General features: G+C 66.0%; 39 protein-coding genes and 2 pseudogenes (2 of these 41 cut by a window edge). 25 read left to right on the top strand and 16 right to left on the bottom strand.

The genetic code is table 11. The features are described from left to right. The 3 genes from B0E46_RS08480 to B0E46_RS08470 form a co-directional block, all read left to right on the top strand. On the top strand, positions 1–3,069 hold the 3' portion of the coding sequence (locus B0E46_RS08480; protein WP_077555348.1) for a hypothetical protein. 1,074 nt of this gene lie to the left of the window's left edge; the window shows 3,069 of its 4,143 coding nt (coding positions 1,075–4,143); the start codon falls outside the window, past its left edge; it ends in the stop codon at positions 3,067–3,069. Continuing rightward, complete coding sequence (prmC, locus tag B0E46_RS08475; RefSeq protein ID WP_077555347.1) at positions 3,062–3,883, top strand: peptide chain release factor N(5)-glutamine methyltransferase; 822 nt, start codon at positions 3,062–3,064, stop codon at positions 3,881–3,883. Before B0E46_RS08480 ends, prmC begins: the two co-directional genes overlap by 8 nt. A 177-nt stretch (positions 3,884–4,060) precedes the next feature. Beyond that, complete coding sequence (locus B0E46_RS08470; protein ID WP_077555346.1) at positions 4,061–6,403, top strand: TonB-dependent receptor; 2,343 nt, start codon at positions 4,061–4,063, stop codon at positions 6,401–6,403. Here B0E46_RS08470 and B0E46_RS08465 read toward each other — a convergent pair. The 3 genes from B0E46_RS08465 to B0E46_RS08455 form a co-directional block, all read right to left on the bottom strand. Continuing rightward, complete coding sequence (locus B0E46_RS08465) at positions 6,387–8,981, bottom strand: MMPL family transporter (protein ID WP_077555345.1); 2,595 nt, start codon at positions 8,979–8,981, stop codon at positions 6,387–6,389. The genes B0E46_RS08470 and B0E46_RS08465 overlap by 17 nt on opposite strands. Positions 8,982–9,082: 101 nt before the next feature. Next, a complete protein-coding gene (dxs, locus tag B0E46_RS08460; protein WP_077555344.1) occupies positions 9,083–10,972 on the bottom strand; it encodes a 1-deoxy-D-xylulose-5-phosphate synthase in 1,890 nt (629 codons plus the stop codon). A gap of 82 nt (positions 10,973–11,054) precedes the next feature. Beyond that, entirely contained in the window at positions 11,055–11,654 is a 600-nt protein-coding gene (locus B0E46_RS08455; RefSeq protein ID WP_077555343.1) for an HNH endonuclease, read from the bottom strand. A 387-nt stretch (positions 11,655–12,041) separates the two neighbouring features. Between B0E46_RS08455 and B0E46_RS17715 the strand changes: the two are divergent. Both B0E46_RS17715 and B0E46_RS08440 read left to right on the top strand, forming a co-directional pair. Continuing rightward, positions 12,042–12,185: pseudogene (locus B0E46_RS17715) on the top strand (IS1 family transposase); the annotation flags it as partial. A 194-nt stretch (positions 12,186–12,379) separates the two neighbouring features. Then, positions 12,380–13,165 carry a SapC family protein gene (locus tag B0E46_RS08440; RefSeq protein WP_077555341.1) on the top strand — a complete coding sequence of 262 codons (786 nt, stop codon included), beginning with the start codon at positions 12,380–12,382 and terminating at the stop codon, positions 13,163–13,165. 116 nt (positions 13,166–13,281) lie between these two features. Here B0E46_RS08440 and B0E46_RS08435 read toward each other — a convergent pair whose 3' ends face one another. Then, positions 13,282–13,755 carry a GNAT family N-acetyltransferase gene (locus tag B0E46_RS08435; RefSeq protein WP_077555340.1) on the bottom strand — a complete coding sequence of 158 codons (474 nt, stop codon included), beginning with the start codon at positions 13,753–13,755 and terminating at the stop codon, positions 13,282–13,284. Positions 13,756–13,920: 165 nt separating this feature from the next. Between B0E46_RS08435 and B0E46_RS08430 the strand changes: the two genes are divergently transcribed. Next, on the top strand, positions 13,921–15,357 hold the full coding sequence (locus B0E46_RS08430; protein WP_077555339.1) for an RNB domain-containing ribonuclease: 1,437 nt from the start codon (positions 13,921–13,923) through the stop codon (positions 15,355–15,357). Between the two features lie 44 nt (positions 15,358–15,401). Beyond that, positions 15,402–15,638 carry a hypothetical protein gene (locus B0E46_RS08425; protein ID WP_077555338.1) on the top strand — a complete coding sequence of 79 codons (237 nt, stop codon included), beginning with the start codon at positions 15,402–15,404 and terminating at the stop codon, positions 15,636–15,638. Positions 15,639–15,799: 161 nt separating this feature from the next. On the opposite strand, the gene B0E46_RS08420 is transcribed toward B0E46_RS08425, so the two are convergent. Further along, positions 15,800–17,575, bottom strand: coding sequence for an acyl-CoA dehydrogenase C-terminal domain-containing protein (locus B0E46_RS08420; protein ID WP_077555337.1), 1,776 nt, complete (start codon positions 17,573–17,575; stop codon positions 15,800–15,802). 53 nt (positions 17,576–17,628) lie between these two features. Continuing rightward, positions 17,629–18,111: a hypothetical protein gene (locus B0E46_RS08415; RefSeq protein ID WP_077555336.1), complete on the bottom strand. Its 483-nt coding sequence runs from the start codon at positions 18,109–18,111 to the stop codon at positions 17,629–17,631. Positions 18,112–18,277: 166 nt separating this feature from the next. On the opposite strand from B0E46_RS08415, the gene B0E46_RS08410 reads away from it, so the two are divergent. The 7 genes from B0E46_RS08410 to B0E46_RS08380 all read left to right on the top strand — a co-directional run bounded on the left by B0E46_RS08410 (position 18,278) and on the right by B0E46_RS08380 (position 25,524). Next, complete coding sequence (locus B0E46_RS08410) at positions 18,278–18,745, top strand: SET domain-containing protein-lysine N-methyltransferase (protein ID WP_077555335.1); 468 nt, start codon at positions 18,278–18,280, stop codon at positions 18,743–18,745. Positions 18,746–18,921: 176 nt separating this feature from the next. After that, positions 18,922–19,602 (top strand): RDD family protein, encoded by a 681-nt coding sequence (locus B0E46_RS08405; RefSeq protein ID WP_077555334.1) that lies wholly within the window; start codon positions 18,922–18,924, stop codon positions 19,600–19,602. Continuing rightward, the gene (locus B0E46_RS08400; RefSeq protein WP_077555333.1) at positions 19,599–20,576 is read left to right on the top strand and encodes a stage II sporulation protein M; all 978 of its coding nucleotides are present in this window, start codon (positions 19,599–19,601) and stop codon (positions 20,574–20,576) included. The genes B0E46_RS08405 and B0E46_RS08400 overlap by 4 nt, the downstream gene beginning before the upstream one ends. Next, the gene (locus tag B0E46_RS08395; protein ID WP_077555332.1) at positions 20,566–22,092 is read left to right on the top strand and encodes a DUF4129 domain-containing protein; all 1,527 of its coding nucleotides are present in this window, start codon (positions 20,566–20,568) and stop codon (positions 22,090–22,092) included. The genes B0E46_RS08400 and B0E46_RS08395 overlap by 11 nt, the downstream gene beginning before the upstream one ends. After that, complete coding sequence (locus B0E46_RS08390) at positions 22,089–23,213, top strand: DUF4350 domain-containing protein (RefSeq protein ID WP_077555331.1); 1,125 nt, start codon at positions 22,089–22,091, stop codon at positions 23,211–23,213. The genes B0E46_RS08395 and B0E46_RS08390 overlap by 4 nt, the downstream gene beginning before the upstream one ends. After that, positions 23,210–24,217 (top strand): MoxR family ATPase, encoded by a 1,008-nt coding sequence (locus tag B0E46_RS08385; RefSeq protein WP_077555330.1) that lies wholly within the window; start codon positions 23,210–23,212, stop codon positions 24,215–24,217. Before B0E46_RS08390 ends, B0E46_RS08385 begins: the two co-directional genes overlap by 4 nt. Continuing rightward, entirely contained in the window at positions 24,217–25,524 is a 1,308-nt protein-coding gene (locus B0E46_RS08380) for a DUF58 domain-containing protein (RefSeq protein WP_077555499.1), read from the top strand. The genes B0E46_RS08385 and B0E46_RS08380 overlap by 1 nt, the downstream gene beginning before the upstream one ends. Before the next feature lie 19 nt (positions 25,525–25,543). Here the strand turns inward: B0E46_RS08380 and B0E46_RS08375 are convergent, their stop codons facing one another. From B0E46_RS08375 to fusA, 3 genes are all read right to left on the bottom strand, one after another. Next, complete coding sequence (locus B0E46_RS08375) at positions 25,544–26,053, bottom strand: GreA/GreB family elongation factor (protein ID WP_077555329.1); 510 nt, start codon at positions 26,051–26,053, stop codon at positions 25,544–25,546. Positions 26,054–26,156: 103 nt separating this feature from the next. Beyond that, positions 26,157–26,708 carry a DUF6438 domain-containing protein gene (locus tag B0E46_RS08370; RefSeq protein WP_077555328.1) on the bottom strand — a complete coding sequence of 184 codons (552 nt, stop codon included), beginning with the start codon at positions 26,706–26,708 and terminating at the stop codon, positions 26,157–26,159. Positions 26,709–26,754: 46 nt separating this feature from the next. Further along, positions 26,755–28,794 (bottom strand): elongation factor G, encoded by a 2,040-nt coding sequence (gene fusA / locus B0E46_RS08365; protein WP_077555498.1) that lies wholly within the window; start codon positions 28,792–28,794, stop codon positions 26,755–26,757. A gap of 361 nt (positions 28,795–29,155) precedes the next feature. On the opposite strand from fusA, the gene B0E46_RS08360 reads away from it, so the two are divergent. The 3 genes from B0E46_RS08360 to B0E46_RS08350 all read left to right on the top strand — a co-directional run bounded on the left by B0E46_RS08360 (position 29,156) and on the right by B0E46_RS08350 (position 33,112). After that, positions 29,156–30,061, top strand: a complete 906-nt coding sequence (locus B0E46_RS08360; protein ID WP_254425094.1) for a hypothetical protein — start codon at positions 29,156–29,158, stop codon at positions 30,059–30,061. Positions 30,062–30,187: 126 nt separating this feature from the next. Then, positions 30,188–32,179 carry a hypothetical protein gene (locus B0E46_RS08355; protein ID WP_254425093.1) on the top strand — a complete coding sequence of 664 codons (1,992 nt, stop codon included), beginning with the start codon at positions 30,188–30,190 and terminating at the stop codon, positions 32,177–32,179. A gap of 102 nt (positions 32,180–32,281) precedes the next feature. Next, a complete protein-coding gene (locus B0E46_RS08350; RefSeq protein ID WP_139350473.1) occupies positions 32,282–33,112 on the top strand; it encodes a hypothetical protein in 831 nt (276 codons plus the stop codon). Between the two features lie 27 nt (positions 33,113–33,139). Here B0E46_RS08350 and B0E46_RS08345 read toward each other — a convergent pair whose 3' ends face one another. From B0E46_RS08345 to B0E46_RS08335, 3 genes are read right to left on the bottom strand one after another with little or no spacing between them, the layout of a single operon-like run. After that, positions 33,140–35,410, bottom strand: coding sequence for a molybdopterin cofactor-binding domain-containing protein (locus B0E46_RS08345; RefSeq protein ID WP_254425092.1), 2,271 nt, complete (start codon positions 35,408–35,410; stop codon positions 33,140–33,142). Beyond that, complete coding sequence (locus B0E46_RS08340; RefSeq protein ID WP_077555325.1) at positions 35,407–35,934, bottom strand: (2Fe-2S)-binding protein; 528 nt, start codon at positions 35,932–35,934, stop codon at positions 35,407–35,409. Before B0E46_RS08340 ends, B0E46_RS08345 begins: the two co-directional genes overlap by 4 nt. A 52-nt stretch (positions 35,935–35,986) precedes the next feature. Continuing rightward, positions 35,987–37,309, bottom strand: a complete 1,323-nt coding sequence (locus B0E46_RS08335; protein WP_077555324.1) for an amino acid permease — start codon at positions 37,307–37,309, stop codon at positions 35,987–35,989. A gap of 276 nt (positions 37,310–37,585) precedes the next feature. On the opposite strand from B0E46_RS08335, the gene B0E46_RS08330 reads away from it, so the two are divergent. From B0E46_RS08330 to B0E46_RS08295, 8 genes and pseudogenes are all read left to right on the top strand, one after another. After that, positions 37,586–38,167 (top strand): outer membrane beta-barrel protein, encoded by a 582-nt coding sequence (locus B0E46_RS08330; protein ID WP_077555323.1) that lies wholly within the window; start codon positions 37,586–37,588, stop codon positions 38,165–38,167. Positions 38,168–38,307: 140 nt separating this feature from the next. Then, positions 38,308–39,822 carry a fumarate hydratase gene (locus tag B0E46_RS08325; protein ID WP_077555322.1) on the top strand — a complete coding sequence of 505 codons (1,515 nt, stop codon included), beginning with the start codon at positions 38,308–38,310 and terminating at the stop codon, positions 39,820–39,822. Between the two features lie 294 nt (positions 39,823–40,116). Next, positions 40,117–42,729: a bifunctional aspartate kinase/diaminopimelate decarboxylase gene (locus B0E46_RS08320; RefSeq protein WP_256364041.1), complete on the top strand. Its 2,613-nt coding sequence runs from the start codon at positions 40,117–40,119 to the stop codon at positions 42,727–42,729. Between the two features lie 111 nt (positions 42,730–42,840). Then, a pseudogene (locus tag B0E46_RS08315) lies at positions 42,841–43,263 on the top strand (DUF559 domain-containing protein). Between the two features lie 3 nt (positions 43,264–43,266). Next, positions 43,267–44,607, top strand: a complete 1,341-nt coding sequence (gene murL, locus B0E46_RS08310) for a UDP-N-acetyl-alpha-D-muramoyl-L-alanyl-L-glutamate epimerase (RefSeq protein WP_077555321.1) — start codon at positions 43,267–43,269, stop codon at positions 44,605–44,607. Next, on the top strand, positions 44,607–45,965 hold the full coding sequence (gene murD / locus B0E46_RS08305) for a UDP-N-acetylmuramoyl-L-alanine--D-glutamate ligase (protein WP_077555320.1): 1,359 nt from the start codon (positions 44,607–44,609) through the stop codon (positions 45,963–45,965). The genes murL and murD overlap by 1 nt, the downstream gene beginning before the upstream one ends. 148 nt (positions 45,966–46,113) lie before the next feature. Next, complete coding sequence (locus tag B0E46_RS08300) at positions 46,114–46,665, top strand: carboxypeptidase-like regulatory domain-containing protein (RefSeq protein WP_254425091.1); 552 nt, start codon at positions 46,114–46,116, stop codon at positions 46,663–46,665. Between the two features lie 25 nt (positions 46,666–46,690). Continuing rightward, entirely contained in the window at positions 46,691–47,845 is a 1,155-nt protein-coding gene (locus B0E46_RS08295; RefSeq protein ID WP_077555319.1) for a lipase family protein, read from the top strand. A gap of 125 nt (positions 47,846–47,970) precedes the next feature. On the opposite strand, the gene B0E46_RS08290 is transcribed toward B0E46_RS08295, so the two are convergent. From B0E46_RS08290 to B0E46_RS08275, 4 genes are all read right to left on the bottom strand, one after another. After that, a complete protein-coding gene (locus B0E46_RS08290; protein WP_077555318.1) occupies positions 47,971–50,043 on the bottom strand; it encodes a M13 family metallopeptidase in 2,073 nt (690 codons plus the stop codon). A 208-nt stretch (positions 50,044–50,251) separates the two neighbouring features. Then, positions 50,252–51,904: a DUF3300 domain-containing protein gene (locus B0E46_RS08285; RefSeq protein ID WP_077555317.1), complete on the bottom strand. Its 1,653-nt coding sequence runs from the start codon at positions 51,902–51,904 to the stop codon at positions 50,252–50,254. Positions 51,905–52,496: 592 nt separating this feature from the next. Further along, entirely contained in the window at positions 52,497–56,294 is a 3,798-nt protein-coding gene (locus B0E46_RS08280) for a translocation/assembly module TamB domain-containing protein (protein WP_254425090.1), read from the bottom strand. Between the two features lies 1 nt (position 56,295). Then, positions 56,296–57,671 carry the 3' portion of an autotransporter assembly complex family protein gene (locus B0E46_RS08275; RefSeq protein WP_077555316.1) on the bottom strand. Its footprint extends 397 nt past the window's final position, so 1,376 of the gene's 1,773 nt are visible here — the last part of the coding sequence; its start codon lies beyond the right edge, outside the window; its stop codon occupies positions 56,296–56,298.

The following is a 57,671-nucleotide window of genomic DNA, read 5'->3' as shown; positions in this document are numbered from 1 at the left end:
GATGGGCGTGATTTCAGCATTGCCGACCACCTCACCGGCGAGCTGCGTCACCATCAACGGCTCGAGGTGGCAGCACCATGGGAATTGCAGCGTGCCTCGGAGAGCGACGAACCGTTGCTGGTCACCAGGGATGCCTCGGGGCATTCGGGTGTGGAGGTTCGCGATCGCACGATCGACGTTTCAGCCGGGCTCAAGCTGCCGGCGCATGCCGGTGCGGTGCCCAGTTCGGGCTGGCAGGTGCCGCTGGAAAACATCGACGCCACCCTGCACCTGCCGCATGGTTACCGGCTGCTCGGCGCGATCGGCGCGGATCGTTCGGCCGATTCGTGGGCGGCGCAATGGAACCTGCTCGACCTGTTCGTGGTGGCGCTGATTGCACTGCTGGCCGGGCGCCTGCTCGGCTGGCCGTGGGCGCTGTTGGCCGCTGGCTATCTCGTGCTGGCCCAGCACGAGCACATGGCGCCGCTGTGGACGGTCGCCGTCGCGCTCGCGTTGGCACTGCTGTTGCGCGCCTTGCCCGAGGGGCGGCTGCACCTGTTTGCGCGTTGCGGTGCCATCGGCATGTTCGTGCTGGCGGCGTTGTGGGCGCTGCCGTTCGCCGCGTCGCAGTTGCAGTACGCGCTGCATCCGCAACTGGAGGAAAGCATGGCGCCGCGGATGGTCTCGGCAGGCTACGCACCGCAGGTGCAGGATGTGATGGAGGATGGCAAGAGCGCCAACCGGGCTCCGTCCAAGATTGTCCAGAAGGTCTTGCCGCCACCCCCGCCGGGATTGGTGACATTGAACGAGGCCGCCGCCCCGGCACTGGCTGGCGCAGCCAAATCAGGCACGCTGCAGACGGTTGTGGTGACCGGCTCGCAGATTTCGATCACGATGCTCGTGGCCGATGACCGGGATACGCACACCGTGATCCAGGCCGGTGCCGGCACCCCGGGCTGGAACGAGGGCAACAACTACCGCCTCGGCTGGTCCGGCCCGGTGACACCACAGCAGACCACCCGGCTGGTGATTGCGCCGGCCTGGCTGGTGCGCATCATGCGCGTGCTGATGATCGGCCTGCTCGGTGCACTGCTCGGTCGGTTGATGATGAACCTGCTGCTGCCGCTGCGTGGTCGCGGGATGCCTTCGCGTGGCGCGGGTGTGGCTGCTGCGGCGCTGCTGGCGATGGCCTTGTTGCCCACGGGTTCACGTGCCCAGGCGATGCCTGATCAGCAGCTACTGAACCAGTTGCGCAGCCGGCTCACCGAGGCGCCGAAGTGCTCGCCGCAATGCGCGGAGCTGGCGCAGGCGCAGCTGCAGGTGAACGGTGCGATGCTTGACCTGGAGCTGGAAGCGCACGCCGGCACTTCCGTTGCGCTGCCGTTGCCGACGTCTGACGACGCGATGCCGCTGGCCGACGTCAGCCTTGATGGTCATGCCGATCCGGCACTGCTCCGCGACGGCGAGCAGCTGCTGCTGCGACTCGATCGTGGGGTGCATCGCATCAGCCTGCATTACCGCCTTGACGGCGTCGAAAGCGCCGCTGTGCATTTCGCGTTGGCGCCGCAACACATCGCCTTCATTGGCCCGGGCTGGTCGCTGGAGGGTGTCGACGACGGACGCGTGCTGGGCGACAGCATCACCCTGCGCCGCGCGCAGACCGCAGCCAACGGCAAGAGCCTGCCGACCACGCAGAGCTTTCCGCCCTATGTGCGACTCACCCGGAAGATCGGCCTGGGCCTGGACTGGTTCGTATCCAACCAGGTGGAGCGCATCGCGCCACAGGACGGTGGTTTCAGCATCAGCTTGCCGCTGCTGCCGGGCGAGCATCCCAAGGGTGAAGGCGTACTGGTCAGGAACGGCCGCATCGACATCACTTTCAAGGCAGGCGAGTCCGTAGTGAGCTGGGAGAGCCAGCTCGATCGTTCGGCTGGAATCACCTTGCACGCACCACCGCTGGACGAACGCGCCGAGGTGTGGAAACTGGGGGCGGCGCCGATGTGGCATGTCGATGCCAAGGGCGTGCCGACCAGCGACAGTGACGATGATCTGCGTTTCGACCCGTTGCCTGGCGAAAGTCTGCGACTGGCGATCACACGACCGGTCGCGATCGCCGGCGACAGCCTCGCCATCGATAGCATGCAGCTGACCAGCAGCACCGGCGAGCGTGCCAGCGAGCTCGTGCTCAACGTGCGTGCGCGCAGCACCCGTGGTGGCGAGCATTCGATCGATCTGCCGCTTGGCAGTGAACTGCTCGATGCGAAGCGCGACAACGAGTCGATCAACCTTGCCATCCGCGATGGCAAGCTCAGCCTGCCGCTGCTGCCGGGAACGCATGACTATGTGCTGCGCCTGCGCGGATTGCAGGGCATGGCTGCACGCGTGCGCGCGCCGTCGCTTGACTTGCACGCGCCGGTAGCCAATATCGAGATCACTCTGCAACTGCCGCAGGATCGCTGGTTGCTGTGGACTTGGGGGCCGACCGATGGCCCGGCCGTACTCTACTGGTCGCAGCTACTGGTACTGTTGCTCGCCTCCTGGCTGCTGGCTCGCCATGCGCCGACGCCGCTGCGCTTCAGTCACTGGCTACTGCTGGGGCTGGGCTTCTCGGCCTTTGCCTGGAGTGCCTACGCGCTGGTGGTGCTGTGGCTGATCTTGCTGGGACTGCGCGCGCGCATGCACGCACCGGAACTGATGGGCGGCACTCGGTTCAACCTGCTGCAATTCGGTCTGGCTGCCTTGACTATGCTCTCGTTGGTGGTGCTGATCGGCGCCGTGCCACAGGGCTTGCTCGGCCTGCCCGACATGCATGTGGCCGGCAACGGATCAACGACCTCATCGCTGCACTGGTTTGCTGACCAAAGCAGTGGCGCGCTGCCTGAGGCGGGTGTGTTCAGCGTACCGCTGTGGGCGTACAAGTTCGCCATGCTGGCCTGGGCGCTGTGGCTGGCCAATGCGCTGATCGGCTGGCTGCGCTGGGCGTTCGATGCGTGGACGCGTGGCGGCTACTGGCGCAAACCCGAACCTAAGCCTGCGGCCATCCCGCCCCAGTTGCCGCCGTCATCGACGGAGCCTTCGCCCGATGCCTGATGTTCGCAGCGTATTGGCTGCAGCGACGCAACGCCTCGGCGAGCGCCTGGATGCGGAGCTGTTGCTGTTGCATGCGTTGAAGAAACCACGCAGCTGGCTGTTTGCGCATGTCGACGACATGCTGGATATGGACGTCCGGACGGCTTACGCGGCCCTGCTCGATCGGCGTGTGCAAGGTGAGCCGGTGGCCTACATCACCGGCCATCGGGGCTTCTGGTCGCTGGAGCTGGAAGTCACGCCGGCGACCTTGATCCCGCGCCCGGAAACCGAGTTGCTGGTCGAGCAGGCGTTGCAACGGCTGCCGCGCGATGCCGCCTGCCGCGTGGCGGATCTCGGCACCGGCAGTGGTGCCATCGCGCTGGCGATCGCCAGCGAGCTTCCGCATGCGCAAGTGAGCGCTACCGATGCCAGCGCCGCGGCACTCGCCGTGGCCCGGCGCAATGCGCAGCGTCTGGCCATCGGCCATGTCGTTTTTCTGCACGGCGACTGGCTGGTGCCGCTGGCCGATCAACGCTTTGACATGATCGTGTCCAATCCACCGTACATCGAGACCGCCGATCCGCATCTGGGGCAGGGCGACCTGCGTTTTGAACCCGCCAGCGCACTGGCTTCCGGCCATGATGGTCTCGACGACATCCGCCGCATCGTGCGCGATGCGCGCGCGCATCTGCATCCCGGCGGCTGGCTGCTGTTCGAGCATGGCTGGAACCAGGGTGCCGCCGTACGCGCGCTGCTCGCCGACGCCGGTTATGGCGAGATCTTCACGGTGCAGGATCTGGAGCATCGCGATCGCGTCAGCGGCGGTTGTCGCTGATTGTCGAAGCTTGTTGCGCGCTGTTTCGACTTTCTTCGCGTGATTGCGCATGGGTAGTGCCCTGCCGGTGGTCGCGCTAAGCTGGTGCCTGCATATCGCGGTCGGCCGGATCCGGGCAGGCTTTGGTCTCCCGTCATCCGTACCGGATTTACCCGTGCCAGGTGAGGGTGCAGCATCATGCCGTTCCATTCGGATAGCGCGTTCAGCGGCTGCGATGGAAAGCGCCGTGTCGGTGGTGCGTGCTGGTCTCGCCTGATCGGAGTGTCGCTGCTTTGCCTTCCGGCCCTGGCGGTCGCGCAATCCAGCGCGGACCCAGCCACGGCAGCCAGTTCGGCATCGCCCGGCAAAGTTGGCTCATCGGGGCCGAAGCAGGCGACGGCACTCGGCGAAATCATCGTCACGGCGAACCGCCGGCGCGAGCCATCGCGCGAGGTGCCGATGCATGTGGACACGGTGCAGGCTTCAGACTTGCAGAAGGTCGGCGCGCGCACGCTCAGCGACTATGTTTCGTACCAGCCCGGCGTGTTCTTCGCCAGTTCGGGCGGTGCCGGTGAAGGCGAGCTGATCATGCGCGGCGTGTCCACCGGCAACCAGACCAGCCCCACCGTGTCGGTGTACATGGACGACGTGCCGGTCGGCGGCAGTACCGTGTATGCCTCGGCCGCCACCTTCGTGTTCGACGCGGCGCTGATGGATCTGGACCACATCGAGTTCCTGTACGGCCCGCAGGGCACGCTGTATGGCGCCGGTTCGATGGGCGGCCTGGTCAAGTACGTCACCAACAAGCCCGATGCAAGCGGGTTTTCCGGGTCGGCGGGTTTCGACATTTCGCATACTCAGCAGGCCGGCATGAATTACACCGAGCGGGCCACGCTGAATATTCCGCTGGTGCAGGACAAGGCGGCATTGCGCGTATCGGTCATGGATCAGCACAGTGCCGGGCTGTACCGCGCGGTGGGCGAAACGCCGGCCAGTGGGGACGACCGCACGCATACCCAGGGGGTGCGTGCGCAGCTCGAGGTCGACCCGACCGACAAGCTCAGCTTCAACCTCAGCGCGATGGTCCAGCGTATCGCCGCCAATAGCCTGTCGATGGCGGACTATTCGCTGGCGACCGGCCAGCCGTTGTCGGGTGGCCCCTATGATCGCGAGCTCAACCATCGTGAGCCGTTCACGCAGACCCTGCAGCTGTATTCGTTCCATGCCGGCTACGACTTTGGCTGGGCCAACCTGGACTGGATCAGTTCGTACCAGAATTTCGTCAACCACAGCGTGCAGGATTATCCGGACGGATTCCTGGTCCTGTACAACCAGCTCTATCCTGCGCTCGGTGGCGACAGCGCACTGAGCTCGCTCTATGTCGATTCCCAATACAACGTGCACAAGGCCTCGCAGGAGATCCGCCTGACCTCGCGCAAGGGCGATCACTTCGACTGGCTGGCCGGCCTGTGGTTCAACCGCGAGGACGAGTGGGAGCAGTACGCGCTGGAAGGTGCGAACCTGCCGCCGCCGGGCCGCAGCATCCTGCTGGCGCAGCGGGTGAATTCCCGCTACCAGGAATATGCCGGCTACGGTGACCTGACCTGGCACATCACCCCGACGATCGACGTGGCCGCCGGCGTGCGCGCCAGCGGCAATTCGCAGCACCTGTCCAACTTCGAGGATGGCTCGGTGGCCGGCAGCCCGGGCGGTTTCCGCGAGAGCATGATCAGCGACGACATCACCAAGATGCTGACCGTCAGCTACCGGCCCGACAAGAGCCACAGCTACTACATGCGCGCATCGACCGGCTACCGTCCCGGTGGCCTGCAGGCGCCGGTGCAGAGCACGGTCTTCGGCGCCAATCCGAATGCGAATGACACCTTCGGCTCGGATACCCTGCAAAGCTATGAACTCGGCTACAAGGGCAGCCACCTGGATGGCCATCTGAACATAGGCATCGATGCCTATGACATCGAATGGCACAACATGCAGCTGATCACCTACACGGTCGGCAACGCGATCATCGAGAATGCCGGGGATTCGAGGATCGATGGACTCGAGCTGCAGGTCACCTATGCCACCGGAGCATGGCTGCTCAGCGGCGCGGGTGCCTATACCGATGCGCGTACCCTGCAGGGCAACCCGCAGCAGGGCATCGAGGACGGCGCGCGCCTGCCGTATTCGGCCAGGCAAACGGCCACGCTCGCCGCGAAGTACAACTTCCGGCTGGCCGGCGATGCCGCCTATGCCGGTGCCAACCTGCGCCTGTCGAGCCAGCGCAACGCCGGCTTCGTGGGTGATTCGAGCGATCCCAACTTCAACCTGCCGGGTTTCGCCATGCTCGATCTCGACACCGGCCTGACCCTGCGCAGCGGCATCAGCGTGGATCTTTACCTGCGCAACGCGCTGGATCGCCGGGTGGCGATCGGCACGCTCAACTCCGAGTCGGTCAGCTTTCTCGCCAGCGTCGGTGGCCCGATGCTGGTGCAGCTGTCCACACCGCGCACGCTTGGCGTGTCGGTCAACGTGCCGTTCTAGGCGACGCCGGCGCCAGCGTGTAGAGCAGGGCGGGCAGGAAGGCGAAGGTCGCCAGCAGCACGGCGACCAGGCTGAGCAGGAGCAGGCTGCCCATGCTGGCCATGCCGCGGTCGTGCGACAGCGCCAGCGAGCCGAACGCGGTGCCGGTGGTGAGCGCGGAGAAGAGCACCGCGCGTGCCGAGGCGGAGCCGACGAAACGGCGCATGCCGGCGCGCCAGTTCATCACGAAGTACACGTTGAACGAGACGCCCACGCCGAGCAGCAGCGGCAGCGCGATGATGTTGGCGTAGTTGATCGCCATGCCGGCCAGTTGCGCCAGCAGCGCAGTGAGCAGGCCCGACATCGCCAGGGTGAGCAGCACGATGCCGGTATCGCGCAGGTGGCGCAGTGCGAACAGCAGCACCAGCGCGATCGCAACCGTGGCCAGCATGGCGGCCTGGAGGAACGCACGCATGATGGTGTCCGCCGAGGCAATCGTGGTGACCGCCGGGCCGCCCGCGTCCGGCGCTATCGTCTGCACCGCATCGACGAAGCGACGCAATCCGGCGGTGTCGTGTGCGGCCGCGGTCGGCGATACCTGCAGGTGCACCCGTCCATCCGCGGCAAACCAGTCGTGGCGGATCGAATCGGGCAGGCTCTGCAAGGTGATCGGGGTCGCGTTCAGCGCATCACGCAGACTGGCCAGTTCGTCGGGCAGGAAGCGGGTGACCGCTTCGTTCATCGCCAGCAGGCGCGCATCGGGTGCCTGGGCCAGGTGCTGCAGGGCGACATCGATGCCACGCAGTGGTGAATCGGCAGGCAGGTCGGTGCCGGCCCGTGCGATCGCATCGCGGGTATCGGCGATCGCCGTGCGCAGCGTTGCCGGAGTCAGCGCGGGCGCCGCACCTGACGGCTCCAGCGAGGGCAGCAGCAGGTCCTGCGCCTGCTCCAGCTGGTCGAGCTTGGCCGGCTGCTGTGCCGGGACGAAGGTTGCGCCGGAAATCACGCTGGACACTTCCGGCAGATGCGCGAGGCGATCGCCGAGTGTGCGCGCGTGGACGAGGTCGGGCGCCATGATGTCGATGTTGAACGGGTTCGTGGCCGGATTCTCCGCCAGGCTGCGCAGCGTGCGCATGGGTTCGGAATTGGGGTCTTGCGTATGCAGCGGGTTGGCATCGAACGGCATCCACACCGCAGCCACCATGCCGGCTGCCGCGAGTACGGTGAACAGGCCGAGTACCCCTCTGCGATGCCGTTGCAGCAAGTGGTCCCACGCGACACCGAACGGCAACGCCAGCTCGTGATCCTGGTCGCGTGGCTGGAACAGCCACAGCAGCGCCGGCAGCAGGGTCAGCGTGCAGAGCAGGGCCAGGCCCATGCCGGCGCCGGCGATCAGGCCCAGCTCGGCCACCCCGACGAAGGCGGTCGGCGCGAACGCGAGGAAGCCGCAGGCAATCGCCATCGCAGCCACCGCGATCTGTGCACCGGCTGCGCGGGCGGTGCCGCTCAATGCGGCTGCGAGTGTGGGTTGCTGCGGCCGTTCATCGCGCAGGCGCACGGCGAACTGGATCGCGAAGTCCACGGCGAGGCCCACGAACAGCACGGCAAAAGCCACCGAGATCAGGTTCAGCGTGCCGATGGCCATTGCCGCGAAGCCGATCGTGAGCGCGAAGCCGGCCAGCAGGGTCAGCAGGATCGGCACGATGAGCCGCCATGAACGCAGCGCGAGATACAGCCACAGCGCCAGCAACACGAGGCTGACCAGGGTGCTGCCGACGATGCCTTCGGTCAGCGCACCGAACTGCACGTCCGAGAGCGCCACCGAGCCGGTGTAGTTCATCCGCACGCGGCCGCTGCGCACGCCCGGCAGCGCGGCACTCGCGCGCTCCAGTGCCTGGGTGGCGGCGAGACCCGGTTGCAACGAGTTCGCTTGCAGCACGGGATGCAGCAGCAGCAGGCGCATGTTGTCGGTTTGCCGGGTGACATCCGAGCCCAGCAGCGATTGCCACGACAGCGGTTGCGGCCGTCCGGCAGCGGCATGCTCGAGTACCTGCTGGAGCTGCCGCAACGCCGTGTTGTAGGCACTCAGGTCCGCATGTTCGATGCGCACCCCTTCGGCCATCAACGACACGCCCTGCAGCAGCCCGCGTGCCGACGGATCGCTGGCCAGCGGGCCGAGCAGCGGTTGTGCCGCCATCAGCGAATCGAGCAGTTTGGCCAGGTCGTCCGGGCCGAGCAGGAGCAGCCCTTCTTTGCGAAAGAACGGATCGGCGTCCGGCCGCGTCACGTCGTGGAAATGCTGGCGGTCCGCACGCAGCGTGGCAGCCAGGGTGGCGGCGGCCTGGTCGGTTTCCTCCGGCGTCGCACCACGCACGACCGCGACCAGCAGGTCATTGAACTGCGGAAACTCGCGGTCGAAGGCCAGCTGATGCTGTCGCCACGGCAGGCTGGTGGCGAACATGTGGTCGGTATCCGAATCGATGCCGAGATGGCCAGCCGCGTAGCAGGTGCATACGGCAGTCAGTACGGCGAAGCCCAGCACCAAGGCCATGGCATGTCGCCGGCTTGCATCGACAATACGGATCAGCCATCCAGTCATGGATTGCGCAGCTCCCCACGGTCACGACTGCGCCAGCCCACAGGCTGGCGCAATCTACATCCCGCGAGTCGCCTCGCCGGCCGGCTGCGATGGCAACCGGCTCAGGCGTTGGCCTGGTTGAGCATGCCCGCCTGCGGGAAACGGGCACGTATCGCGTTGCGGATGCCGGGCAGGTCGAGCCCGGCCATGCTCAGCACTTCCTCGCGGCTGCCGTGTTCCAGATAGACGTCCGGCAGGCCGAGGTGCAGGATCGGCAAAGTGACGCCATGCGCGGCAAGACACTCGGCCACTGCCGAGCCTGCGCCACCGGCGATGGCGTTGTCTTCGAGCGTGACGAAGGCGTCGTGGCTCTTGGCCAGATCCAGGATCATCGCCTCGTCCAACGGCTTCACGAAACGCATGTTGACCAGGGTCGCATCCAGTTCGGCGGCGATCGTGGCGGCAGGGGCGAGCATCGTGCCGAAACTGAGCAGGGCGATACCACGGCCGCGGCGACGCAATTCGGCCTTGCCGATCGGCATGGTATCGAGCGATGGATGGATCGCTGCCCCGGGGCCGGTGCCGCGTGGGTAACGCACCGCAGCGGGGCCGTGGTACTGGAAGCCGGTGCTCAGCATCATGCGGCACTCGTTCTCGTCGGCCGGCGCCATGATCAGCATGTTCGGCAGGCAACGCAGGAAGCTGAGGTCGAAGCTGCCGGAATGCGTGGCGCCGTCCGGGCCGACCACGCCGGCGCGATCGATCGCGAAGGTGACGTCGAGGTTCTGCAGCGCCACGTCATGGATCGCCTGGTCGTAGGCACGCTGCAGGAAGGTGGAGTAGATCGCCACGACGGGTTTCGCGCCTTCGCAGGCCATGCCGGCGGCCAGCGTCACCGCGTGCTGCTCGGCAATCGCCACGTCGAAATAGCGTTGTGGATATTCCTTGGAGAAGCGCACCAGGCCTGAGCCTTCGCGCATCGCCGGAGTGATCCCGAGCAGGCGCTCGTCGGCGGCAGCCTGATCGCACAGCCAGTCGCTGAAGATGTCGGTGTAGCTGGGTTTGGCTGGCGTGTTCTTCTTCGCCAGCCCGGCCTGCGGGTCGAACGGGCCGACCGCGTGGTATTCGATCTGCGCCTGCTCGGCCGGCGCGTAGCCCTTGCCCTTGGTGGTGATCACGTGCAGTAGCTGCGGGCCGGGCAGGTTCTTCACCGTGCGCAGCGCCTGCAGCAGCTGCGGGAGGTTGTGGCCGTCGATCGGGCCGGTGTAGTGGAAGCCGAGCTCCTCGAACAGCGTGCTCGGCACGAACATGCCCTTGGCGTGTTCTTCCCAGCGCTTGAAGAAGCGACCGAAAAACGACTGCTTCGGGATCGCCCGCTTGGCCCGCTCGCGCCATTCGTTGAGCCGGCGGCTGGCCATCGCGCGCGCCATCACCTTGGTCAGCGCGCCGACGTTCTCGCTGATCGACATGCCGTTGTCGTTGAACACCACCAGCATGTCCGGCTCGACGTCGCCACCGTGGTTCAGTGCCTCGAACGCCATGCCGGCGGTCATCGCGCCGTCGCCGATCACCGCGACGACCTTGCGGTGATCGCCCTTGCGCTGTGCGGCGATCGCCATGCCCAGGGCGGCCGAGATCGAGGTGGAGGAGTGGCCGACACCGAAGGTGTCGTATTCGCTCTCCTCGCGGCGCGGGAACGGTGCCAGCCCGTCCTTCTTCTTGATCGTGGTGATCCGCTCGCGACGACCGGTGAGGATCTTGTGCGGATAGCACTGGTGGCCGACGTCCCACACCAGGCGGTCGTGCGGCGTATCGAATTCGTGGTGCAGGGCCACGGTCAATTCGACCACGCCCAGGCCGGCACCGAAGTGGCCGCCGGAGCTGGCCACGGCCTCGATCAGGTACTGGCGCAGTTCGTCGGCGACCGCCGGCAGCTCGTCGTCGGGCACGCGACGCAGGTCGGCCGGCGTCTCGATCGGCGCCAGATGGGGATAGTGGGAAAGGTCGTTCATCTGCGTATTGTTGGCCCAGCGGCGGGGCGGGGCAAGGGCAGCGCGGGGCGGAATGAGGGGCGCACGCGCGCCGCCACCCATTTCAGGCGGCGTGCGGGCGCCGGTCGCGCGGCAGATGGCTGACCAGAAAATCCATCTGGTCGGCCAGGATGTTGCGGTTGGACAGGATCAGGTGCTCGACCCAGCTGGGCCGGTACGGCACTGCCAGCAGGGGCATGTTGGCCTGCTGCGGGGTGCGATTGCTCTTCTTCAGGTTGCAGGCGAGGCAGGCGCTGACCACGTTTTCCCAGTTGTCCTTGCCGTGTTTGGAGATCGGCAGCACGTGGTCGCGGGTCAGTTCGCCGCGGGTGAAATGGTCGCCGCAATACAGGCACAGGTGGCGGTCGCGGGCGAACAGGGCGGTATTGGTCAGGGCCGGGGCCGGATCCACGGCGTGGTCGCGGCAGCGGCCGGTACTGGCGATGATCGGGTGCAGCTCCATCGTGCTCTGCACGCCATGCAGGCGATTCATGCCGCCATGCACGGTCAGGCAGGGGTCGCCCAGGGTCCAGGCCACGGCGTCGCGGACGTACAGGCAAACCGCCTCCTGCCAGCTGATCCAGTCGAGGATGCGGCCGGCGGAGTCCAGCGACAGCACGCGGGTCGCGTTGAGATCGACCCGGGTTGGCACTTCCATCAGCATGTAGATCGTCCTTCAGCCAGGGCTTTGAGAGCGTTTCAGCGATGCGGAATGCTTGTCCGTAGCCAGCATAGAACAATTCCATTGCAAAACGCATGCAAATGGGACTGGCCGGTCTACCCGGTAGTGTCTCAGTTTGAAATCTAGGCTGCTCGCCGGTTCCTTGAGCGGTCAGGCATGCGGCTTCATTACTGTAGCCATGCCTATGAAGCCCAAGCGCCCGCGCGACCCGAACCAGCTAGCCCACCTCATCGCTGCGATAGCGACGGGTGAGGTTGATGACGCCAAGACGGACGACGGCAAGAACCCGGCAGCGGTCGCACTGGGCAGGAAAGGCGGCCTCAAGGGTGGAGCAGCGCGCGCAAAAAAGCTGACCGCCGAGGAGCGGTCAACCACATGCATGCGGTTGCGCTTCACTTCATGCACTACAACTTCGGGCGCATCCACAAGAGCCTGCGTGTCACGCCTGCAATGGAAGCTGGTGTGAGCGATCATGTCTGGTCTTTGGAAGAGATTGCGGCTCTGGTGCCTGAGCCGGTTGCTAAGGCTCGCGGCCCGTACAAGCCGCGTCAACCTGCAATTTCAAACTGAAACACTACCGTCTACCCGGCACAGTCGCCGGCACGCTGCCGCGCTGATATGATCAGAAGTCAACACAGACCCGCCGCCGGGTTTGGTAGGGGCGCTTCGGTGGTGACCCGGCACGGCGGGGGATAGAGGTAATCAACGTGGCTGAAGTTCTTTTCTACGAGCGCCCGGTGCCGCTCAATCGCGGTGCCCACAAGGATCTGCGCCTGAAGGGCGTGCCGAACATGAAGTTCGCGATGAACGTGCATTCGGTGCCGATCATCGGTACCGAGTTCGGTGTCGCAGCACGCGATGTGGCGATCGTGTTTGCCGGTACGGATGCGGCAACCGCCGGTCCGGTGGCATTGCTCGGGCTACGTCCGAACGAAAACCTGTATGTCGATGCGGACGGCCAGTGGGCGCCGAACATCTATATCCCGGCGTTCGTGCGCCGCTATCCGTTCGTGCTTGCCGAGAAGCCGGCTGATCAGGTGGGCGGTGACGATTTCACCGTGTTCCTCGACGAACGCTATGAAGGCTTCAACACGACCGAAGGCGAGCGTCTGTTCAATGTTGACGGTACCGACACCGAGATGTTGACCCGTGCGGTGGGCTTCCTGTCCGAATTTCAGCAGAACGTGGCGCGTACCAAGTGGTTCGTGGAACAACTGAACAAGCATGACCTGCTGGAGCCACGCAATATCCGTCTGCAGAAAGACGGAGAGGATGGTGCGGAAGGGAAGTCGATCAATCTCAACGGCCTGTTTGTGGTCAACGAGAACAAGCTGCGCACGCTGGACGAGAAGACCACCCACGAATTCGCGCGCGAAGGTATCTTCGGCTGGATCTACGCACACATCCTGTCGCTGTCGAATATCGATCGCCTGACTCAGCGTCTGGATATGCGCGAGCAGGCCGAGGCGGCTGGCAGCACGATCAGGAACTGAGGTTTGCTCGGCTTGTCGCAATGGCCGTGTGCCTTTGCGGCTGATGCAGGGGCAAACTGCTCCAGAGAAAAAGATGGTGCGAGCACCATCTTTTTTTTGCGCCCGCTCTCGGATGATCAACGCACCGGCTTGGCCAGCCGCAGCAGGTCCGGCGCGTAGCCTGTCGCCTCGTACAGTGCCCGCGCCCGCTCGTTGCCGGGAAACACCGCCAGCGTCACGAGCTGGCAATGATGTTCGCGCGCCCAGTCCTCGGCATGCGCCAGCAGGGCCTGGCCGACCCCATTGCCCTCGTGCTGCGGCGTCACCGCCAGGTCGGAGATGTGGCAATTGCTGCGCCCGGTGAAGAAGTCCGCGGTGCGCTGCAGGTGGATGAAGCCGACTCGCGTGCCGTCCACATCCTCCGCCACGAACAGATAGCTGTTCGCCGGCTGGTCTTCCAGGTGTCGCAGCAGGTCGTTGCGGATGCCCTCGACGCATTCGTGCCGTCGCCGCCATGGCGGCAGCGTGAAATCCACAAAACGCGGTACCAGCGAGAGGATGAACTCGTCGTCGTCTTCGGCCAGACGGATCAGCAGGGAAGTGGCGGTCATGATGCAGTCGACACGATGCGGGGAATGACCCTGCCGTTTCTACACCTAGCGCGGTGGCTGTGGTAGTCCCAAACGACGCGTGTATATTCCCGGCGGTATGACCATGCGCCGGGGCGATGTGCTGCCCCGGGACCGCCGACAGGCGCCATGTCAGGAAGATTGCCCGTGTCGAGCACCCGCCGCATCCACATCCAGGCCGACGACGATGGACTCGCGCAGGGCATGCGCGACATCCAGGTCGAACTGAAGCTCCCGCTGGCGTTTCCGCCGGACGTCGAGGCTGCCGCCGAACAGGCCGCCGCGAATCCGCGCCTGCCGGCCCTGGACCGGACCGATGTTCCACTGATCACGATCGACCCGGCCGGGTCGATGGACCTGGACCAGGCGATGTACGTCGAGCACATCGACGCCGGCTATCGCGTGTACTACGCGATAGCCGATGTCGCCGCGTTCGTCACGGCCGGCGATCCGATCGATCTGGAGGCGAACCGGCGCGGCGAGACGCTGTATGGCGCGGACGCGAAGATTCCGCTGCATCCCAAGGTGCTGTCCGAAGGCGCCACGTCGCTGTTGCCCGGCCAGCTGCGACCGGCCTTGCTGTGGACGATCGAACTGGACGGGACTGGCGAGATCGCCAGCATCGACGTGCGGCGTGCCCGCGTCAGCAGCCGCGCCAAGCTCGACTATGCCGGCGTGCAGCAGCGGATCGACGCCGGCACCGCCGATCCGATGTGGGCGGTGCTGCGCGAGATCGGCGAACTGCGCCAGCAGCGCGAATTTTCCCGCGGCGGCATCAGCCTGCCGTTGCCGGAGCAGGAAATCGATGTGGTCGACGGCCAGTGGACGCTGGCATTCCGCGCACGCCTGGCGGTCGAGGACTGGAACGAACAGATTTCGCTGTTGACCGGCATGGCCGCCGCGCAGTTGATGGTGCAGGCCAGGGTTGGCCTGCTGCGCACCTTGCCCGAACCCGAGGCACAGTCGCTGCAGCGCCTGCGCATCACGGCGCAGGCGCTCGGCATCGACTGGCCGCCCGCGCAGAATTATCCGGATTTCATCCGCTCGCTGGATCCGACCAAAGATACCCATGTCGCGATGCTGACCACGTGCACCACGGTGCTGCGCGGTGCCGGCTACGCGGCGTTCAACGGCGAACTGCCCGCACAGCCGATGCAGTGGGCGCTGGCTGCGGAATACACCCACGCCACTGCGCCGCTGCGCCGCCTGGTCGACCGCTACACCGGCGAGGTTTGTGTGGCGCTGTGCGCGAAGCAGCCGGTGCCTGAATGGGTGCTCGCCGCCTTGCCGGGCCTGCCGGCCACGATGCAGGCCTCCGGTCACCGGGCGCGTCAGTACGAGAAGGCTGTACTCGACCTGGCCGAAGCCGAAGTGTTGGCGTCGCGCGTTGGCGAGAGCTTCGACGGTGCCGTTGTGGAGGTGATGGCGCACGATCCGCGCAAGGGTGTCGTCATCGTGCGCGATCCCGCGGTCGAGGCCGGTGTGTCGAGTGAGGCGGCGTTGCCGCTTGGTGCGGATGTCCGGGTGACCCTGGTCGAAGCCGATCCCGGCAAGCGCCTGACACGGTTCGAACTGTCCAAATAATCGTCTCGGGCGGCCGTTGGCAAGCCTGTTGCATTGGAAAAGGCATGAGCGACCATGCCTACGACATTTCCTACCTGCTTGAATCCGAACCGGCCAAGGTCGAGACGCGGGACCTGCGGATTACGAAAACCGCGCCCGTGGCGCCACCCCGGCCGAGTCTCGCCCAGGTGCAGGAGGCCATGGCGCGAGAGCTGATGCAGGCTGCCGAGTTCCATGAGGCGCTGATCCAGCAATACCTGCAGATCAGCGGCAAGGCCTATCTGGAAGCTTCTGCCCAATGAGGCGCGGTCCTGCCGCAGGTGTGATGTCGCTTCTGAGCCATACCTGACCAAGTTCGGCACCTCGGGCTGACCCCGGCGGTCGTGCCGTTTTTCCTGGAGGTGGGGGGGACGAAAAAGCCCGGGCTGGCCCGGGCTTTTCGCTACTGGCTGCGCAGCATGACTCAGGCAATGGCGGGCAAGGTCTCGACGCCGGCATCGATCGCCGCCTTGTGCACCAGGGTGCGCGGCAGGATGCGGGCGAAATAGAACGTCGCGGTGTCGCGCTTGGCCTGCTTGAACGCGGTGGGCTGGCTGCTGGCTTCGGCAGCGGCCACGCTGCGTGCCCACAGGTAGGCGAGGGTGACGTAACCGGAGTAGTACAGGTAGTCGGTGGCGGCAGCGCCGAGTTCCTCCGGATTGGCCTGCACGCGCTGGGCCAGTTTCATGGTGAGGTCGCTCCACTGCTTGGTGGCGATGGCGAGCGGCCCGATCAGTGCGCGCAACGCCTCGTCGGCACTGTGCTTCTGACAGAACGCGCTGATCTCCTCGAGGAAATGCCTGGCGCCGACACCTTGCAGCTGGAGAATCTTGCGGCCCAGCAGGTCGGCCGCCTGGATGCCGGTGGTGCCCTCGTACAAGGTGATGATGCGGGCGTCGCGGACGAACTGCTCCATGCCGTTCTCGGCGATGTAGCCATGGCCGCCGTAGATCTGCAGCGCCTCCTTGGTGCACTCCTGCGCCAGTTCGGTGACCACGCCCTTGGCGATGGGGATCAGGAACGCGACCAGCTCGCCGGCCGCCTTGCGTGCCGCCTCGTCGCCGCTGCGTGATTCGATGTCGGTCTGCAGCGCCGTGTACAGCAGCAGCGCGCGCGAACCTTCGACGAAGGCGCGCTGGGTCAGCAGCATGCGGCGCACGTCGGGCTGCACCAGCAGGTTGTCGGCCGGCTTGTCGGGGAATTTCGGACCCGACAGCGAGCGCGACTGCAGCCGCTCGCGCGCGTAGTTGAGGCTGTTCTGCAACGCGCGTTCGGCCAGCGCCAGGCCTTGCACGCCGACCGACAGTCGCGCGGCATTCATCATGGTGAACATCGCCATCAGCCCCTTGTGCGGCTTGCCGATCAGGTAACCCTCGGCGCCGTCCAGGTTGATCACGCAGGTGGAGCAGGCGTGGATGCCCATCTTGTGTTCGATCGCGCCGGCGGCGACCGTGTTGCGCGCGCCGAGCGAGCCGTCTTCGTTGACCTTGAACTTCGGCACGATGAACATCGAGATGCCGCGGCTGCCTTCCGGCGCGTCGGGCAGTCGGGCCAGCACCAGGTGCACGATGTTCTCGGTGAGGTCGTGCTCGCCGGCGCTGATGAAGATCTTGGTGCCGGTGATCTTGTACGTATTGCCTTCGCCGGGCTCGGCGCGGGTCTTCAGCAGGCCGAGGTCGGAGCCGGCCTGCGGCTCAGTCAGGCACATCGTGCCGGTCCAGCGGCCTTCGACGATCGGCTTCATGAAACGCTCGCGCTGCCATTCTTCGCCATGCATTTCCAGCGCATGGGTGGCGCCTTCGGAAAGCAGCGGATACAGGCTCCACGCCAGGTTGCCGGACTGGAAGATCTCGGTGGTGGCGATGCCGAGCACGCCGGGCAGCGCCTGGCCGCCGTATTTCTCGGGGTTGGTCAGGCCGGTCCAGCCGCCCTCGGCGAACTGCTTGAACGCTTCCTTGAAGCCCTTCGGCGTGGTCACCGTCTGGGTGGCCTTGTCGAAGTGGCAGCCCTCCTCGTCGGCGGGGCCGTTGGTCGGCGCCAGCAACTGCTCGCTGAGGCGGCCGGCTTCCTCCAGCACCGCATCGAGCAGGTCGCGGCTATGCGCCTCGCCGCCCTGCAGCGAGGTCAGGGTCGATTCGGCGCCAAGCACGTCGAACAGGGCGAAGCGCAGGTCGTCGAGCGGGGCCTTGTAGATGGTCATGGTGATTCCTTGGTGTCGTGGCGTGGTGGCGAGCGGGGGCGGGGCGCTGCAGGTCAGCGATAGGTGTTGGGGATGCCCGGTACGGGCGAAAGCCAGTCGTTGCCGTTGAAGTCGAAATCGCGCGGCTGCTTTTCCTGTTCGGGCTTGGCGCTGGCGCTGCCGCTGACGCGATAGGCCAGCGAGCCGGCGCTGCCCTTGCCGGCGATGGCCTGCAGTGCCTGGCTCATCGGTGCCGTGGGCAGCACTTCAAGCTGGACCACGTCGCCGGCAAGGGCCGGGATGTCCAGCCTGAAATTCTCGTGCAGGCGGATCGGCACCAGCTCGGCGATCTGCAACTGGCCGTCGAGCGACTTGAAGTCCATCTCGCCGTAGCTGTTGTTCTGGATACGCAAGGTGAGTTGCCATTGGCCACTCGGCAACACGACCAGCTGCTGGATGCTCACCGTGGGCGGGTAGACGCTCTTCTTCGCCGGCCCGCAGGCGCTCAGGCCCAGGGCAAGCAGCAGGACAGGGACAATCCAGCGCAACAGACGCATTGCGGATACTCCAAACGATCGTTTGAATGTCGATTCTAACCGCGTTTGGGGGTGAGTACGCCAGCACACGGTGCCAGGTCGTCCGATGGGCATGCCGCAGCCGGCCAGTTTCATGGTCATCCGCAAACGGGCATGATCATCTCCTTTACCCGCAGGGTTCGACCGCATGTCACGACGTTTTGTTGCCCGCCGCTCACCCATCCACGGCAACGGTGTATTCGCCACCGCTCCGATCGCCAAGGGCGAGGAGATCATCGAGTACAAGGGCAAGCTGCGGACCCATGCCGAGGCCGACGAGTTGTACGGCGATGGCGGCGAGACGGGTCACACCTTCCTGTTCACGCTCAACGACGACTACATCATCGACGCCAATGAGCGTGGCAACAGCGCGCGCTGGATCAACCACAGCTGCGCGCCGAACTGCCGCGCACTGGTGGAGGAAAGTGCCAGCGGCGATCCGCGCAGGGACAAGGTGGTGATCGAGACGATCCGTGCGATCAAGCCGGGCGAGGAACTCACCTACGACTACGGCATCGTGCTCGACGTGCCGTACACCGCGCGTCTGAAGAAGCTGTGGAAGTGCCTGTGCGGTTCGCCGAAATGCACCGGCACCCTGCTCAAGCCTAAGCGGTAGTCAGACGGCGAAAATCGCTTCTATACTCGGGCCGGTTGCCCGACGTGGGGTAGGGCAAACGGACAGTACAGGGGAAGCTTTGCCATGGAAGCGATTCCGTATGCCGCGCCGACCTTCGGTGGCGAGCGACGATGTCTGCACGACCCGATCGCCGACACCCTCGTCATCGACGTTTGATGCTGGACACGGTACGCGAGATCGAGACTCCCGAAGGGATCAGCCTGCGCCTGCGGGCGGCCGGCGCGGTGCCGCGTGCGCAGGCGTGGATGCTCGACCTGCTGGTGCGCCTGGGCGTGTTCGTGCTGGCGATGATTCCTTTCTCGTTGCTCGGCGTGGGTGGCAACGGGCTGGCCATGTTGCTGCTGTTTGCCCTGATGTGGGCTTACTCGGTGGTGTGCGAGGTCTGGCTGGGCGGGCAGACGCTGGGCAAGCGTGCGCTCGGCCTGCGCGTGGTCAATGCCGACGGCACGCCGGTGACGTGGATGCCCTCGGTGGTGCGCAATCTGCTGCGCGTGGTGGATGCCTTGCCGGGCGTGTACGGCGTCGGTCTGGCCTGTACCCTGATTGATCCGCATGCGCGCCGGCTCGGCGACATCGTGGCCGGCACGATGGTGGTCCATGCCGCCGAGCTGCCTGCGGGCACGCAGGTGCCGAAAGTCGCGGCGATAGCGCCGCCGGTGGTGCTGGCCGCGGACGAGCAGGCGGCCCTGGTGGAATTTGCAGAGCGCTCCGGCCAGCTCACGCTGCAGCGGCAGGAGGAACTGGCCAACCTGCTGATGCCGTTGACCGGGCGCCGCGACAGCGGAGCGGTGGCGCAATTGATCGCGCATGCCAACTGGCTGCTGGGACGCGCATGAAGCAGGAGCGTTTCGTCGCCATGTACGGTAGCGAGTGGGACAGCCTGCAGTTCTGGCTGAACGCGCTCGAACGGCAGCCGAAGCGCACGCTGCGGCAGGAGCAGGCGCTGGATTTTCCGCAGTCCTATCGGCGCCTGTGCCATCAGCTGGCGCTGGCGCGTGGTCGCGGTTACAGCCGCGAGGTCACCGATCGCCTGCAGCGGCTGGTGCAGCAGGGGCATCGCGTGCTGTACCGGCCGCCGGCACCGCGCTGGCATCGGGTGGCGGTGTTCCTGCTGGCCGGCTTTCCGCGCCTTGTGCGCTCGCAGTGGCGCTGCATGGCGGCAGCGGCCGGGCTGTTCTATCTGCCGGCGCTGGTGACCCTGCTGCTGCTGCAGCTGCACCCCGAGCTGGCGCACACGGTGTTCAGCAGCATGCAGCTGGCGCAGTTCGAGAAGATGTACGACCCGAGCAATGCGCACATCGGCCGCAGCAGCGGCACCGACCTGCAGATGTTCGGTTTCTATGTGATGAACAACGTCAGCATCGCCTTTCGCACTTTCGCCTCGGGGTTGTTCTTCGGCGTCGGCGCGGTCTACGTGCTGGCTGCGAACGGCGTGTTGATCGGCGGCGTGGCCGGCCATCTCACGGCGATCGGTTATGGCGGTCCGTTCTGGCGCTTCGTGGTGGGGCATTCGGCATTCGAGCTGAGCGCCCTGGTGATCGCCGGCGGTGCCGGCCTGCAGCTGGGGTTGACCTTGCTGATGCCGGGCCGGCAGCGACGCGGGCCGGCCCTGGTCGCGGCCGGCTGGGTTGGCGCACAGCTGGCCCTGGGCGCCTTCGCGATGTTGCTGATGGCGGCCTTCATCGAGGCGTACTGGTCGTCGATCGCAGCGTTGCCCGACGTGCTGAAGTTCGGCAGTGGGGCGCTGCTGTGGCTGCTGGTGCTGGGCTGGTTGTGGCGCGGCGGCAGGGGGCGTGGCGATGGAGCTTGAGCGGATCAGTGTGGTGCTGCGTCCGCGTGCGCCGCGCGAGGCGCTGGATCTGGGCGCGGCGATGCTGCGCGCGAATGCGCGTGCGGTGTGGTCGGCCTGGTTCGCGTTCACCCTGCCGGCATTCGTGCTGTGCAATACGCTCGGCGTGGTCGTCGGGTTGCCTTGGCTGGGCCTGTTGCTGATGTGGTGGCTCAAGCCGTTGTTCGACCGGTTGCCGCTGTACGTGCTGGCGCGCGCGGTGTTCGATCGCGCACCGGGCTGGCGCGCTACGCTGCGCGGGCAGCGCCAGTGGCCGTGGGGCAGCACGTGGGCGGCGCTCAGCTGGCTGCGGATCGACAGCAACCGTTCGCTGCGGCTGCCGCTGGAGCTGCTCGAAGGCCTGCCGCGCCGGCAGCGCTCGGCACGCTGGAGCGTGCTGCGCCGGCGCATCGTGACGGATGCCAGCCTGCTCACCTACGCTTGCCTGCAGTTCGAGCTGGTGCTGTTTCTCAGCGTGTGGCTGCTGACCTGGATGCTGGTGCCGCATGAGTGGCTGCCGGATTCGCTGCGCGATTTTTTCCGTGTCGACGTGCATGCGGCCTCGACGGCGTGGATGCTGCTCAGTTCGTTGGTGGCCTATCTGGCGATGAGCGTGATCGAGCCTTTGTATGTGGCCTGCGGATTCGCGCTGTATCTCAACCGGCGCACGCAACTGGAGGCATGGGACATCGACCTGGCGTTCCGTCGGCTGCGCCAGCGCTTGCTGGCGAATGGCAAGGCGCTGGCTGTGTTGCTGGTTTGCGCCGGTTGCTGGTCGTTGCCGGTCCACGCGGCAATCAGTCCGCAGGCCCTGCAAGCGGCGTCGCCGACTTCGCTGGAACAGGTATTCCGGCAACCGGTGGGCGCTGCCGACCGGCGCTTCGCGGATGCGGCAGCGGAGGCATACCGCGATCCGCGTTTCGGCGGTGAGCGCAAGACGCGCGAATGGGTGTTCAAGTACACGCCTGCGCCGCAAGCAGCGGCAACGCCGATGCAACCCTTGTTCCCGGGGTTTGCCGGTGGCGTGGCGATGATCCTGAAACTGGCGCTGTGGCTGTTGCTGGCGGTGGCGGTCGCTGCCTTGCTGCGATTCGTCTGGCGCTGGCGGGGTACGCGTGCCGGCGTCGATGCGGCTGCGGTGTCGCGGTTGCGGGGCTTGCGCACGCAGGTGGTGGCGGATGCGCCGCTGCCGGCGGATCTGGCTGCCGCCGTTCGTGTCATGTGGCATGCACATCAGCAGCGCGAAGCACTTGCCTTGCTTTATCGCGGCTGCGTGGAACAGGCCACGCGACTGCTGCAGCTGCCATCGTCGCTGGACATGACCGAGGCGGACTGGCTGCGCCAGGCCGCGGCGATGGCCGACCGGGCGCGCGCCCAGCGCGTCGTCACCATCGTGCGCACCTGGCAGTTCGCCGCCTATGCCGGGCGCTATCCCGACGATGCCGCCGTCGAGAGCCTGCTGGCCGGCTGGCCGGCACAGGCGGGAGCGCCGGCATGAGCCGCGGCACACTCTATACAGGCCTGCTGGCGGCAGGTGTGATGCTGGTGCTGGTGGGCGCCTTCTTCGCCACGTTCGAGCGCAAGGAGGTCACCCAGCCGGTCGCCGCGCATGGCGAGGCGAGCTACAACCGGTTCTTCGCGCTCGAACAGACCTTGCGCCGGCTGGATGCCCCGGTCACCGCGCTGACCACGCTCGATCCGCAGCGGTTGCCGTTGCGGTCGGGCGACACCCTGGTGCTGGGCGATGACAGCAGCCGCGTCGATGTCGACGATGCCGCGCGCATCGCCGAGTGGGTGCGTGGAGGCGGTCACTTGCTGCTGTCGCCAGGATCGACCGTGGCCACGCACACACCGCTGTTCGAAGCACTGAACCTGCTCGATCCGCGTGCGGCGGAATTTGCCTGCAGCACGATCCACCCGATGGGTTCCGCTGCCGGCACGTCGGCCGACGACGTGCAGTTGTGCGGGCGCCGTTTCCGCCTGAATCGGTTGGGCACCGCTGTCGTCGAAGCATCGATCGGCGATGCGCAGGATGGCTATCTGTTTGCCCGGGCACGACTCGGGGCGGGAGTGGTCAGCCTGCTGAGCAATCTGGACCTGCTCTCCGGCAACCAGTTGCGCAACGCCGGGGCGCAGCAATTCGACTGGCGCCTGCTGGCGCCGAACTTCGGTCTTGGGCGGATCTATCTGGTGTATGCGCTGGATGGCATGTCGTTCCTGAAACTGTTGCTGCTCAAGGGCTGGCCGGCACTGCTGGCATTGAGCCTGCTGCTGGTCGCCTGGATGGCCATGCGCAGCGAGCGGTTCGGGCCGCTGATGCCGGCCCCGGCGATGCATCGGCGCGCCCTGCTCGAACATGTGCAGGCGGCCGGCGAGTTCGTCTACCGTCGCGACAGCGGCCGCAGCCTGCACAACCTGGCCTGCCAGGCCGTGCTCTCACGTTGGCGGCGGCGCGACCCGGCCAGCGCCATGCTGCACGGCGATGCGCTGTATGCGCGCCTCGCGCAACGCAGCCAGCTGGCGCCCGAGCAGGTTGCGCACGCCTTCCAGTCATCCGCGAACGCCCAGGCGTTTCGCGCATCCATCATCACCCTGGCGCGACTCAGGAGCCGCCCATGATTACCGAAACCCTTGCTGCCGAGGCGGTCATGCCGCCGGCATCGTTGTCGCTTGCCGAACTCGGCGCCCGTGCGCGTGCCCTGCGCGAGCAGGTCGCGCAGGCCTTCATCGGCCAGACCGAGGTGTTCGACCAGGTCTTGCTGGCCTTGCTGGCGGCCGGACACGTGCTGATCGAAGGCGTGCCCGGGTTGGGCAAGACGTTGCTGGTGCGCGCGCTGGCCGCCTCGGTCGGCTGCACCTTCGGCCGCGTGCAATTCACCCCGGACCTGATGCCGGCTGACGTCACCGGCCATGCGATCTACGACCCCAAGAGCGAGCGCTTCCAGATCCGTCGCGGCCCGGTGTTCGCCAACCTGCTGCTGGCCGACGAGATCAATCGCGCGCCGGCCAAGACACAGGCGGCGCTGCTCGAGTCGATGCAGGAAGGCCAGGTGACCATCGAGGGTCGCCGCTTTCCGTTGCCGGCACCGTTCATGGTGGTCGCCACGCAGAATCCGATCGAGCAGGAGGGTACCTATCCATTGCCCGAGGCCCAACTCGATCGCTTCCTGATCAAGGTGGTGATCGGTTACCCCACGCTGGAGGACGAGTGCCGCATGGTCGCCGGCGTGGTCAACGGCAAGGTAGCCGCCGATCTCGATGTCTCGCGGGTGCAACCGGTGATGGGGCAGGCGGAGCTGCTGGCGTTGCAGCAAGGTGTCGCCGCGATCCGCATGGACGCGGCGGTGACCGACTATGCCGTGCGCATCGTGCGTGCCACCCGCGAATGGCCGGGCGTGATCGGTGGCGCCGGCCCGCGCGGTGGGCTGGCCCTGGCGCGGCTGGCGCGTGCGCAGGCAGTGCTCGACGACCGCGACTTCGTGATACCCGACGACGTGCGCGCGGTCGCGTTGCCGGCGCTGCGGCACCGTCTGCTGCTGGCACCGGAGGCGCTGATCGAACGGCAGCGCGCGGACGACGTGCTTGGCGCGTTGCTGCACAAGGTGCCTGCACCTCGCCAATGATGCGACCGGCACCGCTCTTGTTATGGCTGCTGGCTGGCTGGGCCGCGCTCGGCATGTTTGCGAGCGTGGCCTGGTTGCCGTTGTCGGCGTGGCTGGCATATGGCCTGCTGGTCGCACTGCTGGCGCTGGCCGATGGCTTGCGCCTGTGGCGCATGCCTTCGCCCGGGTTGCAGCGCGAAGTGGCCTCGGTGATGCCGCTGGGTCAGGAAGCACGCATCGGCCTGCGCCTGCGTGCGGTCATCGCGCGAACGCAGGAGCTGCGCCTGCACGACCTGCATCCGGGCGGCTGGGCGGTGCGCGGGATGCCGCGCGCACTGTCGCTGCAACCGGGCAACGAAGTGCTGCTCGACTACATGGTGACGCCGGATGCCCGCGGCCAGTTCAACTTCGACGGCTGCCACCTGCAATTGCGTTCGCCGTGGCGTTGCTGGGCGGCACGCCGCGTGATTGGCATCACTTCGACCGTGAAGGTGTATCCGAACTTCGCCTCACTGGCCGAGCTGGCCGGACTCAGCGTGGAGCTGGCCTCGCGCAGTGTCGGCGCGCGGTTGCAGCGCCGGCGCGGCGACGGCACCGAGTTCCAGGAACTGCGTGACTATCGCGTCGGCGACAGCCTGCGCAAGATCGATTGGAAGGCCACCGCGCGCAGCAGCCGGCTGATCTCGCGCGAGTATCGCGACGAGCGCAACCAGCAGGTGGTGCTGATGCTCGACTGCGGCCGGCGCATGCTGGCGCAGGACGATCATCTGGCGCATTTCGATCACGTGCTCAATGCCTCGCTGGCCCTGGCCAGCATCGCGCTGCGCCAGGGCGACGCGGTCGGCCTGCTGGCCTGCACCGGCCAGCAACAGCGCTGGCTGCCGCCACAACAGGGCAGTGGCGGCATGGACATGCTGCTGGCTGCCGGCTACGACCTGCAGGCGATGCCGCTGGCGACCGATTACCTCGCGGCAGCCAGCGCGCTGCGGGCGCATCAGCAGCGTCGCGCGCTGATCGTGCTGGTCACCAATGTGCGCGACGAGGACGATGCGGAACTGCGTACGGCGGTGGCAATGCTGGCGCAGCGGCATCTGGTGATGCTGGTCAGCCTGCGCGAGCTGGCGCTGGACCGGGTCGCGGTCGAAGCGGGCGACAGCCTGGAAACCGGCATCCGCAGCGCCGCAGCGATGCACTATCTGGCCGAGCGTGAACGTGTGCATGAGGGTTTGCGCCGCGAGGGCGTGAACACGCTCGATGTCAGCTGCAACGAGCTGTCCGGTGTGTTGATCGAACGCTATCTGAGCCTGAAGCGGGGCGGTCGGCTGTAGCGCGTCGCCAGCACGACGGTCACGGTAGTGTCTCGCCGTCATAGTCGATCGCGACCACCTCGATCAGCAGGTCGCCGGCGGGGCGCTTCCAGTTCACTTCGTCGCCGATCTGCGCGCCGAGCAGGGCCTGGGCCAGCGGCGACAGGTAGCTGACCCGGTGCTGTTCGGCATCGGCCTCGTCCTCGCCGACGATGCAGTAATGCTGTTCGCCTTCGACGCTGTCCAGGGTGACGATCGCACCGAAGGCGACGCGGTTCTGCGGTTGCGACAGCAGGTCCACCTCGATCGCGCTGTTCACGCGCGCGTTGAGCCAGCGCAGTTCGCGCTCCAGCGGCGCCAGCTCGTTCTGCTGTACCAGTGTGTCGTTGGAGGCCTTCAGCGCATCATGGCGTGCGGTCGCTGCCTGCAGCCGCGCACGCAATTGAGCCAGCCCGCGCGGCGTGACGTAGTTCGGGTGCTCGCTCAGCGGAATATCCGGCAACGCCTTCGCATCGCCGTCATCGGATTCCCTGGTGAAGGCTCGACTCATCGTGTTCTCCCGGCGCGATGCGCAAAGCATGCACTGGTAGGTGGCAAGTGGCGATCATCGCGCCATGGACATGGCGCGTGACCAACATGACGGCGCAGCCGTCTCAGTGATCGGCTGCTTTCCTGTCGCCGGGTGCAGCCAAGGTGCCGATCCAGCGGGCGGTGCCCAGCTGCTGGTCGATGGTGCGGGCCAGCCGCTCGATTCTTGGCCGCACCGCATCGGCAACGGCGCCCGTGCACCCGTTGTAGAAATCCACGGTCTTGCTGCCGCTGGCGTCGACGATCGTGATTTTCACGCCGGGCTGGTCGCTCATCACCGTCTCGCACCCATCTTCTTGCGAGACGTAGCTGTCATGCATGGAGCGAAAGCCGGCCTGTTCGAGCGCGGCGTGAATCTGCGCGATCTGCGCTGATGTGGCATGCCCGCGGGCGTTGCGGGTCCGCGTTTGGACATGGCCTTCGAAGCCGACCTCACCCTGCGGTGTCATGGTCACGCGGTAAGCAGGGCAGTTGCCGAAACAACTGCTGCGTTGCAGGGTGATGCTGGCGGTGTCGGCATGCTGATCCGGGGCGGCGTCGGCATGCATGCCGCATGCGCCAAGCAGCACGACGCAGGCGATCATGCTGCACAGGCGGCTGCGGCCGGAAGCGAACATGAAGCTGGCCGCAGGGTATCCAGCTGAAAGCTTCGATCGTGGCATCTCAGTCCTCCTCCGCATGCGGCTTCCACGCCTCGCTGAGCTGCTTCTGCACGGTGGCCGGCACGGTCTCGTAATGGCTGAGGTCTAGGCTGTAGCGGCCGCGGCCACCGGTCATCGACTTCAGCTCGGTGGGATAGTCGATCAGCTCGGCCAGCGGTGCCTGTGCCTTGATCACCAGTTCGCCGCCACGCTGGGTATCGGTGCCCATGATGCGCGCGCGCTTGCCGGCGAGACCGCCGGTGACGTCACCGACGTTGTGCTCGGGAATCGCCACCTCGACATTCACGATCGGTTCCAGCACGACCGGACGCGCCTTGCCGATGGCGTCGAGGAAGGCCTTCTTGCCGGCGCTGACGAAGGCGACCTCCTTCGAATCGACCGGATGGTACTTGCCGTCGTACACCGTCACGCGCAGATCCTGCAGCGGATAGCCGGCGATCGCGCCGTGCTCCATCGCCTGGCGCACGCCTTTCTCGATCGCGGGCAGGAACTGGCCGGGAATCACGCCGCCTTTCACGGCATCGACGAATTCGAAACCGGCGCCACGCTCGAGCGGTTCGACGCGCAGGAACACCTCGCCGAACTGACCGGCGCCACCGGTCTGCTTCTTGTGCCGGTGGTGGCCTTCGGCGTGGGCGGCGATGGTTTCGCGATAGGCGATGCGCGGCGGGTGAGTCACCACCTCGACGCCGTAGCGCTCGCGCATGCGTTCAAGCATCACCTTCAGGTGCAGGTCGGAGAGGCCGCGCACCACCGTCTCGTTGAGCTCCTTGTGGTGCTCGACGCGAAAGCACGGGTCCTCTTCGGCCAGCCGCGCCAGTGCGTTGGAGAGTTTCTGTTCCTGGCCCTTGTGCTTCGGTTCCAGTGCGAGGCCGAACATCGGCGCCGGAAAGGCCAGCGGCGCCAGCGTGATCAGGTCCTCATCGTGTGAGTCGTGCAGCACGGCGTCGAAGTGGATGTCCTCGATCTTCGCCACCGCCGCGATGTCGCCGGGGATCGCCGTCTCGATCTCCACGTGGGTCTTGCCCTGCACGCGGAACAGGTGGCCGACCTTGAACGGCTTGCGGCCGTCGTCGATCAGCAGCTGGCTGTCGCGGCGGATCGTGCCCTGCCAGACGCGGAACACCCCCAGCTTGCCGACGAACGGATCGTTGACGATCTTGAACACGTCGGCGATCACATGCCGCGCCGCTTCGGCGCGGATTTCCAGCGGCTTGCCGTCGCCGCGCACGAACGGTGGCGGGTTGCCCTCGGCCGGATTCGGCAGCAACCGCTCGGCGACCTCCAGCCATTCATGGACGCCCACGCCGGTGCGCGCGCTGACGAAGCAGATCGGTACCAGGTGGCCTTCGCGCAGGCACTGCTCGAAGGCATCGTGCAGCTGTTGCGGCGTCAGCGCGTCTTCACCGGCGTCGAGGTAGGCACCCATCATGCTTTCGTTGATCTCCACGACCTGGTCGAGGATGCGCTGGTGCGCCTCGGCCAGCGAAGAGAAATCGGTGTCGCCCTCGCTGTGGAAGAAGCAATCGAGCACGCGCCGGCCGTGACCGGCGGGCAGGTTCACCGGCAGGCACTCGCTGCCGAATTCATCGCGCAGCGCATCGACCAGCGCGGCCAGGTTGGCGCCGTCGAAATCGATCTTGTTGACCACCAGCATGCGCGCCAGTCCGCGCGCCTTGGCATGCGCCATCATGCGGCGGGTGCCGTGCTCGATGCCGTTGATCGCGTTCACCATCACCGCCACGGTTTCCACTGCGGCCAATGCGGCCAGCGTACCGCCACGGAAGTCGGCGTAGCCGGCGGTATCGATCAGGTTGAGGTGACAGCCGCCGTGGTCGATGGTCGCCACGCAGCTGTCGATGGAATGGGTGCGCGCCTTTTCCTGGCTGTCGGTATCCGAGACGGTGGTGCCGCGTTCCACCGAACCCGTTGTCTGGATCGCGCCGCCGGCCTGCAGCAAGGCTTCGAACAGCGTGGTTTTGCCCACGCCCGCGTGACCGGCGAGCGCGATGTTGCGGATGCTTTCCGTGGTGTACGACACGATGCGACCCTCCCATGACTGGGCGCAGTTCGTGCCGGCATGGACAACGGCGCCGCACGAAGCCGCGCGTTGGCGACTGAACTGGCGGGCCGTCATGGTCGTCCGTGAGGGCGGTCATGGCGGAGCGGCGCGTGGCGCCGCCCGCGTAGATTTGAGCGAATGCCTGGCATGGTCAAGCTGCAGTGCGGGGAACCGGTGTCGTCCGTGGTGGTCTGTGGTGGACGCGTGAATTCCCGCACACGCTTGTGCCCGCCAGTCCTGCCGGGTTCAAGCACCACTGCGCATCCTGTGCGCAGCCATCCGTGCCACCTGAGGTGTCGTCATCGCCCATCCGCTGCAGGTCGAACCGCAGAGCCAACCCTTGCCGGACGAGGGTCAGCCGGGTCGTGGGCTGATGCCGCTGGATGGGCTGACCAGGGCACGGCTGCGGCAATTGCGCTGGCGCGAGCCCTCTCCGGAGCGGCGCTGGCAACGGCTGGCGCTGGCCGTGGCGCTGCTGCTGCACGTGTTGTTCATGCTGGTGGTCTGGGGCGAAATGCGCCCATCGCCGGTATCGGCGTCGCGCGTGCAGCCGGAGCAGGTGCTGGAAGTGCGCTTCATCACGCGCGCGCCGGCGGCGGCGGTACAGCCGCCGCCCCCACTTCCGCCGCCACCGGCTCCGCGCGCGCCGCCGAAGCCGCGCGAGCCGGTGGCGAAGGATGCGATGACCATGCAATTGCCCGCAACGAAGCCGGCGGATACGCCGCGGCTTTACGACAAGAACGGCGAGCCGTTGCTGCCGGCGCCTGCCACCAGTGCCCCGGTGCCCGGCTATGTGCAGAATCTGCCGCAGGGCGATACGCGGATCATGCAGCACAGCAGTCCGGTCACATACCAGGCGACGCGTCTCGAACGCGACTGGCGCGGCCATGGCAACGCGGTCGACGATGCCCTGCAGAAGCTGGTGGACAAGACCACGGTCAAGAAGACCATCGAGCTGCCCGGCGGCGTGCGCATCCATTGCGCGGTATTCCTGCTGTCCGGCGGCTGCGGTGGTGATCCGCCACCACCGCCTTCAGCCAAGGATGGCGACGAGCGTCTGAGCATGGCTCCGGCGCAGTCGCTGGCGGTTGATCCGCATGCACCGAAGCCGCCCAGCGTCGAGGCTTGCATCGCGATGTACCGTGCCGGCAAGCCGCTGGCGTCGGGTTGTCCGGTCGATACGCCGAATCGCGCGGTCGACGCCGAGCTGCGCGATCGCGCTGCAGGTACGGCCGGTCGTCCTTGAAGCTTCCGCGTAGCGTCGCTGCGTCAGTGGCTTCGGTGGGCAACGATTTCCGGGCTGCAGGCGTCGGTCACGCATTCACGCACCAGCGTCATGTGGAATCGTGGCAGTGCCCGCTACACTGATCGCATGCCTTTGCCGCCCCCGGATCCATCTGCCGCCGGCCGTCCCGCCAGCCACCCCTCACGGGCCATCCTGAGCTCGCCGCGGGCCGCCGCCGCCCGTGCCGGGGTGTATCGCCGGCGTACCCGTGAGCGCCCGCGCGAGCGCGGCCTGCGCGTGCTCGCCATGGTCGGCGCGCTGCTGGTGCACCTGCTGTTCCTGTTCGCCTTCGTGCTCGGCCCGGCCTATGAGGTCAAGCTGCCGCCGGAGGGGAAAGAGCCGTTCGTGCAGGTGCGCCTGATCGAGACGCCCGAAACACCGCCACCACCGCCCGTGCTCGGCACCCCGCCGAAAGAATTGGGGCCGCGGCATCAGGGACGCGCCAGCCACGCTGCGTCGATCCGCGAGCGCAGCGCAAACCTGGAAGCAGTGGTCACCGCCCAGCCAGCCCCGGCCCCTGCGCCGCCAGTAGTCGCCCAAGCGACAAAATCCATGGCCCAGACAGCCAAGCCGGTGGCGGCACCTCCCGCACCGGTGAGCCTGCCCAAGCCGGCGCCGACACCGCAGCCGCAACCGGTTCCCTTGGCCATCGAGCCATCGCCGGTGCCTTTGCCGTCGCTGCAGCCGCCGTCGCCTCCAAAATTCCAGCCCGAGCCGGTGCGCCCGCCGCAACTCGAAGGCACCCGTCCGTTGCCGCCGCCACCCTCACTGGCGACGCCGGAGTCGCCGGTACCGGCATCGCCGCCGATCGCCGTGGCAAACATCGCGCTGGACATCGCGGTACCGAAAGCGAGCGTGCCGACCAGTGTGGTGCCAGCCAGGATGGAGGCGATTGCAGCGCCGCCGGTACCCGAGTTGCAACCGACCCCATTGCCGGCGCAGCCGTTGCCCACGGTGCACTTGCAGGCCCAGCTGATCCCGCCCAGTCCGAGCGCGCCGGGCGAGCAGTTGCACGTGCAGGCACCGCACGTCGATGTGGCCGAGGTCGAGCTTGAGGCGGTGCCGTTGACTTCCGCAGTAGTCACACCAGTACCGGTGCGGGCACCGGCGGCCAAGGTTGATGTTGCCGACAAGGTGCTCACGCCAGCCATCGTGCCTTCCATCGAGCCGGTGCAACCGACCGCGCCGCCGGAGGTCGCTGCGGCCATTGCGCCTGCGCTGCCGCCGTCGGCCGCAAACCAGGCGGCCGAATCGCCCGCGCCTGCCGCGAGCGAACAGCCAGCCGCTGCAGCGAATCCGAGCCAGGCCCATGCAGAGCGTGACCTCAGCACCGCGCCCAATGCCATTCCGCTGGGCAGCGATACCGCCACGCCGGGCGAGCCCAACGGGGTCGCTGCTGCGACGGAAAGCGAGACGAGCCGAACCAATGGTTCTCCAGCGAAGCCCGGGCAGAGCGGAACCGAGGGCGCCGGCGGCAAGGCGCAGGGCCCGGGCCAGCTCGGTGGCAACCAGCCCGGTGCTGCCGAGGGAGCCGTGCATGGCACGCCCGACGGCTACGTGCAATTGAAGCCGCATGGCGACACGCAGGTCATGGGCCACGGCACCCCGAACATCGGCTACAAGCCGACCCGCTTCGATGGCGACTGGACTCCGGAAGGCGAGAGTTCGGTCGATACCGCATTGCGCCATGCGGTGGAAAAGACCACGGTGGCGCATACCTTCCATCTGCCGCGCGGCGTGCGTGTCGAATGCAAGGTGATGCCGCTGCTGCCGATGAGCCTGTTCGGTTGCGACAACCCGGACCCGCCGCCTGCACCCGTCGCCGCAAAGGTCTACGACCGCATGCATCTGGCGCCGGCCAATCCGGTGGCGGCGCCCGCGCCGGCAACGACAGCCCGCGCCGCTGCAACGGCGACGCCGATCAAGCTCGACAACAGCGCGCAATGTGCGGCGGCCCGGGTCAGCGGTGGCCCGCTGCCGCCTGGCTGCGAAGACAGTGTGGTACCTGTCGCGAAGAGCTTCAGGCCAGCATCGTCGTCATCCAGCTCATGGGTGCCGGCCAGCGACCAGTTTCATTGAGGAATAGCGACTGGGCCGCTGCGGCGTTGCACGCGGCCCATGAAAGAGCGATGCTCCGAAATCGCCAAGGCGTGGGCCGGAGCAGGCCCGGGGAGCGCAGCGATGTCCGAGCATCTGGATACGTGGACGGCAGCAGATCTTCTCTCTTACGAGAAGTACATCGAGTCCACCAGCGGGCTCGAGCGGTTGAGCAGGGTGGCGACCGCGAACGAGGAATGGGTCGTCAGCGACTGGGATGGCGAGCGCTATACCATCCGCTTCGACAAGAACTTCTCGAAGAAGCATCTCGCGACCTTCTCCAAGGACCGCGAACGCACCGAGAAGGAGGCCTACTTCGAGTGGCTGAACTCGGGCAAGACCCGCGATGCCGGCGAGAACTGGCAGCGTGCCGAGCACAAGTTCATGGACGAGAAGATGAAGACGACGGCGGACAACCGCAATGTCGCCAACGCCTGCACCTGCGGGCATCTCTTCAACAGGCATCCGGGCGGCGGCGCGTGCAACCAGGCCGGTTGTGTCTGCGCGAAATTCACCACGGTGTTCGCCGCCAGCCGGATTGCCGCCGGCAAGCCCGTCGAGGATCCGCTGGCTGGCATGAAGACGCCGAAGACCACCTTCATCGTGCTGAACTGGGTGCCGAAGGCCGATTTCGAAAGCGTGGTGGTGCAATCGATCCAGGCGCACGAGAAACCGTCCGGCTGGAAGCGCGGCGATCCGCTGGCCAAGGCGGTGAACGACGAGGCGGTGCTGAAGTGGGACTTCGGTGCCGCCCGCATCGGTGCGGTGGTGCAGGCGCAGGCAGGCACCGATCCCTCCAGCTGGGTCAGAAAGCAGGGTTGCTACATCAAGGCGAAGAAGATCGCCACCGACTGGGGCAGGCAGACCTGGCAGATATTCCACATGGAGAGCAGCCCGCCGCATGCGGCGTTCTGATCCCTACGTGACCCAGGTATTTACGAGTCACAGCAGGCGCAACAATTCCTTCATCAGCGGCAGTCGCCGCACGCGCACGGCGGTGGCGCGGAATACCGCGTTGGCCAGGGCGGGCGCGGCGGTAGGCATGGCGAGGAAGCTGGCGCCGGCGGGTGGCAGGTCGTCGTTGGGAACGACGATCACTTCCACCGCATCGGGCAGCTGGGCCATGGTCGCCAGCGGGTAGTCCTTCGGATGGTGTTGCTGGATCTGGCCGTCCTTGAAGGTGATCGCCAGGTTGAGTGCGTTGGAAAGCGCATCGAGCGTGGCACCGGCGACCTGGCCTTCCAGGCCCTGCGGGTTGATCACCCGTCCGACATCGACGGCACACACGACACGCTGGATGATCAGTCGCTCACCCTGCATCGCGACCTCGATCGCATGCGCCACATAGGCGCCATTGAGATGCCAGCAGGCGATGCCGAGACCGTTCACGCTGTGCAGCCAGTTCTTCCACTCGATGCGGTCGGCGACCAGTTTCAGCACCTTGATCAGGCGGCCGGTATCGAGCACGCCACCGGCGCTCAGCGGCAGCTGGCGCGACGGGCCGAGCAGGCGCAGCTGGGTGTCGAGCGGGTCCTCCTTCATGCTTTGCGCGATTTCGTCGATGAAGCTTTGCACGGCGAATGCGTTGCCGAGATGCGGCATGCCGCGCATCGGGCCGCGCGGGATCGCCGTGTTGAGGGCGTACCAGTCGCTGCGGTAGTTCGGCACCAGGGCGGCAGGCAGTTGGTCGGCGTCGAGTTCTGATGTCCACAGGCGGTTGTCCGGCACGCCGCGGCGTGCCAGTGCCGAGGCGCTGGCCATGCGCTGGTTCCAGCCGGTCAGCTGGCGTTTGCGGTCCATCACGGCACTGAGCTGGTGCACGCTGCCGCAGCCGTAGTAGTCGTGCTCGAGATCCTGCCCATGCGTCCACAGCAGGCGCACGGGCTTGTCGACGGCCTTGGCCAGCATCACCGCTTCGGCGACATAGTCGTGATCGAGCCGGCGGCCGTAACCGCCGCCGACGCGCGGCACCTTGATCTCGATCTGCGCGGGGCCCAGGCCGGTCAGGCGCTGCACCACGGCCCAGGCCTTCTGCGGCGCCTGGGTCGGCACGACCACGCTGGCGTGATCCTTGTCCAGCCGCACCAGGCAGTTCATCGGCTCGGCGGTGGCATGGGCCAGCCACGGCTGGTAGTAGGTTGCCTGCACGCGGCGCGCGGCTTTCCTGCCGGCGGCATCGAAGTCGCCGTCGTTGCGCACACGCGAGGTGGGCTCGGTCTTGCCGTTGAGCAGGGCGTCGGCCTGCTGTTCCAGGGCGGCGCTGCTCTCGCTGCCGCTGGCACCCGGCTTCCACTCGAGCTTGAGTTTCTGCCGGCCCTGCAGCGCCGACCAGGTGTCTTCGGCCAGCACGGCCACGGCGGGCGCGATCACGGTATGGCCCAGCGGCTGGCCGGGCTCGGGCTTCAGTTGCAGCACCTTCAGCACGCCCTTGACGGCCATCGCGTCGGTGGCGTCGAGGTTCGCCAGCGTGCCGTCCGGCCACGGGCAGTGCACCAGAACGGCCACCAGCGCATCGCCATAAAAGTGATCGATCGCGAACGGTGTCTGTCCGGTGACGATGCCGCGTGCGTCCACATCGCCGGCTGGCTGGCCGATCAGGCGGTAGCGATCGGGTGCCTTGAGCGGCGGCGGATTGTTCGGCAAGGCGATCTTGCCTGCGCTTTCGGCCAGGCTGCCGTAGCCGAGGCGGCGGCCGTCCGGCGCGATCACGGTGCCGGAGTCGCAACGCAGGCGGTCGGCCTGCACGCCCAACTGGCGGGCCGCGGCCTGCAGCAGCAGCCAGCGTGCCAGCGCGCCCATCTGGCGCAGGTCGTTCCAGGCGGCAGGGATCGAGCCGCCGGTGCCGCCGATCTGGCGTCCGTAGTCCCAGCGTGGCTGGCCATTGTTGTCGCTCACGCCGAGGCCGAGCGGCACCACGCTGACGCGGGTCCAGTCGGCATCGAGTTCGTCGGCGATGATCCGCGGCAGCGAGGTGGCCACGCCGGTACCGGTATCCGGATCGCGTGCGCCGATCAGCACATTGCCGTCGCCATCGATGCGCACATACGCACCGAGATCGTAGAAATTGTCGCCGAGCAGGGCCGGTGGCAGCGGCGCATCGACCGCACGGGCAGTGCGGATGCCGACCATCAGCACACCCGCACCGCCAGCCAGCACCTGCAGGAAACGGCGCCGCGACAGCCGGATTCCATCGTGTGTAATGCGCTCGTTCATGCCGGGCCCACCTTGCCGGCGGCGACGCGCTTGATCGCGCGGCGCACGCGGGTCTGGCAACCGCAACGGCACAGGTTGGGCAACTGGTCCAGATCGTCGTCGGTGGGACGCGGCTTGCGCTTGAGCAGGTCGACCGCGGCGATCAGCCAGCCCGGCGTGCAGTAGCCGCAGCCGATCGCATCCTCATCGATGAAAGCCTGCTGCACCGGGTGCAGCCCGCCGTCGTTGGCGGCCAGGCCTTCCACCGTGATTACCGACTTGCCGGCCAGCTTGACCATCGGTTGGGCGATCGCGGAGACCGCCTTGCCGTTCAGCAGCACCAGGTCGGCGCCGGTCTCGCGGGCGTACTTGGTGCCGGTCAGCCGCAGCACGTCACGCAGGTACCACAGCAGCGGCATCTGCGGATCGCCGGTGTGACGGTAGTGCTCGCCGTTGATCTCGAGATCAATGCCGTCGCGCACCTTCTCGGGCACGATACCGTTTCCCGGTGCGGCCGGTGTGACCAGGTCTTGCGCGAGCGCCATCCATCATCTCCTTCGAAATCTGTCTGCCCATTGTGGCATTGCCGCCACCCGGTTAGGAGCTTGCGCGGCTGAACAGGCGGCGCCAGACAACATGCACCGGCACACCGGCCAGCATGATCAGTGTAACGATGCCGGCGTTGCGCGGGTTGTCGCGTGCCGTCATCACCACCACCCAGGCCACGCTGCCGATGAACAGCAGCGGCAGCCACGGATAGCCGGGTACCCGGAAGCTCGTGCCGGCGCCATCGCGGCGGCGATACCAGAACAGCGTGGCGACGCCGACCGCACAGGCCAGCCAGTCGCCGAAGGTGGCGTAATCCAGCAGTTGGCCATAGTCGACCAGCAGCGCCAGCACGATGGCCCAGCCGGCCAGCAACAGCAGCGCGGTGTTCGGCGTCCGGTAGCGCGGGTGCAGCCGTGCCACCGAGCGGAAGAACAGGCCGTCCTCGCCCATCACCTGCAATACCCGCGCTCCCGCGACCAGGGTGATATTGCAGAAGCCCAGCGTGGAAATCGCCACGCCCAAGGCAATGAGCCTGGCGCCCAGCCGGCCGAATACCTGCCGCATCACGTCCGCTGCCGGCGCGTGACTGGCGGCCAGGCCGGCATGGCCGAGTACGGCCAGATACGCCACGTTGACCAGCACGTAGGCAACGATGACCAGCAGCATGCCGAGCAACAGGGCCCGCGGCAGCGTGCGTTGCGGATCGCGCACTTCGCCGGCCAGGTTGTTGAGATAGGTGAAGCCGGAATACGCAAACAGCACCGGCAACGCCGCGCCGATGAAGCCGACGCCGCTGCGCGCCGGATCGACGGCCAGCACCTGGCCGTGGCCGGCACCGGCAAGAAACAGGCCGCACATCACCAACATCGCCACCGCCAGCAGCTTGAGCAGGGCGAACAGGTTCTGGACCTGCGCGCCGAGGCGGATGCCGAACAGGTTGATGCCGCTCACGAACACCAGTGCGCCGATGCTCAGCGGCAGCGCCATGGCTGGTGGCAGGCCGAACACCGCCGACGCATAGCTGGCGAAGATCGTCGCCACCGCGGCGGTGGAACCGGAATAGATCACCAGCAGCATGGTCCAGCCGAACAGGAAGCCGGCCAGTGGGCCGAAGGCTTCGCGCAGGTAGACATAGCTGCCGCCGGCATGCGGCCGCCGTGCGCCGAGCTCGGCATAGCACAACGCGCCGATCAGGGTGAGTACGCCGGCACCGGCCCACATCAGCAGCAGGGCCAGCCCCGAATCCGTACGCTGCGCGGCAATGCCGGGGTTGAGGAAAATGCCGCCGCCGATGACGCCGCCGACCACGACCAAGGCGGCATCCCATGGTCGCAGGCTGCGCTGGTAGCCGGATCGGGGGGAGTCATTCATGCATGGCATCGCCGCAGCAGGTAGTGGTAGCCAGCATGCGGGCTTGCCGGAGTGGCAGCAAGCCCATGGGGAGCAGGCTTGAGGCGCGACCCTCCTGGCGGTTGCGCCGATCGATTCAGGCATGCCGCCATGCGAGCCGCATCCGGCGTCTCGCCGGAAATCAATTTTTCGTAGAATTTAACAATTCTTGCAAGACGCCCCGATGTTCACCAGAATGCGCACCCCGCGCGCATCGTGCCGCGGGCAGTAAGCAAGAATCTCAAAACAGGGAAGCTAATGAATAAGCGTATTTCGATGGTTGCCGTCGCCGTTGCACTGGCCGCCGCCTCGACCAGCTCGTTTGCCGCTGATCAGGGTGCATTTTTCATCAACGGTAACCTCGGCCAGTCGAACTATCACGACAACACGTTCTCCAACCATACCGATACCAGCACGGCCGTGCGTGCCGGTTACAGCTGGCAGAACAACGCGATCGATTTCGGCGTCGAAGCCGGCTATGTCGATCTTGGCAAGGCGAGCGGTCCGTTGACTGCCAACAACATGACCGTCAACTTCAGCGCCAAGGTCAAGGGACCGCTGGCGGGCGCCAACTTCAAGTACAAGTTCAGCAACAAGATGTACGTGTCGGCGCGTGGCGGCTGGTTCCGCTCGAACATGGACGCAAGCATCAGTGGTTTTGGCTCCGATAGCTTCCACGGTGACGGCAGCTATATCGGCGCCGGCGTGGGTTACGACATTTCCAGGCACTTCAGCCTCGGCGTGAACTACGACGCCTACCATGCCCGCGCGAAGGTGTACGGAGTCAAGGCCGGCGAGAGCATTGGCATGATCTCCGGTTTTGCCGAATACCGCTTCTGAGATTTGTCCGTTGCAACAGCCAAAGGCCGCCTTGTGCGGCCTTTGCTTTGTCGGTGCTCCCGGCTGCGGCACAATAGGCGGTCTGCGCGCTTGAGGTTTGTCCTGGCGCGTCCCCCTTACGAAGCCGAAGCTGCCGCCCCATGACCATCATCAAGCAAGACGATCTGATCCAGTCCGTCGCCGACGCTCTGCAGTACATCAGCTACTACCACCCGGTCGACTACATCAAGGGTCTCGCCGCCGCCTACGAGCGCGAAGAGAGTGCTGCGGCCAGGGACGCGATGGCGCAGATCCTGATCAACTCGCGCATGGCGGCCGAGGGCCATCGTCCGCTTTGCCAGGACACCGGCATCGTCACCGTGTTCCTCAAGGTCGGCATGAACGTGCAGTGGGACGCCACGTTGTCGCTGGACGAGATGATCAACGAGGGCGTGCGCCGCGCCTACAACGATCCGGACAACAAGCTGCGCGCCAGCATCCTGGCCGACCCGGCCGGCAGGCGCATCAACACTAGGGACAACACGCCGGCGATCATCAACGTGGCTATCGTGCCAGGCGACAAGCTCGACGTGATCGTGGCAGCGAAGGGCGGCGGCTCCGAGGCGAAATCGAAGTTCGTGATGCTCAACCCGTCCGACTCCATCGTCGACTGGGTACTCAAGACGGTGCCCACGATGGGCGCCGGCTGGTGCCCGCCGGGCATGCTCGGCCTGGGTATCGGTGGCACCGCCGAGAAGGCGATGCTGCTGGCGAAGGAGGCGCTGATGGAGCCGATCGACATCCAGGAGCTGATCGCGCGTGGCCCGAGCAATCGCGCCGAGGAGCTGCGCATCGAGCTGTACGAGAAGGTCAATGCGCTCGGCATCGGGGCGCAGGGCCTGGGTGGCCTCACCACCGTGCTCGACATCAAGATCAAGGATTACCCGACCCACGCGGCGAACCTGCCGGTGGCGCTGATCCCGAATTGCGCGGCCACGCGCCATGCGCACTTCACGCTGGACGGCTCCGGCCCGGTGATGCTCGATCCGCCGTCGCTGGAAGACTGGCCGAAGCTGACCTACGACAGCTCCAAGGGCCGACGGGTGAACCTCGATACGGTGACGCGCGAGGAAGTGGCGAGCTGGAAGCCGGGCGAAGTGCTGCTGCTCAATGGCAAGCTGCTCACCGGCCGTGACGCTGCGCACAAGCGCATGGTCGAGATGCTCAACAAGGGTGAGCCTTTGCCGGTGGATTTCAAGGGCCGCTTCATTTACTACGTGGGCCCGGTCGACGCGGTGCGCGACGAAGTGGTCGGCCCGGCCGGCCCGACCACCGCCACGCGCATGGACAAGTTCACCGAGCAGGTACTGGCGCAGACCGGCCTGCTCGGCATGGTCGGCAAGGCCGAGCGTGGCCCGGCGGCGATCGAGGCGATCAAGAAGCATCAGTCGGTGTACCTGATGGCGGTCGGCGGCGCGGCGTATCTGGTGTCCAAGGCGATCAAGGCCTCGCGTGTGGTCGGCTTTGCCGATCTCGGCATGGAGGCGATCTACGAGTTCACCGTGCAGGACATGCCGGTGACCGTGGCGGTGGATTCCGCTGGTACCTCGGTGCACCAGACGGGCCCGAAAGAATGGCAGGCGCGGATCGGCAAGATCCCCGTGGTCGTGGCGTAACACCGACTTTCTTCCGCTCCCCTTGGAGGAGCGGGCCGAGGTGAGGGGGGAGGGGCGGGTGCTGGCGAGAGCCTTCACCTGCACCGTCATCCCAGCGAACGCTGGGATCCAGCGCCTGCACGTCTGGCCGCGAGAGTCACTGGATCCCGGCTTCCGCCGGGATGACGGCTCTTCGGGCCATACGCCAGCGCATTTAGCCATCCAAACAAATACAGCCTCCGAGCGGTTGCATTCCGCCTGCTGCGGCGCAACACTGGCTAGATTGTCTTCCCCCCACCACCGCTGAAGGTACCTGTGAACCCGCAAAGCCCCGCGTCGCTTACCGTCGACGCCCCCTGGATCGTGATGAAGTTCGGCGGCACCAGTGTCGCCACGCTTCCCCGCTGGCAGAACATCCGTGAACTGGTTGACAGTCGCCGCACCGAAGGCGCCCGCGTGCTGGTGGTTGTCTCCGCCTTGACCGGTATCACCGACGCACTCAAACAACTGTGTGCTCAGGGCGACAAGGGCAAACGCAACGAAGCAGCGAAGGCGATCGCGCAGCGGCATTACGAGCTGCTCGATCACATGCAGCTGGCGATGCCGGATACGCTGGGCACACGGCTGGACGAGCTGGCGAAGCTGGCCGATGACGGCCCGGCGGCGTTGGGCGAGCTGGCCTGGCAGGCACAGGTGCAGGCGCATGGCGAGCTGATGTCCAGCGCGCTCGGCGCGGCTTTCCTCAGCCATAGCGGGCTGCCCACGCAGTGGCTGGATGCACGTGACTGCCTCGCCGCGATCGCGTTGCCGAACCAGAACGAGCGCACCCGGCTGCTGTCCTCGATGGTCGATTCGCGACCCGATCCGGTACTGGCTGCGCGGCTGGCGACGCTAGGCGAGGTGTTCATCACCCAGGGCTTCATCGCCCGTGAGTCACAGGGGCGCACCGTGTTGCTCGGTCGCGGCGGTTCCGATACGTCCGCCTCCTACTTCGGCGCGCTGCTGAAGGCGCAGCGGGTGGAAATCTGGACCGACGTGGCCGGCATGTTCACCGCCAATCCGCGCCAGGTGCCGGGTGCCCGCCTGCTGCAGCGGCTGGATTACGAGGAAGCCCAGGAAATCGCATCCACCGGTGCCAAGGTGCTGCACCCGCGCTGCCTGTCGCCGTTGCGCGAGTCGCGCGTGCCGTTGCTGATCAAGGACACCAATCGTCCCGAACTCGACGGCACGGTGATCGGCCCCGAAGTGCGCGCGCACGCGCCCAGTGTCAAGGCGATCAGCGCGCGCAAGGGCATCACCCTGGTGTCGATGGAATCGGTCGGCATGTGGCAGCAGGTCGGTTTCCTCGCCGACGTGTTCACGCACTTCAAGCAGCATGGGCTGTCGGTGGACCTGATCGGCTCGGCCGAGACGAATGTCACGGTGTCGCTCGATCCCACCGAGAACCTGCTCGACTCCGACGCGATCGCCGCGCTGGCCAGCGACCTGGCCAAGGTGTGCCGGGTCAAGGTGATCGCGCCGTGCGCGGCGATCACCCTGGTCGGCCGTGGCATGCGCTCCCTGCTGCATACGCTGTCCGGCGTGCTGGCCGAGTTCGGCCAGCTGCGCGTGCACATGATTTCGCAGTCGTCGAACAACCTCAATCTCACCTTCGTGGTGGATGAAGAAGTGGTCGACACGCTGTTGCCGCATCTGCACGACCTGCTAATCGGCGCCGGTGCGCTGCGTACCGACGACAGTGAACTGTTCGGTCCCAGCTGGCAGGCGCTGTACGGCAGTGGCGAAGTGCCCGGCGTTGCGACGGCATGGTGGCGTGGGTCGCAGCGGACACGCTTGCTGGAACTGGCTGCCGAGGCCACCCCACGCTACGTCTATCACCTGCCGACGGTGCGCCAGCAGGCGCGCGAGCTGAACACGCTGGGCGCGGTCGACCGTCTGCACTATGCGGTGAAGGCGAACACCCATCCGGCGATCCTGCATGCGCTGGTCGCGGAAGGCTTTGCGTTCGAGTGCGTCTCGCCTGGCGAATTGAAGGCGATCAGCGCAATCGTGCCGGAAGCCACGCCGCTGCTGTTCACGCCGAACTTCGCGTCCCGCGAGGACTATGTTTTTGCGCTCGGCACCCGTGCCACCGTGACGCTGGATGCGCTGTACCCGATCGAGCATTGGGGCGAGTTTTTCCGTGGCCGGGAGATCGTGCTGCGGGTGGATCTTGGCCGCGGCCTCGGCCATCACGAAAAGGTGCGCACCGGCGGCAGCGGCAGCAAGTTCGGCCTGCCGCTGGATCAACTGGCCAACTTCCTGCAGCTGGCCGAGGCGCATGGCGTGACCGTGCGCGGCCTGCATGCGCATCTGGGTTCGGGCGTGCTCGATGCCGGCCACTGGGGCGAGGTCTATGTGCAGCTGGCCAGCCTGGCCGAGCGCATCGGCAGCGTGACCTTCCTGAACATCGGCGGCGGCCTCGGCGTGCCGTCGCATCCGGGCGAGGCACGGCTCGACATCGCTGAACTCGATCGCGTGCTGCGCGAGGTCAAGGCGGCTTATCCGCAATACCAACTGTGGATGGAACCGGGCCGTTACCTGGTCGCCGACGCCGGCGTGCTGCTGGCACGGGCGACCCAGCAGAAGGGCAAGGGTGCGTTCCGTTATCTCGGCATCGATACCGGCATGAACAGCCTGATCCGTCCCGCGCTGTACGACGCCTGGCACGAGATCGTCAATCTCAGCCGGCTCGATGAGCCGGCCACCGCGCTGTACCAGGTGGTCGGCCCGATCTGCGAGAGTGGCGACGTGCTCGGCACCGATCGCCGCTTGCCCGAGGCGCAGGAGGGCGACGTGATGCTGATCGCGCAGGCGGGTGCCTACGGCAAGGTGATGTCCTCGCACTACAACCTGCGTGACGAAGCCGAGGAAATCATTATCGAGTGACGCTTCTGCCTCCTCTCCCCTTCGGGCGACCCGAAGGTAGTCCCCGTGGGAGAGGGGACTGAGGCGAGGGGCCGATCTTGCCAAGGTGCAACATCAGGAGAGCTTTCAAGGATGAAACGTCTCAACATGGATCGGGCGCGTGGATTGCGCCGAGCAATGACCGGTGCGGAGCAGATGCTATGGCGGTATCTGCGCAATCGGCATCTGTCAGGCTTCAAGTTCCGACGCCAGCATGAAATCGGTCGTCACATCGTCGATTTCGCTTGTGCAGAAGCGTTGCTGATCGTGGAGCTGGACGGTGGTCAGCACGCTGATCAAGTGGTGCATGACGAGCGGCGCACATAGCAATTGCAAGCCATGGGTTATCGCGGACTGCGGTTCTGGAACAATGACGTATTACTGGATATTGAGAGCGTGCTTACGGTGATTCTGGATGCCTTGGCAAGTCCGGCCCCTCACCCCAACCCTCTCTCCCACGGGGACTACCTTCGGGTCGCCCGCAGGGGAGAGGGGGGCAAGCGCGCCGGAGAATGAAGAGTGACGATGACAATTCAACCGCGGCTGACCCAGCTGTTCCGTTTTGTGCGCTGCAGCTACGCCGATGGCGTGGCCGAGCTGGCGTACGCGTTCGACGACGGCGAGGAGCTGGTCGAGCGGATTCGTTTCCCGCATGCGCCGGCGGTTCCGGCCACGCATGCCGCGGCGTTCGAGGCGGCGCTGAAGCTGCTGCATCTGATCGCCGGTGTCAGCTATTACAAGGCTGGCGTGCCGCCGAAGATCGAGGTGGCCAGCGGCCCGCTCGACGATGCTACCGCCGAGCTGCTGGATCAGCTGTATCTGCACGGCTTGGCCGAGTTCGCCTATCGCAACGGACTGGATTTGCGCGGGCGTATCGCCTTCCCGCGTGGCGGCGTGGCGCCGACGGTGGGCGCCTTGAACCTGCCGCAGCGCACGCTGGTACCGATCGGCGGGGGCAAGGATTCGCTGGTCGCGGTGGAGGCAATCAAGTCGATCGGCGGCGAGGCGACGGCGGTGTGGGTCGGCAATTCCGCGCTGATCGCCGCCTGCGCCGAACGCACCGGGCTGCCCACGCTGAACATCCAGCGCGAGCTGGCACCGGGCCTGTTCGAGTTGAACCGGCTCGGCGCGTGGAACGGGCATATTCCGGTGACCGCGGTGAATTCGGCGATCCTCGCCGTCGCCGCGATCGTGTACGGCTACGACTCGATCGCGTTCGCCAACGAGCGTTCCGCCTCGGCAGCCACGCTGGAGTACGAAGGCCAGCAGGTGAATCATCAGTGGAGCAAGGGTTACGCGTTCGAGCAGCTGCTCGGCAACTGGTTGCATACGCACGTTGCCAGTGACCTCGACTACTGCTCGCTGCTGCGGCCGTATTCGGAACTGGCGATCACCCGCGCGTTCGCGAAGCTCACGCCGTATTTCGACGCGTTCTCCAGCTGCAACCGCAATTTCAAGCTGCTCGGTCCCAAGCCAGCCGACCGCTGGTGCGGACAGTGTCCGAAGTGCCACTTCGTGTTTCTGGCGCTGGCACCCTTCCTGCCCAAGCCGCGGCTGCTGTCGATCTTCGGACGCAACCTGCTGGACGACGAGAACCAGGCCGCCGGTTTCGACGCGTTGCTGGAATACCAGGACCACAAGCCGTTCGAATGCGTGGGCGAGGGTGCCGAGGCGCGCGCTGCGATGTTTGCACTGAGTCAGCGGCCGGAGTGGCAGGAAGACGCGCTGATTGAGCGTTTCCGCAGCGAGATCCTGCCGCGGCTGGATCCATCGCAGCTGGCGCTGGAGCCGTGGCTGAAGCCATCCGGCGAGCATCGTGTGCCCGCCCGTCTGCAGGCGGCGCTGGCGGCGATCGGTTGATGCGCATCGCCGATCTGGCTGGCCGGCGCATCGCGGTCTGGGGTTTCGGCCGCGAAGGGCGGGCGGTGATCCGGGCGCTGCGTGCGCGCTTGCCGCGGCAAGCCTTGACGTTGTTGTGCGGCGACGCCGAAATCGAATCGGCAGATGCATTCGATACAACGATCGAAGTCATCGGCGGCGAGCCCGACGCGGTTGCCCTGGGTCGTTTCGATGTCGTGGTGAAGTCGCCCGGCATCTCGGCCTACAAGCCAGCCTTGCTGGCCGCTGCGCAGCAAGGCACGCATTTCACGTCGGGCACCGCCCTGTGGTTCGCGGAGAACCCGGGTGCGCGAGTGATCGGGATAACCGGCACCAAGGGCAAGAGCACCACCAGCGCGCTGATCGCACACCTGTCGCGCTCGCTCGGTGTGCGCACGGCGCTGGCCGGCAATATCGGCCTGCCGCTGCTGGAACTGCTCGACCAGCAGGCCGATCTGTGGGTAGTCGAGCTTTCCAGCTTCCAGACCGGCGAAGCCGGTCCGCTGGAGCTCGGCGTGATCACCAGCCTGTACGAGGAACACCTGGACTGGCACGGCTCGCGCGAGCGCTATGTCGCCGACAAGCTGCGTCTCGCCGATGCCTCGCGGCAGCTGCTGGTCAATGCGCTGCAACCCGTCTTGCTGGAACGCACGCAGCAGCACCCGCATCGCCTGTTGTTTGGCCAGCCGGAAGGCTGGCATGTCGCCGATGGTTTCATTCGCCGCGGAACCCAGGCAGTCTTTCCGGTCGATGGGCTCGCTGCACCGGGCCTGCATAACGCACTCAATGCCTGCTCAGCGCTGGCTGCCCTCTCAGCTGTCGGCATGGATGCGCTGGCGGCAGCGCCAGCGCTGGCGCATTTCCGGCCGTTGCCGCATCGCCTGCAGCGGCTGGGCGAACATGACGGCTTCCACTGGGTCAACGACTCGATCAGCACCACGCCGCTGGCTACCCTGGCGGCATTGGAAAGCCTGCATGGTCGAACGGTGACCGTGCTGGTCGGCGGCCACGACCGCGGCCTGGACTGGACGCCGTTCGTCGACGCGATGCGCAGCACGCCCGCCCATGCGATCGTCTGCATGGGCGGCAACGGTGCGCGCATCGAGATGGCGCTGCGCAATGCCGGCGTGGACTGTACGATCGTCCGAGTCGCTGATCTCGCTGCTGCCGTGATCGAAGCTAAAGCGTGTACACCAAAAGGCGGTGTCATCCTGCTGTCACCAGGGGCACCTAGTTTCGATCAGTTCAAGGACTACGCGGAACGTGGGCGCTGTTTCGCTGAACGGGCTGGTTTTGACGCCATGACGATCCTGGGCATCGAAGGTATGGGCATCGTCTGATTCAGGTGTCCGGTTCGACGTGAAATGCGGTGATACGCAGCGCAGGATGTGACACGCGAGGCGAAGGACGACTTGCGGGGAGCAGGTTGTTTTGCTATTCAGGCCGTTGCGGGATGTTTCTATTGGAAGCTGGCCGCGGGGGATGGTGATGGCAAGGCTATGGAATGGGCGGGACACGATGCGGACGCGCAAACTTGCGCTGTCCCAGGCTACAAAGCCTCATAGGCGGCTTTCACATGCCGGACATATTCTGCTGTCCGTGCTGCTTTGCTGCGCGCTGTTTTTGACGACTGCTGACGAGGCGAACGCCATGGGAAAGATGTGCCTGTTTTCTGCGGTGCGCGGTGTGGTGCTGGATCATGGCCAGCCGATCAAGGGAGCGACCATCGAGCGCAGTTACAAATGGATGTGGAACGACCAGACTGGCAACGACGAGGCCACTACCGACGCACTAGGTGTGTTCTCGCTGCCCGCAATCTGGGGGCATTCGTTGTTCGGATCGCTGATGCCGCATGAACCCAATGTGCGGCAGACGATCCTGATCAAGTACGCCGGGAAAAGTTACGAAGCATGGTTGTTCAACAAGGGCGAATATGCAGAGAACGGTGAACTCAAGGGTCGGCCGATTTTCCTGACTTGCCGACTCGAAGCCGAGCCGGGACGTCACGGTGAGGTCTACGGGATCTGCGAGCCGCAGTGATGCGTTCAGCCATCAAGGAGGGTTTATGAGCACACTTTCACCTCATCAGGCCGCGGCGATTGCTCGTGGCGTCTATTACCTGCTTGATCAGAGCTTCAGTGAATCCGCGGCACGTCATGACATTCTCGGTAGCGAGGGTATGTTCACGGTCAACGACAGCTCGCGCTTCGTCGGCCGCACTGGTGGGTTGATTGCCTGCAAGAAGCTGAGCGGCTTCGGTTACATTGCTGCGGGCGAGGGTGCTTACCGGAACGAAGTGCTGATCGCGACCCGTGGAACCAAGACAGGGTTCGATTGGTTGACCAACTTCAATATTGGTGTACAGCTCGGTCCAGGTGGCCTGCCGGTTCATGCCGGCTTCAACGAGACGTGGAAGTCGTTTTCCGCCGATGTCACAGACTTTCTGCGTGGGCGCAATCCCTCGGTGATTCACTGCGTAGGGCACAGCCTTGGCGGTGCATTGGCCACGCTTAATGCCGATTACCTTTCAAGCGTGCGTGCGGCCGAGGTCAAGCTGTACACCTTCGGTTCGCCACGCACTGGTGACATGTTCTTCGCGCGCAGCCTGAGCCAGCGAGTTACCGAGCAGAACATGTATCGCGTGCACCATCGTTCCGATCCGGTGCCGAAGATCCCGTTGTTCCCGTTTCATCATGTTCCGATGGAGGCACCGGGTTACGAACTGACTGCGGGCCCTTCGGGATTGATCAACATCAACGCGCATTTCATGGTGGACAGCTACATCCCCGGAGTCGGCGACCAGAGCTGGCAGACCCTTGGCAACCGGGTTTCGGCTGACGATCTTGAGGTGCAGGCATGGCTTGCCCAAGTTGGGCCTGGCGGTGGCGGCATCTTGATGGGCAGTGCAGCCGTATTGCAGATGATTGGCAAGGCGTTGGCATGGATTCTGGGCAAGGTGGCTTTCGTTGCCGTAGGCGCCGTTTTCACGGCTGGGATGACCGTGCTGGATCATCTTGCATGGATGCTTGGCAAAGGAGCGCAGCTGTCGATCGAGCTTTCCACCTATGTCAGCACGATCATCGCAGCGATCTTCCGTTTTCTCGGCCGCACGATGGTTGCTGGCGTATCGCTTACCACCAGCTTTATCCGCTGGGTGCTAGAGCTGCTTTACAACAGCTTGGCGTCAGTCGCGCGCCGGGCGCTCACGTTGGTCAAGTGATTCCTATTCCTGTCCTGCAGGGTGACGAATAGCCGAGAGATCAGGCGTTCGCGCTCCAATCTTGTCAAAAGACGGGGCCGTGGTTTCGCAACCACGGCCCCGCATATTTTCGCCTGGGCATCTTCCTACCAGATCTTCACCCGGTCCTTCGGATCGAGGTACAGCTTCTCGCCGGGCTTGACCTCGAATGCGGGATACCAGGCGTCGAGATTGCGCACGGTCTGGGCGCGGAAATCGGCGGGGGCATGCACGTCGGTGGCGAGGCGCTGGCGCAGGGCGTCGTCGCGGATCTTCGAGCGCCAGGCCTGGCCGAAGGCGAGGAAGAAGCGCTGGTCGCCGCTGAGGCCGTCGATCACCGGTGCCGGCTTGCCGTCCAGCGACTTGTGATAGGCGAGGTAGGCAATCGTCAGGCCGGATACGTCGGCGATGTCCTCGCCCAGCGTCTGCTGGCCGTTGACGTGCAGGCCCGGTAGCGCCTCGTACTGGTCGAACTGCTTGGCGAGTTGTGCGGTGGCGGATTCGAAGTGGGCGAGGTCGGCCGGCGTCCACCAGTTCTCCAGCTTGCCCTGCGCGTCGAACTCGGCGCCGGTGTTGTCGAAGCTGTGGCTGATCTCGTGCCCGATGATGGCGCCGATGGCCCCGTAGTTGGCGGCCGCATCGACCTTCGGATCGAAGAACGGCGGCTGCAGGATCGCGGCGGGGAAGTTCAGCGCATTCTGCAGCGGCAGGTTCACCGCGTTGACGGTCTGCGGTGTCATCCACCATTCGTCGCGATCGACCGGCTGGCTGAGCTTGGCCAGCTGGTGCGCATACTCGAACTGCTCGGCGCGCAGGTGGTTGCCGAGCGGATCGTCAGCGCTGATCTGCAGCGTGGCGTAGTCACGCCAGGTTTCCGGATAGCCGACGCCGACGCGCAGCGTGACCAGCTTGGACTTCGCTTTCTGGCGTGTGGCTGGCGTCATCCAGCTCAAGGTGTCGATGCGATCGTTGAAGGCGGCGATCAGGTTCTTAACCAGCTGTTGCACTGCAGCCTTGGATGAAGCCGGGAAGTAGTGCTTCACATAGAGCTGGCCCACCGCGTCGCCGAGATCGACATTGGTGGCGCCCACGGCACGCTTCCAGCGCGGCTGCTGCGCCGGCGTGCCCTGCAGGGTACGGCCGTAGAAATCGAAGCTGAGGTCGGCATAGGCCTGCGGCAGCAGGGCGGCACCGTGGTCGAGCGTGTGGAAGACGAGCAGATCCTTCCAGGCCTGCAGCGGCTCGCTGGCGGTCAGCGCGGACAGGCCGGTGATGGCGGCGGGCTGCCAGGCGTCGATCTGCGGCTGGCCGTCCAGGCCGGCGGCCTTGAAGTAGGCTGCCCAGTCCAGCCCCGGTGCCTTCTGCGCGAAGTCGGCCACGCGCCACAGGTTGTTCGCCTTGTGCACGTCCTGGCTGTCGATCAGGCTTTCCTGCGCCTTGGCGATCTTTGTTTCCAGTTCGATCACCGTCTTCGCTTTCGCGTCGGCGTCGGCGATGCCGGCCTGCTTCAGCAGCGCGGTGACATAGATCAGGTATTTCGCACGGAACGCCACCATGTGCGGGTCGTCCGACAGGTAGTAGTCGCGGCTGGGCATGCCCAGGCCGCCCTGCAGCAGGTAGGCGATGTTGCGCGAGGGATCTTCCAGGCCCTGCGCCACGAACAGGCCGAACAGGTTTTCGGTGTGGAAGTTGGTGGCGTTGATCGGGTCGACGTCGGCACGCAGGCGCGAGCCCAGCACGCGGGCCAGATCCTGGCGCGAGGCGATCGCGTCGATCTGCATCAGTTCCGGTTTGAGCGGGACCAGGCCGTGTTGCTGGATGGCAGTCGTATCCATCCAGGCGGCGTAGTAGTCGGCGATCTTGCGCGCACTGCTGCCAGCGGCGGGGTGGCTGTTGCCGGCGTTGCGGATCAGCTCGGCGGTGTCCTTCTCGGCCTGCTCGAACACCTTGAGGAAGGTGCCGGTGCTGGAGCGGTCGGCGGGAATCTGCGCGGTTTTCAGCCAGTCACCGTTGGCGTAGCGGAAGAAGTCGTCGCCTGGCCTCACGCTGCGGTCGATGCCGGCCGGATCGATCCCGGAGGGCGGGTTACCGCTCGATGGCGACATGGGCATGGGCGCGGCGGCCCATGCGCTCGCACTGCACAGCACGGCAGTAGTCAGAATCCAACGTAGTTGTCGCATGGCGACTATCCCGGCAGGAACGGAATGCCCACGATAGTCCGCCTGTTCGTGCTTGTGGGCATGACTGATGGGCTATCGGATATCGGTGCTGGCTGCGCAGCCTGCGGCGCCGGGGCATTGGCTGCGCCCGGAATGCCCGGAGATTCCGTCGGCGCGGGATGCGACCAGCCGTGTGCCATCCCTGGCGTTGCGGCTGGTCGGTGTGCCGTCAGGAATGCTCGTTTTTGTCGTCCTTGCTGTGCTTTTCGTCTTTGGCAGGCTCGGCGTGTGGATGCGCAGCCTGCGCTGGCGCGGCTGCGGGTCGTGGGTGTTGCGCCGGAGCAGGGCGAGGTGCTGCTGCAACGTGAGGTGGCATGGCCGGATGAGGCTCGGCGCGGGGAGTTACGGCGGGCCGTGTTGCCGGAGTGGCATGTGGCGGCCTCGGCTGTGCTGCAGACATCTCCCGGGTGGCGTGGTTCGGTTCACGATTCGACTCGGTCGCCGGTGCATGCGCAGGCAGTGGTTGCGGCATGGTTGTGCGGTGCGCCACAGCCTCCGGGCGCGCCAGGGTATTGGGCACATGTTCCGCAGGACGTGTTCCCGGCGGCACATTCGCACCTTGTGGGGCGCTGCCGAAATGCGGTATCGACATGGGCCCATGCGGTGCTGGTGCCGCATGCTCGTTGGCTACGGAATGCGGCAAGTTGTTGCCAGCTGGGCGACCAGCTTCGTGGTTCTCCACGACCTGATTCCGGCTGTTGTTGATATTGCTGGTGTTGTTGACGGTTGTGCGGTTGTTGTTGATGTTGCCGGTGTGGTTGATCGTCGTGCGGCTGTTGTTGATGTTGTTGGTGGTATAGCGATTGACGATGGTGGTCGAGTTAGACACGTAGGTCGTGTTGTTGTGGATCACCGCCGGTCGCTGCCAGCCGCCGCCCGAGCCACGGCCACCCCAGTGCATGCCCCAGCTGTGCCAGCCGCCACCCGGCGGAGGCGGTGGGTTGTAGTTGCGGTCGTGGTGATGATTGTCCAGCAGCGTGCCGATCAGGATGCCTGCACCGAAGGTGATGGCGCCCGCGGTCACGATTTCACCGGTGCTGTATTGCGGTCCCTGGTAGCTGTAGCTGGGATAGACCGGCACGTCACCGCCATAGACGGTTTGCGGGTTGTAACTCGGCACATAAACCGTGTCCTGCTGCGCCGGCATGATCTCGATGGCCTGGGCTGGCGCCTGCACGACGGAGGGGCCGCTGTAGTAGGCGGATCCCTGGTCGTTGTCGGCATACTCGGCGGTCTGGGCCACGGGCTGGGTCTGCACGACCTGCTGGGCATTGCTGCGCAGGTTGCCTTTCTGCGCCGCACGTTGGCGCATCACCTGGATCGCATTCATCACGTCGGTCGGATCGTTGACATAAGCCTCACCCAGGGCACTGGTCCACTGGGGATTTCTGGCCATTTGATCGAGCACGGTGGGGAAGGTGGTCAGTGCCTTGACGCTGGCGTCCCAGGATTGCGGGTTGACCTGTGCCTGCAGGGCGGTGCCCTTCAGGCCGGGATTCTGGGTCAGGAAGGTATCCGCGGCAGCGATCTGATCCGGGTACGTCGATCCGGCCAATACCTGGGCGACCAGGTTGTCCGGGAACAGCGCGATCGGTGCCACCATTTGGTACAACTGGTCGGCCGAGGGCGGTGTGTACGGTGCGGCTTGCGCGGCAGCGGTGGTTTGTGCGGCTGCCGGGGCTGCCGAGCTTGCCGTGGCGGCAGAAGCCGAACTGGCCGGATTCTGCGCCGGCGGCGGCGATTGACTGCAGCCGACCATCGCCACGAAGCCTGCGCAGAGCAGGGTGTAAGTCGCATTTCGTGCAAGAGGCTTGCTGATCACGTGACGATCTCCAGTGGGATGGTGCAGGCGCGATGTCGAGTGGATTATCCCCGTCGTGTTTGAACGGCTGCTGTCACCGTACTCCCGGTTGGCGGCAACTCGGGTGATCCGGCCACGCTTCACATTCAGGAGAGCGACACGATTACCGGCAGAGCCCAGAAGATGTCCCGTGCCCGCTCATCTCTTCAATCTGGACTGCATCATTCCGCTATGGCTGCGGAAGCGCCCGGTGTCGCCGCGCAGCGTGAACAGGGTTGCACGGTAGATCGCGGTGAGCCGGCTGCCGTAAAGGCTGCGTATCTTGAGGTAAGCCCAGCACCAACCTCTTTTCCCGGACTGCTTCATCTCGACATGCACCTGTGGTTGCCTGCGTCTCCTTCCCGGTCGCCCTCAGTTCATCGGTCTGATGACGGCTTTCCATGCGTTCCACAAACGAGGTATGCCGGTGGCGCGAACCAGCCACGCTGTCACGTCATCGGTCCAGGCAGTTTCCACTATGGGCAATATTCGTTACGGAACCGTGATCACAAGGTTAGATAGTGCTGAACCCAACGCACTGTCCAGGAGCGATCCCCTGGGAATGAGGCAAGCTCTATTTCTCGTAGCGATAATTGAGGCTGGCGCGGCTGAAGTCGGTGGCGTTCTGCGCCTCCAGATTCCAGCGATGGCTGAGGCGGTAACGGAAGGTGATGACTTCACCAGGTTCGAACAGGCCGACGCCGTAGCTGAGATAGAGCCGTGGCGACAGGTATTTTCCGACCGTGAATGCCGAGTTGCCGCCGAGCGCCTCGTTGCTGGAGACGCCGATATCGTCCACACCCAGCTTCGAGCCGATGCTCTTGGCGAGCAGGTCGCCGGCAGCCGAGCCAAGCGCCTGTGCAGCGGCGCCGACCATGTCGCCTTCGCCACCCTTCACCTGCGACAGCGGCTTGCCGGTGACCAGGTAGGACAGCGCATCGGACTGCTCCATCGCCGGGTTGGAGAACACGGTGAGGACGGGGCGCTGCGCCGTGCCGGCGACCAGCAGGCCGACTTGCTGGCCTTCGTCGACGGTGGCGTTCGGGTTGAGCTTGCGCACGGCGCGGATGTTCAGGCCCGGATTGTCGATGGGTGTGCTGGCGAACAGCAGCTGGCCGCGCTGGATCTGCAGGTTCTGACCGTAGGCGCGGTAAGTGCCATCCACGGCGATCTGGCCCTGGCCGGTGGTGGCGCGACCCGGGCGCTCGGTGACGGTGAGTACGCCACTGAGTCGGCCGTCCAGCCCCATCCCCACCAGATGTGTCTTGCGGCCGAGGTCCACCTTGACCTGTGCACTGACCGGCAGTTTCCCGCCGGCCTGCTGCGATTGCTTGTCGTCGATCACCACCACGTCGGGCGAGGCCTTGGTGGCGCCGGCGCCGGGTAGTTTGTCCGCATTCACGTCGGCGCTGTCCAGCGTGACGCTGCCGCCGATGCTCACGCCGTTGGTATCGTGTTGCACGGTGAGGTCGGGTGAGATCGTTACCTTGGCTGCGGGGATGTCGGCGGCGGTGAACTGGCTGCCCTTGAGCGTGATCGCGGCCTGCGCGTTCGCGCCGAGGCCGGCGCTGCCGTTGATGGCTACCGTGCCCTTGCCGGATCGCACGCTGCCGTCGATGCGGAACTGTCGCGCGTCGGCGGTGCTGACGGCCAGTCGGCCCTGGTTGAGCTTGAGCCCGGCGGCAGGTACTTCGCTGGCGAAATCGGCAACCGTGGCGTGGCCGGTGATCGCAGGTTGCTGCAGCGTACCGGCAAACCGTAACGAGCCATCGAGGCGGCCTTTCACGTTGGCCACCTCGCTGCTGAGCAATTCGACGAAGGCGAGGTTGTTCAGGCGCAGGGTGAGCTCGCCGCCCAGCGACTGCCGGGCGCCACTGAGCGTGATCTGACCGTCCAGACGGCCGCCCTGGTCCAGGCCGCTGTGGACGCCGATGCGCTGACTGGCGGGTGCGAGTTCGGCATCAAGGCTGAACTGGTCGTAGCTCAGCAGGGGTGCATCGGGGTGGTCGGTATAGGTGACGCTGCCCCGGACAGAGTTGAGCGAGGCGGTGCCGCTGAGTGCGCCGGCCGCATTGCGGCGGAGCTTGCCATCACCGGCCAGCATGCCGTCGGCGCGGATCGGCAGGCCGGTTTCGCCGGCTGCGTTCAGCAGCAGGGCCAGCGGCAGGGCGCGTAGTCGATAGCTGGCGGCAAGGCTGCCGCCCTTGTCCTGCGTGGCGGCGATGCACAGCAGTGGTTCGCCAGCGCTCAGGCATAGCTCGGACAGGTTCACCGCGCCATGGCGGTAACCCAGTTGCGCCGGCTGCTGCAGTCGCCAGCCTGGCATGCCCTGTGGGTCCACGTTGAGGAGGCCGAGCGTCCCGTTCCATGCATCGCCTTTCAGCGCGCCATGCAGGTTCAGCGCTCCGGAGAGCTGGGTGCCGTGGGCATCGATGTTCAGCTGATGATCGCCTTCGCTGCCTTCGGCCAGCAGGTTGATGTGCTGGAAGGCCAGTCCCTGCAGGTGCACGCCTGCCATCTTCACATCCAGTTTGCCGGCTGGATGGCCGATGTCCGGGATGCCGGCGATCAGATGCAGTGAGTCCACGTGTTGTTGCTGCCAGCTCAGCGACTGCCCCTGCAACTGGCCGTTGATGCTGAGTTTCGAGAATCGTCCGCCGATGTTGAAATGGCCATCCAGACGGCCACCAGCACTCGGCAGCCAGTCGCCCAGCGAGGCGATATCGAGTTTCAGGTCCACGTTGTTGCTGGCGCCGGGTCGCGCCTCCAATTGCACGGTGCTGCCGGCCGATTCCAGTTGCAGCTGGCCGTCGATCACCGCATTCGGTGACAGGTGGATTTTGCCCTTGGCGCTAACGGTGCGATCGCGCAACCTGCCGTCGAATTTGCGGATATCGAGTGTCGCGTCGGGTCCGTCTTTGGGCAGCGTGCCGCTGCTCGACATGTCGACATCGAGTGCGCCGCTCCAGCCGGCGAACAGCTGGCCCGGGTCGAACCGCTCAGCGGTGGCTTCGGCCTGCCATGCCAGCGCGGGCTGTAGGGTCAGCATCCCGTTCGCCTGCAACAGGCCCTGCGGCTGCCTCAGCGCCAGGCTGTGCAAGGTGATCTGCCGGGGCGTGCCATCGAGATCGAGGGCCAGCGTGGCGAGCATGCCGGGTGGGCCGATCGCGACATTGCCGGCGGCACGGTACGTCGCGGTACTGCCGCTGGCCTTCAGTTCGCCGTGACTGGCCAGCGCCTGGCCGGCCAGTTCGGCTGGCAGCAGCAGGTCGCTCCAACGGATGTCCAGTTCCGCGCTGAGTGGCTTGGCGTCCAGCTGCACGGTGCCGCTGGCCGTGACGCTGCCCTTGATGCGTGGCGAGCCGAGTTCGAGCTGTTGCAACGTCAACGTGTTGAAGTCGTGGCTGACAGACGCCCGCAACGGCTGCAGCAGCAACGGGTAGTCGTTGAGGTCGAGGCGGCCGTCTAGGGTGCCGCCGTAGCGGTCGCCGTGGCCTTGCAAAGCGACAGCCAGGGCCTTCAGCGAACTGTCGCCGAACAGCGGCTTCGGATCGAAGCGCGGCGCGTCGAGCGAGGCGGTCCACGCATGGTCGCCGGCCTGGCTCAACTCCAGTTGCAGCTGCACGGCGGTCGGCGCGACGAGTTTGAGGTCGACATGGGCCTGCCTTCCGTCGCCATGTGTGGCGAGGCTGCCGGCGTAGTCGGTGTCGCCGAGCTTCCATGCAAAGTCGGCGTGGCCATCGCCCCGATAGCGCTGGCCGATGGCCAGGATGCCGGTGAGGTCGATGTGGCCGTCCGGTGCCTGCAGGGTGAGTTGATGGAGTGCGATGCCGGCATGGGTCCAAGCGCCGGCAAGGTCGAGACTACTGGACGCGAAACGTGGTTGACCAGCCTGGGTGACCTTTACCGCGCCGACATGCACGCGATCGAGCACCACGTCGACCGGCAGCTGCCATGAGAAGCTGCCCGAGGATGCGTTGCTGTCCTGGGCTGATGCCGGCAGCGCGACGTCGACTCCGTCGGCATCCAGCATCAGCACATGCACGCGTTTGGCCAGCAATGGCCAAACGCGCAGGTCCAACTGCGCCCTGGCCACGCTCACCACGGTGCCGTTGCCGTCGTCGTAGTGCACACCGGCCAGAGTCAGCGGCCCGATCAGCCGTCCGTGTGCCTGCTGCACATGAACCGCACCATGCGTGGCGGCTTCGGCACGCGCCAGCGCGAAGCGCAGGCCGGAGGCCGTGCCAAGCAGCCAGCCAGTCGTGGCAACGAGCAGTACCAGCAGGCATAGCAGTACCAGACCGAGCCCGCGCAGCCAGCGTCGGCGGCCTGGTGAAGCGGGTGCGGCAGCTGGCGTGGTCATCGTGTCCATCTCACAGGTCCGGCCCGATCACCAGGTGCAGCTCGATGCCATGCGCCTGCGAGTTGTGGATCGGCGTGCCCAGGTCGACACGGATCATGCCTACCGGGGAGCGCCAACGCACGCCGAGGCCGGCACCGATCTTCGGCTGGTAGTCGACACCGCTGAACGCGTTGCCGGCATCGACGAAGGCCGCCATGCCCCAGTTGCGGGTGAAGTAATGCTCGACCTCGGTGCTGGCGACCAGCAGGCTCTTGCCGCCGATCACGCGACCGTCGCTGTTGAGCGGGCCGATCGTCTGGTAGCCGTAGCCACGCACCGAACGGTCGCCACCGGCGAAGAAACGCAGCATCGGCGGCAGCGCGGTGAAGTCGTCGGTCCAGGTATAGCCGGCGCTGCCGCGCAGGATCAGGCGGTTGCGTTGGCGTTCGCCGAAGGCATGGATCCACTTCGCGTCGGCGGTGAGCTGGCTGAAGCCGGCATCGGATAGCAGGTTGCCGACGGTGCTGCGTGCGGCCAGGTTGACCGACCAGCCCTGGTGCACGAAATCGAAGTTGTCGGCCTGCTTGCGCGACAGCGAAGCCTCGGCGAATACCTCGGTGCTGCGGCCGTGTTCGATGCCGGGCGTGTTGTCCGGTTCGTTGCCGATCTTGCCGACGGTGAAGGTGCCGTCCAGCGCATGTACCCCCAGCGTACGCGTCCAGCCGTGCCACAGCCGGGTCTCGTTGGCGACCAGCTCCAGCGTGCGCGATTGCGAGGTATCGGTATTCGCGTCGCGGTAATTCGCACCGACGTTGTAGCTGCGCTGGTTGTCGCCCGGCAGCGGAATCGAATACAGCGTGGACAAGGTTTTCAACCGCTGCGCCAGGACCAGCTCGTTCTTCCACTTGTGCCCGCGCCGGTTCACCCAGCGTCGCTCGATCCCGCCGCGCAGGCCGAAGCCGGTGTCGGTGCCGATGAACGGGCCACCGGTATAGATCGTGCGCCTGGCCGGTGCCAGCTGCACATCGATGTCGACCACGCCTGCCTTGGCCGTGTCCACGTCGGGCAGCACGTTGACCACGGCGAAATAGTCGGCGCCATTCAACGCCTGCTGCAGTTGCAGCAGCTGGCTCTGCGAAAAGTAATCGCCCGACTTGAACGGCAGGTAGCGGTCGAGGAAACCGTCGTTGAACTGCGAACCCTCGAAATTCACCTTGCCATAGCGGTAACGCTGTCCTGCCTGCCAGGTCAGCTTGATGGTGGCGCTGCGAGTGGCGCGGGTCACTTCGACCCGATGGGTGAGCAGCCTGGCGTCGAGGAAGCCGTTGGCGATGAGCTGCGCGCTCAGGGCATCGCGGGCAGCGTCGTAGCTGCCGTGGTTCAACGGCTTGTCCTTCAGTCGCTCGA

This window comes from Rhodanobacter sp. B04 (assembly GCF_002001125.1).
Taxonomy (GTDB): domain Bacteria; phylum Pseudomonadota; class Gammaproteobacteria; order Xanthomonadales; family Rhodanobacteraceae; genus Rhodanobacter.
This window is presented reverse-complemented; position numbering and strand designations above follow the sequence as displayed.

Excerpts from the sequence above, each read along its gene's own strand:
- prmC (WP_077555347.1), top strand. The coding sequence starts at position 3,062 with ATGCCTGATGTTCGCAGCGTATTGGCTGCAGCGACGCAACGCCTCGGC.
- B0E46_RS08470 (WP_077555346.1), top strand. The coding sequence starts at position 4,061 with ATGCCGTTCCATTCGGATAGCGCGTTCAGCGGCTGCGATGGAAAGCGC.
- B0E46_RS08465 (WP_077555345.1), bottom strand. The coding sequence starts at position 8,981 with ATGACTGGATGGCTGATCCGTATTGTCGATGCAAGCCGGCGACATGCC.
- dxs (WP_077555344.1), bottom strand. The coding sequence starts at position 10,972 with ATGAACGACCTTTCCCACTATCCCCATCTGGCGCCGATCGAGACGCCG.
- B0E46_RS08455 (WP_077555343.1), bottom strand. The coding sequence starts at position 11,654 with ATGCTGATGGAAGTGCCAACCCGGGTCGATCTCAACGCGACCCGCGTG.
- B0E46_RS08435 (WP_077555340.1), bottom strand. The coding sequence starts at position 13,755 with ATGACCGCCACTTCCCTGCTGATCCGTCTGGCCGAAGACGACGACGAG.
- B0E46_RS08425 (WP_077555338.1), top strand. The coding sequence starts at position 15,402 with ATGAGCGACCATGCCTACGACATTTCCTACCTGCTTGAATCCGAACCG.
- B0E46_RS08420 (WP_077555337.1), bottom strand. The coding sequence starts at position 17,575 with ATGACCATCTACAAGGCCCCGCTCGACGACCTGCGCTTCGCCCTGTTC.
- B0E46_RS08415 (WP_077555336.1), bottom strand. The coding sequence starts at position 18,111 with ATGCGTCTGTTGCGCTGGATTGTCCCTGTCCTGCTGCTTGCCCTGGGC.
- B0E46_RS08410 (WP_077555335.1), top strand. The coding sequence starts at position 18,278 with ATGTCACGACGTTTTGTTGCCCGCCGCTCACCCATCCACGGCAACGGT.
- B0E46_RS08405 (WP_077555334.1), top strand. The coding sequence starts at position 18,922 with ATGCTGGACACGGTACGCGAGATCGAGACTCCCGAAGGGATCAGCCTG.
- B0E46_RS08400 (WP_077555333.1), top strand. The coding sequence starts at position 19,599 with ATGAAGCAGGAGCGTTTCGTCGCCATGTACGGTAGCGAGTGGGACAGC.
- B0E46_RS08395 (WP_077555332.1), top strand. The coding sequence starts at position 20,566 with ATGGAGCTTGAGCGGATCAGTGTGGTGCTGCGTCCGCGTGCGCCGCGC.
- B0E46_RS08390 (WP_077555331.1), top strand. The coding sequence starts at position 22,089 with ATGAGCCGCGGCACACTCTATACAGGCCTGCTGGCGGCAGGTGTGATG.
- B0E46_RS08385 (WP_077555330.1), top strand. The coding sequence starts at position 23,210 with ATGATTACCGAAACCCTTGCTGCCGAGGCGGTCATGCCGCCGGCATCG.
- B0E46_RS08380 (WP_077555499.1), top strand. The coding sequence starts at position 24,217 with ATGCGACCGGCACCGCTCTTGTTATGGCTGCTGGCTGGCTGGGCCGCG.
- B0E46_RS08375 (WP_077555329.1), bottom strand. The coding sequence starts at position 26,053 with ATGAGTCGAGCCTTCACCAGGGAATCCGATGACGGCGATGCGAAGGCG.
- B0E46_RS08370 (WP_077555328.1), bottom strand. The coding sequence starts at position 26,708 with ATGTTCGCTTCCGGCCGCAGCCGCCTGTGCAGCATGATCGCCTGCGTC.
- B0E46_RS08355 (WP_254425093.1), top strand. The coding sequence starts at position 30,188 with ATGCCTTTGCCGCCCCCGGATCCATCTGCCGCCGGCCGTCCCGCCAGC.
- B0E46_RS08350 (WP_139350473.1), top strand. The coding sequence starts at position 32,282 with ATGTCCGAGCATCTGGATACGTGGACGGCAGCAGATCTTCTCTCTTAC.
- B0E46_RS08345 (WP_254425092.1), bottom strand. The coding sequence starts at position 35,410 with ATGAACGAGCGCATTACACACGATGGAATCCGGCTGTCGCGGCGCCGT.
- B0E46_RS08340 (WP_077555325.1), bottom strand. The coding sequence starts at position 35,934 with ATGGCGCTCGCGCAAGACCTGGTCACACCGGCCGCACCGGGAAACGGT.
- B0E46_RS08335 (WP_077555324.1), bottom strand. The coding sequence starts at position 37,309 with ATGAATGACTCCCCCCGATCCGGCTACCAGCGCAGCCTGCGACCATGG.
- B0E46_RS08330 (WP_077555323.1), top strand. The coding sequence starts at position 37,586 with ATGAATAAGCGTATTTCGATGGTTGCCGTCGCCGTTGCACTGGCCGCC.
- B0E46_RS08325 (WP_077555322.1), top strand. The coding sequence starts at position 38,308 with ATGACCATCATCAAGCAAGACGATCTGATCCAGTCCGTCGCCGACGCT.
- murD (WP_077555320.1), top strand. The coding sequence starts at position 44,607 with ATGCGCATCGCCGATCTGGCTGGCCGGCGCATCGCGGTCTGGGGTTTC.
- B0E46_RS08300 (WP_254425091.1), top strand. The coding sequence starts at position 46,114 with ATGGCAAGGCTATGGAATGGGCGGGACACGATGCGGACGCGCAAACTT.
- B0E46_RS08295 (WP_077555319.1), top strand. The coding sequence starts at position 46,691 with ATGAGCACACTTTCACCTCATCAGGCCGCGGCGATTGCTCGTGGCGTC.
- B0E46_RS08290 (WP_077555318.1), bottom strand. The coding sequence starts at position 50,043 with ATGCGACAACTACGTTGGATTCTGACTACTGCCGTGCTGTGCAGTGCG.
- B0E46_RS08280 (WP_254425090.1), bottom strand. The coding sequence starts at position 56,294 with ATGGACACGATGACCACGCCAGCTGCCGCACCCGCTTCACCAGGCCGC.